Source organism: Pseudoalteromonas sp. SWN166 (assembly GCF_015864485.1).
Taxonomy (GTDB): Bacteria; Pseudomonadota; Gammaproteobacteria; order Enterobacterales; family Alteromonadaceae; genus Pseudoalteromonas.
In genome coordinates, this window is sequence record NZ_JADYXB010000021.1 from 1 (window position 1) to 57,671 (window position 57,671).

57 protein-coding genes (1 of these 57 running past the window's edge) are annotated in these 57,671 nt (G+C 39.6%); 20 read left to right on the forward strand and 37 right to left on the reverse strand.

Annotated elements, in window-relative coordinates:
- Positions 1–170: 170 nt before the first annotated feature.
- The gene (locus tag I6F49_RS13115; protein WP_197180879.1) at positions 171–3,749 is read right to left on the reverse strand and encodes an ABC transporter permease/M1 family aminopeptidase; all 3,579 of its coding nucleotides are present in this window, start codon (positions 3,747–3,749) and stop codon (positions 171–173) included.
- Between the two features lie 9 nt (positions 3,750–3,758).
- Positions 3,759–4,640, reverse strand: coding sequence for an ABC transporter ATP-binding protein (locus tag I6F49_RS13120; protein WP_197119898.1), 882 nt, complete (start codon positions 4,638–4,640; stop codon positions 3,759–3,761).
- 187 nt (positions 4,641–4,827) lie between these two features.
- Here I6F49_RS13120 and I6F49_RS13125 point away from each other — a divergent pair, with 187 nt between their 5' ends.
- Positions 4,828–5,505, forward strand: a complete 678-nt coding sequence (locus I6F49_RS13125; protein WP_165729090.1) for a nitroreductase family protein — start codon at positions 4,828–4,830, stop codon at positions 5,503–5,505.
- Between the two features lie 212 nt (positions 5,506–5,717).
- On the opposite strand, the gene I6F49_RS13130 is transcribed toward I6F49_RS13125, so the two are convergent.
- Complete coding sequence (locus I6F49_RS13130) at positions 5,718–6,020, reverse strand: ArsR/SmtB family transcription factor (RefSeq protein WP_165729089.1); 303 nt, start codon at positions 6,018–6,020, stop codon at positions 5,718–5,720.
- A 300-nt stretch (positions 6,021–6,320) separates the two neighbouring features.
- Between I6F49_RS13130 and I6F49_RS13135 the strand changes: the two genes are divergently transcribed.
- Positions 6,321–6,665, forward strand: coding sequence for a rhodanese-like domain-containing protein (locus I6F49_RS13135; RefSeq protein ID WP_165729088.1), 345 nt, complete (start codon positions 6,321–6,323; stop codon positions 6,663–6,665).
- Positions 6,666–6,687: 22 nt separating this feature from the next.
- Here I6F49_RS13135 and I6F49_RS13140 read toward each other — a convergent pair whose 3' ends face one another.
- The 4 genes from I6F49_RS13140 to I6F49_RS13155 form a co-directional block, all read right to left on the reverse strand.
- The gene (locus I6F49_RS13140; RefSeq protein ID WP_197176690.1) at positions 6,688–7,083 is read right to left on the reverse strand and encodes a DUF1801 domain-containing protein; all 396 of its coding nucleotides are present in this window, start codon (positions 7,081–7,083) and stop codon (positions 6,688–6,690) included.
- 45 nt (positions 7,084–7,128) lie between these two features.
- Positions 7,129–7,674: a PH domain-containing protein gene (locus I6F49_RS13145; RefSeq protein WP_165729086.1), complete on the reverse strand. Its 546-nt coding sequence runs from the start codon at positions 7,672–7,674 to the stop codon at positions 7,129–7,131.
- Between the two features lie 66 nt (positions 7,675–7,740).
- Positions 7,741–8,358 (reverse strand): LysE family translocator, encoded by a 618-nt coding sequence (locus I6F49_RS13150; protein ID WP_197176688.1) that lies wholly within the window; start codon positions 8,356–8,358, stop codon positions 7,741–7,743.
- Positions 8,359–8,566: 208 nt separating this feature from the next.
- Positions 8,567–8,965: a DUF3224 domain-containing protein gene (locus I6F49_RS13155; protein ID WP_197142458.1), complete on the reverse strand. Its 399-nt coding sequence runs from the start codon at positions 8,963–8,965 to the stop codon at positions 8,567–8,569.
- An 88-nt stretch (positions 8,966–9,053) separates the two neighbouring features.
- Here I6F49_RS13155 and I6F49_RS13160 point away from each other — a divergent pair, with 88 nt between their 5' ends.
- Positions 9,054–10,832: an ABC transporter transmembrane domain-containing protein gene (locus I6F49_RS13160; RefSeq protein WP_197180881.1), complete on the forward strand. Its 1,779-nt coding sequence runs from the start codon at positions 9,054–9,056 to the stop codon at positions 10,830–10,832.
- Here the strand turns inward: I6F49_RS13160 and I6F49_RS13165 are convergent.
- The gene (locus tag I6F49_RS13165) at positions 10,829–11,461 is read right to left on the reverse strand and encodes an OmpA family protein (protein WP_165739391.1); all 633 of its coding nucleotides are present in this window, start codon (positions 11,459–11,461) and stop codon (positions 10,829–10,831) included. The two genes, I6F49_RS13160 and I6F49_RS13165, sit on opposite strands and share 4 nt — an antisense overlap.
- A gap of 190 nt (positions 11,462–11,651) precedes the next feature.
- On the opposite strand from I6F49_RS13165, the gene chrA reads away from it, so the two are divergent.
- The gene (gene chrA, locus I6F49_RS13170; protein WP_197180883.1) at positions 11,652–12,806 is read left to right on the forward strand and encodes a chromate efflux transporter; all 1,155 of its coding nucleotides are present in this window, start codon (positions 11,652–11,654) and stop codon (positions 12,804–12,806) included.
- On the opposite strand, the gene I6F49_RS13175 is transcribed toward chrA, so the two are convergent.
- The 4 genes from I6F49_RS13175 to speA are packed head-to-tail and all read right to left on the reverse strand — an operon-like array spanning position 12,763 to position 17,785.
- Positions 12,763–14,022: a mechanosensitive ion channel family protein gene (locus I6F49_RS13175; RefSeq protein WP_166420610.1), complete on the reverse strand. Its 1,260-nt coding sequence runs from the start codon at positions 14,020–14,022 to the stop codon at positions 12,763–12,765. The genes chrA and I6F49_RS13175 overlap by 44 nt on opposite strands.
- Entirely contained in the window at positions 14,019–14,939 is a 921-nt protein-coding gene (locus I6F49_RS13180) for an acetyltransferase (protein WP_197180885.1), read from the reverse strand. Before I6F49_RS13180 ends, I6F49_RS13175 begins: the two co-directional genes overlap by 4 nt.
- 26 nt (positions 14,940–14,965) lie before the next feature.
- Positions 14,966–15,844: an acyltransferase gene (locus I6F49_RS13185; protein WP_197180939.1), complete on the reverse strand. Its 879-nt coding sequence runs from the start codon at positions 15,842–15,844 to the stop codon at positions 14,966–14,968.
- A 60-nt stretch (positions 15,845–15,904) separates the two neighbouring features.
- Positions 15,905–17,785: a biosynthetic arginine decarboxylase gene (gene speA, locus I6F49_RS13190; RefSeq protein WP_197176681.1), complete on the reverse strand. Its 1,881-nt coding sequence runs from the start codon at positions 17,783–17,785 to the stop codon at positions 15,905–15,907.
- 198 nt (positions 17,786–17,983) lie between these two features.
- Between speA and speE the strand changes: the two genes are divergently transcribed.
- A complete protein-coding gene (gene speE / locus I6F49_RS13195; RefSeq protein ID WP_197176678.1) occupies positions 17,984–18,847 on the forward strand; it encodes a polyamine aminopropyltransferase in 864 nt (287 codons plus the stop codon).
- Positions 18,848–19,105: 258 nt separating this feature from the next.
- On the opposite strand, the gene I6F49_RS13200 is transcribed toward speE, so the two are convergent.
- Both I6F49_RS13200 and I6F49_RS13205 read right to left on the reverse strand, forming a co-directional pair.
- Positions 19,106–20,338 carry a hypothetical protein gene (locus tag I6F49_RS13200; protein WP_197176677.1) on the reverse strand — a complete coding sequence of 411 codons (1,233 nt, stop codon included), beginning with the start codon at positions 20,336–20,338 and terminating at the stop codon, positions 19,106–19,108.
- Positions 20,328–20,951, reverse strand: coding sequence for a methylamine utilization protein (locus tag I6F49_RS13205; protein WP_197180887.1), 624 nt, complete (start codon positions 20,949–20,951; stop codon positions 20,328–20,330). The genes I6F49_RS13200 and I6F49_RS13205 overlap by 11 nt, the downstream gene beginning before the upstream one ends.
- Positions 20,952–21,110: 159 nt before the next feature.
- Between I6F49_RS13205 and I6F49_RS13210 the strand changes: the two genes are divergently transcribed.
- Positions 21,111–23,153 (forward strand): glycoside hydrolase family 97 protein, encoded by a 2,043-nt coding sequence (locus I6F49_RS13210; RefSeq protein ID WP_197176673.1) that lies wholly within the window; start codon positions 21,111–21,113, stop codon positions 23,151–23,153.
- A 22-nt stretch (positions 23,154–23,175) separates the two neighbouring features.
- Here the strand turns inward: I6F49_RS13210 and envZ are convergent, their stop codons facing one another.
- Entirely contained in the window at positions 23,176–24,489 is a 1,314-nt protein-coding gene (gene envZ, locus I6F49_RS13215; protein WP_197142449.1) for a two-component system sensor histidine kinase EnvZ, read from the reverse strand.
- A 5-nt stretch (positions 24,490–24,494) separates the two neighbouring features.
- Positions 24,495–25,214 (reverse strand): osmolarity response regulator transcription factor OmpR, encoded by a 720-nt coding sequence (gene ompR, locus I6F49_RS13220; RefSeq protein ID WP_002959552.1) that lies wholly within the window; start codon positions 25,212–25,214, stop codon positions 24,495–24,497.
- 194 nt (positions 25,215–25,408) lie between these two features.
- Here ompR and greB point away from each other — a divergent pair, with 194 nt between their 5' ends.
- From greB to I6F49_RS13240, 4 genes are all read left to right on the forward strand, one after another.
- Positions 25,409–25,882 (forward strand): transcription elongation factor GreB, encoded by a 474-nt coding sequence (gene greB / locus I6F49_RS13225; RefSeq protein ID WP_166420603.1) that lies wholly within the window; start codon positions 25,409–25,411, stop codon positions 25,880–25,882.
- A gap of 132 nt (positions 25,883–26,014) precedes the next feature.
- The gene (locus I6F49_RS13230) at positions 26,015–26,326 is read left to right on the forward strand and encodes a hypothetical protein (protein ID WP_166420602.1); all 312 of its coding nucleotides are present in this window, start codon (positions 26,015–26,017) and stop codon (positions 26,324–26,326) included.
- A gap of 50 nt (positions 26,327–26,376) precedes the next feature.
- Positions 26,377–26,958, forward strand: a complete 582-nt coding sequence (locus tag I6F49_RS13235; RefSeq protein ID WP_197176671.1) for a CBS domain-containing protein — start codon at positions 26,377–26,379, stop codon at positions 26,956–26,958.
- 168 nt (positions 26,959–27,126) lie between these two features.
- The gene (locus I6F49_RS13240; RefSeq protein ID WP_197176667.1) at positions 27,127–29,454 is read left to right on the forward strand and encodes a Tex family protein; all 2,328 of its coding nucleotides are present in this window, start codon (positions 27,127–27,129) and stop codon (positions 29,452–29,454) included.
- 61 nt (positions 29,455–29,515) lie between these two features.
- Here the strand turns inward: I6F49_RS13240 and I6F49_RS13245 are convergent, their stop codons facing one another.
- From I6F49_RS13245 to bioH, 3 genes are all read right to left on the reverse strand, one after another.
- Positions 29,516–30,364: a putative metalloprotease CJM1_0395 family protein gene (locus tag I6F49_RS13245; protein ID WP_197176665.1), complete on the reverse strand. Its 849-nt coding sequence runs from the start codon at positions 30,362–30,364 to the stop codon at positions 29,516–29,518.
- Positions 30,365–30,369: 5 nt separating this feature from the next.
- Entirely contained in the window at positions 30,370–30,678 is a 309-nt protein-coding gene (locus I6F49_RS13250; RefSeq protein ID WP_149594701.1) for a hypothetical protein, read from the reverse strand.
- Between the two features lie 90 nt (positions 30,679–30,768).
- Positions 30,769–31,506: a pimeloyl-ACP methyl ester esterase BioH gene (bioH, locus tag I6F49_RS13255; RefSeq protein ID WP_166420597.1), complete on the reverse strand. Its 738-nt coding sequence runs from the start codon at positions 31,504–31,506 to the stop codon at positions 30,769–30,771.
- Between the two features lie 74 nt (positions 31,507–31,580).
- On the opposite strand from bioH, the gene I6F49_RS13260 reads away from it, so the two are divergent.
- Positions 31,581–32,258, forward strand: coding sequence for a ComF family protein (locus tag I6F49_RS13260; RefSeq protein WP_166420596.1), 678 nt, complete (start codon positions 31,581–31,583; stop codon positions 32,256–32,258).
- Between the two features lie 223 nt (positions 32,259–32,481).
- Here I6F49_RS13260 and I6F49_RS13265 read toward each other — a convergent pair whose 3' ends face one another.
- Entirely contained in the window at positions 32,482–35,040 is a 2,559-nt protein-coding gene (locus I6F49_RS13265; RefSeq protein ID WP_197180889.1) for a M14 family zinc carboxypeptidase, read from the reverse strand.
- A gap of 146 nt (positions 35,041–35,186) precedes the next feature.
- Here I6F49_RS13265 and nfuA point away from each other — a divergent pair, with 146 nt between their 5' ends.
- Together nfuA and I6F49_RS13275 are read left to right on the forward strand one after the other, a co-directional pair.
- Positions 35,187–35,762, forward strand: a complete 576-nt coding sequence (nfuA, locus tag I6F49_RS13270) for a Fe-S biogenesis protein NfuA (RefSeq protein ID WP_002959571.1) — start codon at positions 35,187–35,189, stop codon at positions 35,760–35,762.
- A 9-nt stretch (positions 35,763–35,771) separates the two neighbouring features.
- Positions 35,772–36,041, forward strand: a complete 270-nt coding sequence (locus I6F49_RS13275; protein WP_166420594.1) for a hypothetical protein — start codon at positions 35,772–35,774, stop codon at positions 36,039–36,041.
- Positions 36,042–36,217: 176 nt separating this feature from the next.
- On the opposite strand, the gene I6F49_RS13280 is transcribed toward I6F49_RS13275, so the two are convergent.
- A complete protein-coding gene (locus I6F49_RS13280) occupies positions 36,218–37,489 on the reverse strand; it encodes an MATE family efflux transporter (protein ID WP_197180891.1) in 1,272 nt (423 codons plus the stop codon).
- A gap of 42 nt (positions 37,490–37,531) precedes the next feature.
- Here I6F49_RS13280 and I6F49_RS13285 point away from each other — a divergent pair, with 42 nt between their 5' ends.
- Entirely contained in the window at positions 37,532–38,569 is a 1,038-nt protein-coding gene (locus I6F49_RS13285) for a polysaccharide deacetylase family protein (protein ID WP_197180893.1), read from the forward strand.
- A 92-nt stretch (positions 38,570–38,661) separates the two neighbouring features.
- Here the strand turns inward: I6F49_RS13285 and I6F49_RS13290 are convergent, their stop codons facing one another.
- The 6 genes from I6F49_RS13290 to I6F49_RS13315 all read right to left on the reverse strand — a co-directional run bounded on the left by I6F49_RS13290 (position 38,662) and on the right by I6F49_RS13315 (position 43,566).
- Positions 38,662–39,630 carry an IS30 family transposase gene (locus I6F49_RS13290; protein ID WP_197180895.1) on the reverse strand — a complete coding sequence of 323 codons (969 nt, stop codon included), beginning with the start codon at positions 39,628–39,630 and terminating at the stop codon, positions 38,662–38,664.
- 135 nt (positions 39,631–39,765) lie between these two features.
- Entirely contained in the window at positions 39,766–40,383 is a 618-nt protein-coding gene (locus I6F49_RS13295) for an SCO family protein (protein ID WP_197180897.1), read from the reverse strand.
- Complete coding sequence (gene cyoE, locus I6F49_RS13300) at positions 40,380–41,309, reverse strand: heme o synthase (protein WP_197180899.1); 930 nt, start codon at positions 41,307–41,309, stop codon at positions 40,380–40,382. The genes I6F49_RS13295 and cyoE overlap by 4 nt, the downstream gene beginning before the upstream one ends.
- Before the next feature lie 12 nt (positions 41,310–41,321).
- Positions 41,322–42,311: a COX15/CtaA family protein gene (locus I6F49_RS13305; protein ID WP_197180901.1), complete on the reverse strand. Its 990-nt coding sequence runs from the start codon at positions 42,309–42,311 to the stop codon at positions 41,322–41,324.
- Between the two features lie 30 nt (positions 42,312–42,341).
- A complete protein-coding gene (locus I6F49_RS13310) occupies positions 42,342–42,836 on the reverse strand; it encodes a transmembrane cytochrome oxidase associated protein (RefSeq protein ID WP_197180903.1) in 495 nt (164 codons plus the stop codon).
- Positions 42,826–43,566, reverse strand: a complete 741-nt coding sequence (locus tag I6F49_RS13315) for an SURF1 family protein (protein WP_197180905.1) — start codon at positions 43,564–43,566, stop codon at positions 42,826–42,828. Before I6F49_RS13315 ends, I6F49_RS13310 begins: the two co-directional genes overlap by 11 nt.
- A 13-nt stretch (positions 43,567–43,579) precedes the next feature.
- Here I6F49_RS13315 and I6F49_RS13320 point away from each other — a divergent pair, with 13 nt between their 5' ends.
- On the forward strand, positions 43,580–43,813 hold the full coding sequence (locus I6F49_RS13320) for a DUF2909 family protein (protein WP_197180907.1): 234 nt from the start codon (positions 43,580–43,582) through the stop codon (positions 43,811–43,813).
- Here I6F49_RS13320 and I6F49_RS13325 read toward each other — a convergent pair.
- From I6F49_RS13325 to lexA, 5 genes are all read right to left on the reverse strand, one after another.
- A complete protein-coding gene (locus I6F49_RS13325; RefSeq protein ID WP_166420586.1) occupies positions 43,791–44,666 on the reverse strand; it encodes a cytochrome c oxidase subunit 3 in 876 nt (291 codons plus the stop codon). The two genes, I6F49_RS13320 and I6F49_RS13325, sit on opposite strands and share 23 nt — an antisense overlap.
- 35 nt (positions 44,667–44,701) lie before the next feature.
- Complete coding sequence (locus tag I6F49_RS13330; RefSeq protein WP_197180909.1) at positions 44,702–45,232, reverse strand: cytochrome c oxidase assembly protein; 531 nt, start codon at positions 45,230–45,232, stop codon at positions 44,702–44,704.
- Entirely contained in the window at positions 45,232–46,824 is a 1,593-nt protein-coding gene (gene ctaD, locus I6F49_RS13335) for a cytochrome c oxidase subunit I (RefSeq protein WP_197180911.1), read from the reverse strand. The genes I6F49_RS13330 and ctaD overlap by 1 nt, the downstream gene beginning before the upstream one ends.
- The gene (gene coxB / locus I6F49_RS13340; RefSeq protein ID WP_197180913.1) at positions 46,824–47,966 is read right to left on the reverse strand and encodes a cytochrome c oxidase subunit II; all 1,143 of its coding nucleotides are present in this window, start codon (positions 47,964–47,966) and stop codon (positions 46,824–46,826) included. Before coxB ends, ctaD begins: the two co-directional genes overlap by 1 nt.
- 466 nt (positions 47,967–48,432) lie before the next feature.
- Entirely contained in the window at positions 48,433–49,050 is a 618-nt protein-coding gene (gene lexA / locus I6F49_RS13345) for a transcriptional repressor LexA (protein ID WP_166420582.1), read from the reverse strand.
- Positions 49,051–49,217: 167 nt separating this feature from the next.
- On the opposite strand from lexA, the gene I6F49_RS13350 reads away from it, so the two are divergent.
- Entirely contained in the window at positions 49,218–49,658 is a 441-nt protein-coding gene (locus I6F49_RS13350; RefSeq protein WP_024599638.1) for a PaaI family thioesterase, read from the forward strand.
- On the opposite strand, the gene I6F49_RS13355 is transcribed toward I6F49_RS13350, so the two are convergent.
- Positions 49,659–50,039 (reverse strand): hypothetical protein, encoded by a 381-nt coding sequence (locus I6F49_RS13355; RefSeq protein ID WP_197180941.1) that lies wholly within the window; start codon positions 50,037–50,039, stop codon positions 49,659–49,661. It abuts the gene before it with no gap.
- A 315-nt stretch (positions 50,040–50,354) separates the two neighbouring features.
- On the opposite strand from I6F49_RS13355, the gene I6F49_RS13360 reads away from it, so the two are divergent.
- Positions 50,355–51,080, forward strand: coding sequence for a hypothetical protein (locus I6F49_RS13360; RefSeq protein ID WP_197180915.1), 726 nt, complete (start codon positions 50,355–50,357; stop codon positions 51,078–51,080).
- Between the two features lie 75 nt (positions 51,081–51,155).
- Here the strand turns inward: I6F49_RS13360 and I6F49_RS13365 are convergent, their stop codons facing one another.
- Positions 51,156–51,476: a chaperone modulator CbpM gene (locus I6F49_RS13365; RefSeq protein WP_197180917.1), complete on the reverse strand. Its 321-nt coding sequence runs from the start codon at positions 51,474–51,476 to the stop codon at positions 51,156–51,158.
- Positions 51,476–52,444 carry a DnaJ C-terminal domain-containing protein gene (locus I6F49_RS13370; RefSeq protein ID WP_197180919.1) on the reverse strand — a complete coding sequence of 323 codons (969 nt, stop codon included), beginning with the start codon at positions 52,442–52,444 and terminating at the stop codon, positions 51,476–51,478. The genes I6F49_RS13365 and I6F49_RS13370 overlap by 1 nt, the downstream gene beginning before the upstream one ends.
- A 242-nt stretch (positions 52,445–52,686) precedes the next feature.
- Here I6F49_RS13370 and I6F49_RS13375 point away from each other — a divergent pair, with 242 nt between their 5' ends.
- The 3 genes from I6F49_RS13375 to I6F49_RS13385 all read left to right on the forward strand — a co-directional run bounded on the left by I6F49_RS13375 (position 52,687) and on the right by I6F49_RS13385 (position 55,434).
- Positions 52,687–53,340, forward strand: coding sequence for an endonuclease (locus tag I6F49_RS13375; RefSeq protein WP_149594727.1), 654 nt, complete (start codon positions 52,687–52,689; stop codon positions 53,338–53,340).
- A 100-nt stretch (positions 53,341–53,440) separates the two neighbouring features.
- Positions 53,441–55,048 carry a S41 family peptidase gene (locus tag I6F49_RS13380; protein ID WP_197180921.1) on the forward strand — a complete coding sequence of 536 codons (1,608 nt, stop codon included), beginning with the start codon at positions 53,441–53,443 and terminating at the stop codon, positions 55,046–55,048.
- Positions 55,048–55,434 (forward strand): hypothetical protein, encoded by a 387-nt coding sequence (locus tag I6F49_RS13385; RefSeq protein WP_197180923.1) that lies wholly within the window; start codon positions 55,048–55,050, stop codon positions 55,432–55,434. The genes I6F49_RS13380 and I6F49_RS13385 overlap by 1 nt, the downstream gene beginning before the upstream one ends.
- A gap of 68 nt (positions 55,435–55,502) precedes the next feature.
- Here the strand turns inward: I6F49_RS13385 and hmpA are convergent, their stop codons facing one another.
- Together hmpA and I6F49_RS13395 are read right to left on the reverse strand one after the other, a co-directional pair.
- A complete protein-coding gene (hmpA, locus tag I6F49_RS13390) occupies positions 55,503–56,684 on the reverse strand; it encodes an NO-inducible flavohemoprotein (RefSeq protein WP_197180925.1) in 1,182 nt (393 codons plus the stop codon).
- A 21-nt stretch (positions 56,685–56,705) separates the two neighbouring features.
- Positions 56,706–57,671: the 3' portion of an NnrS family protein gene (locus I6F49_RS13395; protein ID WP_166420573.1), read on the reverse strand. It continues 267 nt past the right edge of the window; the window shows 966 of its 1,233 coding nt (coding positions 268–1,233); its start codon lies beyond the right edge, outside the window; its stop codon occupies positions 56,706–56,708.

Sequence of the window (57,671 nt, forward strand, 5' to 3'; positions counted from 1 at the left end):
TATCAAGTAACCAATGACTAAGCATAAAAATACCCTCATAATCAAAAGATGATAAGGGTATTGTGAAGCAACCAAAAGATCGGTCAACCGATCAAAAATACCTTAACTGATCGGTGTTAGCATAAAGGCGGCCTTTAAATTAGTCAGTTTAAGTGGTTAGTAGATAGACCTTAAAATTTAGCTAGGTTATTTTTACTATCCTTATCGACTAGCTTAATGTAAGGATCGACCCCCGCAAATAATGGCTTTTCTTTTACTTTAAGCTCAATCGTATTAATACCTGATACTATTTGGTGCTTTTGAGAGTAAATAACAAAATCTTCAGCTAGTAGGTTTTCAGGGTCATCGCTAAACAATGCAATATCAATTAGCTCATCGAGCGGCTGTTCAGTTTCTTCACCTTGGCCATCCGCACGCTGTTTAACGGCTTCTACGCTAAGTGTTACAGTATAAAATCCTTCGCTATCAACGCTATCTGTAACTGACACATCTTTCATCTCAAGCTCATATAAGGTGATATATTTAAACTGATCGTCAATAAAACTTTGCTCTGCTTGTGTTGCGTCTTGTTTTAAATAGCTAAGTAAATCAAGTGTTGTTGGGTATGGTGTTGATTGGTACTGAAACTCATTTAAAAATGCTTTGAGTGCATCATTTAACCGTTTTTCACCTAAACGATCATAAATCGCCATCATTACCACAGATCCTTTATTGTAATGAAGATATTGTTGAGACTGCGTTTTATATAGTGGCATTTCTTCAAAGGCTTCCCCTGTACGCCCTATTAAGTACCTATCAAGCTCATATTTTAAAAACTTACGTAGCTTCTCTGCGCCAAAGCGTTTTTCAAGCACCATAAGCGCACTGTATTGTGAAAGCGTTTCTGACATAACTGCGCTCCCCTCAACATTTGCTCCCGACACTTGATGCCCCCACCACTGGTGCGCTACTTCATGTGCGGTAACATAGTAAGGGTAGTCAACTTTACTCTCATCTCTTAAGTCTGTAATAAACCCCATGCTTTCTGAGTAAGGGACTGTATTGGCAAAACTTTGTGCAAACGAGCGATACTTAGGAAATTCAATTATACGTAGCTGCTTATGCTGATACGGCCCAAATGCTTGTGTAAAGTAATCTATCGAGTCTTGTACCGACTCAATCATGCGGTCAACATTCCATGCATGATTTTTGTGGTAATACACCTCAATATTTACCCCATTATGCTCAACCTTTTTACTTTCAAGTTCAGCCGAAAGCACCGCATAAAAGTTTAAAATAGGCGCATCCATTTCATAAACAAAAGTGCGGCGCCCGTCTTTTACACTTTCACTTTGTAAATACCCTGGGGTAATAGCAAATTGCGACTCGTCGGTTGTTACCGTTGCCTTAAAGTTAATAAACCCATTAGCTGCACCAAAATCACTTTGAGTATAGTACTGACTGTCTTCTAGCTTATGGGCACGTTCAAGTTCTGGTAAATCATGCTTACGGCGTTCAAATTTATCAGCTACCTGTAAACCACGGCTATAACCAAAGCTAGGAAGGAGTTCCAAGTTATTAATAAAAGTGCCATTGGCAACTAATTGTGTATCAGAGTCTTTATCAGTAAAGGCTGTATGATCACGAGTAACCGACAGTTGCCCTTCTCTTATTTCGTTTGGCATAAGCGGCTGCTCAAACTCAAACCATGCTGAATAAAGCGCTGGTAATTTTTCAACTATCTTACCGCCTGCCATAGCTACATCCCAACTTTTAGCGTGTTGAGGTGAGCTTATTAACACTCGCGTAATTGGCTCGTTAGAGGTATTAGTAAATTTAATTTTTGCCACAGCACTTAAAGCACGCTTTTTTGGATAAATATCAACAGTTAAGTCAACATCGGTCACCATAGGTACTGCTAAGTCTTTGTATTGTGCAAACTGCTGTTCATAACTTATTTGCTTGTCTTGAAACTCATCGCTCGTAGTAAACTCATTCAAAACTCGCGTGTTGTTATAAATATTGTAGCCTGCACCAACAAACACTAATGCACTAATAACCGCAATCGCTTGCCCTTTTAACGACATATTATAACGAAGCATAGACAGGCGTGTACGCAGCGTTTGTGAAGGACCACGGTGCCATAACGCAAACCCAACAATCGCTAAAACAAGACTTAACGCGCCCCAATATAATGTGTACCAATGCGCAGCTTGTAAGAAATGCCCATAACCATTTATATCAGAATACGGTACGCTACTGCTTTGCGAAAAGTGATACATATGGTGCTCAAACCCATAAGAACCCATTACTTTTTGCGCTATGTAATACAAAATAAACAAACCCATTCCTACATATTTATTCGGGCTAATAATCTGTAAAAAGAAGGCGAGTACTGTCAGCATAATCAACGGTAAAATCGATAAGTAAACAATCCTAAATAAATACTGTCCTAGCTCTAAATTAAATTGACCTTTAAATAACTGAACTGTAATTGTGAGTATCATTCCCACGAGGAACAACCCAGAAACAGCGGCGATTAAAGCCAGTATTTTTGACACCCAAAAAACACTGTTATGTACAGGAAAGCTGTCAACAATATCGCCCATGCCACTTTGTCGCTCTCGCCACACAAGCTCAGCACTATAAAAAGCGATAATAACAAACAAAAATAAACCGGAAATACCACTAATAATATTGACCATATTCTGAGTTAAAGGCCAGTTAGTAGTGCCATAAGCACCAATAGGCGCAAACAGAGGGATCATAAGCGTTACAATGCTTACACCCGCTAAAACCATAAAAGGAGCACTAAATATAACTTGTTTAAGTTCGAATATACTGCGCATTATTAGCTGAGATTTAGTACTAATCCCCGCTGATTTATAATTTTTAGCACTATTGATAAGTGCAGCTTGTTTATTTTGTACAAAAGCAGAGACTTTAAATTGCTTCTTCTGTTTTTTAGTTACTATGCGGTTGCTTAGCTTTCCAAGGCCAAAAAACATTGCAACACTGATTGCCACCCACAATATACGGTTAACTAAAAGGTCACCTGTGAGCGTTAGCACTTCTGTGTTTTTATCATTTACAGTCCAATAACGTGTTAAATCAATTAACGAACCTGAGCCAAATGGGTCGGCGTAAACAACAATATTTCTAAATGCTAAATCATCAAAGTAAACGCCGGCAATTTGATAGGCTATAAAAATCACAACAGCTGCTACATACACCGACATCATGGTTTTAAAATAGACCGCTACACTATTAAAAATAGCCGAAAGCACAAGTAAACTTGGCACTGCTAAATAAAGATAAGGCGCAGCGTAGTACATTAGCTTATTAGGACCAATCAATTCGCCATCGAGCCAGCCAACTAATAAACCAAATTGCGACCCTAAAAACACACCCAATGGCACGCTTAAAAACACAATAAGTACAACTAAGTAAGAACCAAAAAAACGCCCTGCTTGATAAGGCACAGGATTAACAGGCTTACTAAATACCAGCTCATCCATTTTGCTTTCACTGTTGCGAATAGCAGAGCTGGCAACAAAGTTAACCACTAAAAACATAGCGAGTGTACAAAATGTAACGGTTAAAAGCATAATCGAGAACGGCGAGTTCATATGAACATTCGCCCCACCTAGCGGAAACTTACTACTGGAGCTTATAAAAAACGCCATAAAAAAGAAGATTAATGAGGTCACATAAAACGAAGGTTGGCGCATAAAATAGCGCAGCTCAAACGCAAGCATATTAAAAAACATAACGCCTCCTTATGCTACTTCGCTGTTACGATGATTAAGCAGTGTAGAAAAGTACACATCTTCTAAATTTGCATTACTTGCTTCAAACCCTTGTGGAGCCTGCTCTGCTATTACATGTAAAATTGTTTTCCCTGCAAATAAGCGCTTAGAAATAACCGGTAATTGCGGCTCAAGTTCTTGCGCTTCTTCTTGGCTCATGGCTTTGCGCCAAATTTGTCCTTGGAGCTTATCGGTAAGCGTTATTGGGTTACCTTCCAGTAAAATCTTACCGCCAGCCAACACCGCCATATTTGGGCAAAGCTCTGCAACATCTTCAACAATATGGGTCGATAATATAACTACTTTTTGCTCGCCTAAGCTTACTAATAAGTTATGGAAACGATTACGCTCTTCAGGATCTAGCCCCGCTGTTGGCTCATCAACGATTAGTAAATCAGGGTCGCCTAGTAAGGCTTGTGCAATACCAAAACGCTGGCGCATACCGCCCGAAAAGCCACTTACCGCTTTTGAGCGATGTTGATATAAATTAGTGTGCGCAAGTAACCCTTCAACCGACTCTTTACGCTGTGCTTTATTATGAATACCCTTTAAAACAGCCATATGGTCCAGTAAGTCGTAAGCACTAACACGCGGGTACACACCAAAATCTTGTGGTAAGTAACCTAAGCGTTGGCGCAGTGCCTGTGGGTCTTTAAATACATCAATGCCATCAAAAGTAATTGAACCTGAATCAGCCGACTGTAGTGTTGCAATGGTACGCATAAGCGATGATTTACCTGCGCCATTTGGCCCAAGCAATCCAAACATCCCTTTACCGATAGATAAATCAACACCTTGTAGTGCATGTACGCCGTTATCGTAGGTTTTAGATAACCCAGTTATTGATAGCATTTTTACTTCCTTGAATATGAGTAATTATTTTTATGATGTTTTATACCACAAGAAAAACAGGAACATAAGTTACTTACTGGTTAAATTTGTAACAACAAATAAACATAATTTAAACTCATAACACTTGCCTACGCTTTATTCACTCGGTATAAAAACCACATATACTTTTTATAAGAAGCGAAAAGCCATGCAAGATCACCAAAGTCAGCCATTAAACGACTTTATAGAATACCCACACGACGAAATGCTAAATCGCGCTAACGAGTTTTTAATCACTAGCCAACGTCGCCATAGCATTCGCAGCTTTAGCGATCGCCCAGTACCAAAAAATATTATTGAAGCATGTATAAAAGCAGCAGGTACAGCACCCAGTGGAGCGAATCATCAGCCTTGGCATTTTGTTGCTATAAATAGTAGCGATGTAAAAAAGCAAATAAGAGAAGCCGCCGAAAAGCTAGAACGTTCTTTTTATGAAGGGCGAGCAGGTGAAGAATGGTTAGATGCGCTAAAACCGTTAGGTACCGACGCCAATAAACCTTATTTAGAGCATGCACCTTGGCTTATAGCTGTATTTAGTCAAAAAAAGGGCGGCGTAAGCACTGATGATAAAAATACGAATTATTATGTGCATGAGTCTGTTGGCTTAGCTACCGGCTTTTTAATTCAAGCTTTGCACCGTTCAGGTTTGGCAACCCTTACTCATACTCCAAAACCAATGAGCTTTTTAACCGACATATGTGGCCGAGATAGGGATAACGAGCGCCCGTATATGTTACTTATTGCAGGCTACCCAAGTGAAGATGCCACAATACCGGCTCATGCACTGGATAAAAAATCTATCGATGAAATAGCTACGTTTATTTGAGATGATCTTTAACCGCAAACTTATCGCTTGGGTTAAACCTTGCGATAATATGCTGTTATGTATTTGTAGTTTCGTCTAAGCATAGTGGCTGTTTTCGTACGAAATCTATTTAAGTACAAATGCTGCAAAAAATTAATAGCACAAAAACAATACAATAGAGCTGAGGTTATTCTAACCTGCTTTCGCTGCGCTACTCACGCCACTAAAAATCGTTAGTCTTTACAAAATAAGTTATATAGCGTGCCAAGTAATTGCACTGCGTTATCGTCAATTATACGATAATAAATAGTTTGGCTTTCACGGCGAGTGGCAACAACATTCGCTTTTCGTAGTGCAGCTAAATGCTGAGAAAGTGCCGATTGTGCTAAAGGTACGGCTTCATTTAGTTGCGATACACTCATTTCTTTATCTTGCAAAGAGCATAAAATCATTAAGCGATTTTTATTCGCTAAAATTTTTAATAACTGCTCTGCCTGCGCCACATTCCCAGCCATTGCAATAAAGTCGATATTCATAGCATGCTCTTATTATAAAAAGTGATTGGAGTATAAATATATGCATTGTTAATGTCTAACATTAGAATTTACTAATATAGAAAAAACGAATATAGTAAATAAAACACTAAATAAAATTGAATAGCTCATTTTTTAATTGCGGGACTCATAATTGCCGTATTTGTATAGCTGCAATATTTTGATCCTAGATGAATATGGCTTACTGTTTTTATTACACTAAACTCAATTCAATCTGCTATTAGTTGTTTGTATTTGATGATCACACAATTACGCAAACGTAACCTTAAGGAATAAAAAAGCATGCTTACATCAATCCCTGATTTACTTAAAATTATCACACCTAACCAGCGCCGTATTGACGCAGCACAAGCAAAGCTCGAGCTTGAACAAAATAAAGGCTTACTTATTGATGTGCGCGAACCAGCAGAACACGCAACAAATGCAGCTGTTGGAGCAATAAATATTCCGCGCGGGTTACTCGAAATGAAGTTGATGGAAATAGAAAAAGATGCAACACGCCCAATTTACTTACACTGTGCCAGTGGTGCACGTGCAACCCTTGGTGCAGAAGCGCTAACACGTGTTGGTTATGAAAACGTTAGTGTTATTACCTGTGATGCAAGCCAAATATGTAGCGTGTTTTAAGCATCTACTTAAGTGCTTGCAGTTATGCACCTAACAAAGGTAGGTGTTTAACGCTGTGATAAGTCAGTGCTAATTTAATACACGCTTTAAGTGGGTACTCTGGTAATGGCTTTTCACTATTTAATACAATTGCCCGGTTACCTTCAAAAGTGAGAGTGTGGAAATACAACTCTCTAAATGTGCTTACTAGCTTTGATTGGCAATGAAAAAACAAATAACATGATGATCCTTTAAAGCCAATGCGAATGGGGCTGCCATTTATTGTGCTATAACTTGGCTCTCCCCACTTTATTGACTCCTCCACAGCTCCCAAGTTTTGCTCTTGTGCTACGGTATAAATTAGCTCCCGTAATTTTATAAGCGTACTTTTAGTTATCTGAGGATAATTATTAAATATATTTTCAATATCCGTAGTCACAAAAACATCCTTATAAGCAAGATATTGGCTGTATTTAAAAATAAGTTACTTTTGCTGCCTTTCATCAAGTAAAACAAGTAGCATCTGCTCAATATTTTTAACACTATAAGTAAGTGCTCTCAGTAGCTCTTTCTCACTTTGTTCTGTCGCCTGCTGCGAAGTTTTACCTTGATTAGCCAATACATCTTTTTGCTCAAGTATCGCTTCTCTAAACTCACTCGCATTAACTACACCAAGCAAAGACACTAAAGCCCCATTTCCTGACTGCCCTGCCGTTTCAAAGCTTAAACGATATAACCCAAACAGTCGCATTAACGGCCCTTGGCTTAATCCAACATCGGTTATTTTTTCAAGCGGAATAGATTTTTCTTCTTTAAATAATATGCCACGTTTAACTACCAATTTTTGTGGTAATAAGTCAGCCGACATAGCTGCGAGTATTCGCCCGCCCACCAGCCATACTATAAGTAAAATGATAGGTATAAGCGGTATAGTAACAAGAGCCAACATTGCAAATAGTGAAGTAGTAACCATCCAATATTGTTTTACCTTGTAATCGAATGAAGCACTTTTTAAAATATGTTTTGTCATTGTTTTAATCCTTTATCTATATAACTACAAATACACTCTGTAAACTTCAATAATCTCTACTCAATCTTACAAACTAATAACGACCTTTATAGCAAGGGCAATAAACACAACACCCAGTATTTTATCAAGCCATGGGTTTTGCTTAGTAAAACCAAAGCGGTTTTTTGAAACCTCAGTAAGTACTGCAACTAGCAAATACCAGCCGGTATCAATTATAAACACGGTTAAGCACATAATAATGCCAATGCTTAAAGTGAGATTTTGCGGGTCTATAAACTGCGAAAACAACGCTAAAAAGAAAATTGCTAATTTAGGGTTTAAAAATGCAATGGCGAATCCATCTTGCAGCGCTTTAGTTGCACTTACCTCGCTTTTTTGTACTTGCAGTTCGTCATTACTGGGTTTTACTAATAGTATTTTTAAACCTAAATAGGCTAAATACCCAGCGCCTAAATATACAAGCACTTGGTATACCGTAGGAAACTGAACCATTAATGTCCCTAAGCCAAGTAACGAAGCTGCCGCATAAAGTCCAACACCTACGCCATGGCTAAGTGCAGCAAGCATACCGTTTTTCATTCCGCCACTCATTGTATGCTTTAATACAACTGCAAGGCTTGGGCCTGGCGACATTGCACCCATCATGCATACAAGTACTAAACTAAACCATGCTGCTAATGTCATTCTTATCCTTATAGTTCATCGTTTTCTATTAATAATATATAGGCCGTTATTTGGCCTTGAAAAGCAGTCGCGGTATTTATACTTATTACTTTCCAACCTTCTTGATTTAAGTGGTATATGCGCTCATTCAAAGCATCTACATCAATGCCGTTACTAAAAAACCACGCTTTTTAAATTCTACTATTTTTTGCATTGTTTGTTATCCATTTTATAAGCGGTAGTCAAAGTCGTAATAGTGAATGTCCTGCTCAATGCGTATTTTCATACTGCCAGTTAATCCTTTTAGCTCATTTGTGCCTGAATCAGGAATAACATTTAAAATAAGACTGTCTTGTCCTTTATTCATAGTGCCAAAGTGTTGCAGTACAAAACTGCCCTGCTTACCTTCAAGCTCACCTATCACTTGCTCTATTGCCACGTAACCCGCACTGCCTTGGGTTGGCGTCATTGCGCTAAGCATCTCGCCTTGGCTTGTAGCATTTAAGTCACCTTTAAATGTTTTATCAATCGACATACGTCCTAAGTTAATACCTTGCTGCCCATTGGCGTAACCTTCAATTAGCGCTAAAGCCACTGTAAATTCACCACTTATTATTTTTGTTGTCATAACAATTCCTTATTGATGATATTTAATACTATTGATTTTTAATCCGATGATGCCATATCTATACCTTAACCTTTAAAAAGAATCCACTATGTCAAAAAACACCTCTGCATCCGAAAAAGCCGCTTTTAGCAGCTTATTACCTGTTTTTGCTTTTATTAAACCGTATAAATGGATGGTAGTAGCGGCGCTTGCTGCACTATTAGTTACTGCGGGTGTTAACTTATCATTAGGGCAAGGTGTTAAATTTGTTATTGATCATGGATTTATTGCAGGCTCCAAAGAGCAATTACAACAAGCTGTACTTGTACTCATTGGTTTAATCAGCTTATTAGCAGTAGGCACCTTTAGCCGTTTTTATTTAATGTCGTGGATTGGCGAACGAGTCAGTAACGATATTCGAAAAGCCGTGTTTAATCGTATTGTTACGCTACACCCTAGCTACTTTGAAGAAAACCGCAGTGGCGAGCTTATGTCGCGTTTAACCACCGACACCACATTACTGCAATCAATTATCGGCTCATCATTTTCTATGGCGCTGCGTAGTGTACTTATGTTGATTGGTGGACTTGCTATGTTGTTGTTTACTAATTTAAAACTTACTTTAGTGGTTGTAGCCTGTGTACCGCTGGTACTTGTTCCTATGATGATATTTGGTCGAAAGGTACGCAAACTAGCCAGCTCAAGCCAAGATGCCATTGCCGACATAAGTACCTATGCCGGAGAAATCATACAAAATATTAAAGTAGTGCAAAGCTATAGCCATGAAGAACAAGAGCAACATGCCTTTGCACTTGAGACCGAAAAAGCCTTTAACGTGGCTAAAAAACGCATTAAACAGCGTTCGTTTTTAATAGCCGTAGTGATTTTTTTAACCTTTAGTGCCATTAGCGCTATGCTATGGGTAGGTGGCAACGATGTACTTGCAGGTACCATGACCGGGGGCGAGCTAGGTGCATTTGTGTTTTACGCTATTATGGTTGCAATGTCGGTGGCAACCGTTGCTGAAGTATATGGCGAGCTACAACGCGCAGCAGGCGCGGCGGCAAGGCTGCTTGAGTTACTTGCTGTTAAAAGTGAAATAGAAAACCCGCTAAACCCACAAGATAGTAATTTACTGCAAGAAAGTAGCAGCCCTGCTATTACGCTTGAAAATATAAGCTTTAACTATCCCTCTCGCCCAGACGTAAGCGCGCTTAATAAAATAAGCCTAAATATAAATCAAGGCCAAACCGTGGCAATTGTTGGCCCTTCTGGTGCAGGTAAAACAACGTTATTTGAATTACTACAGCGCTTTTACGATCCGGCTAGCGGAGCCATTAAATTTAAAGATGTAAACATTAAAGATTTATCGCTTAATACTCTGCGCAATAAAATGGGCATGGTAGCGCAAAACCCTATTTTGTTTAGCTCCGATGTAATGCATAACATTCGTTACGGCAACCCAAGTGCAACCGACGAGCAAGTATACGCTGCAGCAAAGTATGCGCATGCCGATGAATTTATCAAACAGTTACCGCAAGGTTATAACAGCTTTTTAGGTGAGCAGGGTGTGAGGTTATCGGGTGGGCAGAAGCAGCGTATTGTGCTTGCACGTGCCATATTAAAAGACCCTGAAATACTTCTTCTTGATGAAGCCACCAGCGCGCTGGATGCGCAAAGCGAACACCATGTACAAGCTGCACTTGAGCATTTAATGCAAAACAGAACAACATTAATTATTGCCCATAGGCTGGCAACGGTTAAACATGCCGATGTAATTGTAGTGATGGAAAATGGGGAGATTATAGCAACGGGTACTCACCAAGAGTTGTTAGTAAGTAACCCGCTGTATCAAAAACTGTGTGAATTACAGTTTAATAAGGATTAACCTTCGGTATTTGGCACTATCTGAATTTCTACACGGCGGTTTTGAGCACGGCCATTTGCACTATCATTAGTTGCAATTGGGCGTGTTTCGCCATAGCCCATAGTGCTAATACGTGTAGCCATAATTTGTTGGTTCACTAAGTAGTCTTTCACACTTTGTGCGCGTTCACGCGATAGATTCATGTTGAAGCTATCTTTACCCGTACTGTCGGTATGACCTTCTACACTTAAGTAGGTTTTTTCGTACTTGTTCATTACTTTAGCAATTGCATCTAACGTATCGTTAAAGCCTGATGAAATATAAGACTGAGCAGTCGCAAACGTAATATTTGATGGCATTACTAAACGTAAGTTATCACCTTCACGCACTACTTCAACACCTGAACCCGCTAACTCATCACGAAAAGCCGCTTCTTGTTTATCCATGTAGTCGCCAACAGCAGCACCCGCAAGTGCCCCAATTGCTGCACCAATAAAAAAGCGTTTATCTTTATGGTTACTCGTAGCTTTACCTAATACGCCACCTGCGGCAGCGCCAATTGCTGCGCCTTTACCTGCATTATTCATTTCACAACCAGAAAGTAATACGGCTAGTACGGTTACGCTTAAAAGTGATTTAGTTAAAGTCATGGTGATACCCTATTCATTAAGAATTTAGCAAGAGTATGCAAATACATGTATGAACAAACTATGAAGAGGGTGTTAAAACCAACGCATCTTGCTTGATTGTTAAACAGACACCAAACTAATGTGTCATTTTAATAAAAATGTCATACTACACAGTGACAATTTAACGAATTTTACAAAGGATAATGGCGCAATGTTAATTGCTATTTTTAGACAGTTTTTTTTACTAGGGTGTATGAGCTTTGGTGGCCCCGCTGCGCATTTAGGTTACTTTAAACGCCACTTTGTAGACTCGTTAAATTGGTTAACTAACACCCGTTATGCACAACTTATTAGTTTAAGCCAAGCACTGCCTGGGCCTGGCTCTAGCCAAGTTAGTTTTGCTATTGGTGTTGAGCGTGCTGGAGTACTGGGTGGTATAGCTGCCTTTGTAGGTTTTACGCTGCCTTCGTTTTTAATAATGGTGCTGCTTGCGGTTAGTGCTCATCAGTTTGACGCTGTTTACTTTGCTATTATTGCAGGCTTAAAGTTATTTGCCGTTGTTATAGTTGCTGATGCAACACTTAGTATGGCTAAAAGCTTTTGTACAAGTGCTGCGCTTAAGTTACTTGCGGTAATGAGTACACTTGCTTTGGTGCTATTTCCAATGATGGGAACTCAAATCGCTATTTTAATAACCGCTGCAACAATAGGTGCTATATGGCCTTTATTAAAACTGGGTACAGCCACAGAAAATGTTAGCAGTACAAAAAGTAATATTAATTGGATTGCACTGGGGTTATTTGCGCTCTTACTTGGTGTTAGCTTTATTCCACTAGGACATGAGTTTGCTTTGTTTGCCCCTTTTTACCAGGCAGGTGCAATGGTGTTTGGCGGCGGGCATGTAGTACTGCCGGTACTTCAAGCTGGCGTACCAGCATTGAGTGATGATCAGTTTTTGAGTGCTTACGCAAGTGCACAGGCAGTGCCAGGGCCTATGTTTACTATCGCGACTTACTTAGGCGCACAACTTACTACAGAATTTCCTTTAGTAGGTGCTCTTATAGCTACACTACTTATATTTATGCCTGGTTTTTTACTTATACTGGCGTTTCAAAAGAGTTGGATTAACTTGGCAAGTAAGCCACGCTTTGCAAGCTCAATAGCGGCACTTAATGCTGCTGTAGTGGGTTTTTTAGCGGCTGCACTGTATTCGCCAATTTGGACATCAGCGGTGCATAACCTTTGGCAAGTTGCATTAGTAATAGTTGCGTTTGCATGGCTGCGATTTAAAAAGCCACCTATTTGGTGGCTCTTAGCTTTATTTATTGCTGTGGGTCTTTTACAACACTATTTGCCATTACTCTAAACGTTGGCTTATCTGTTTGTTGCTCACTCGGTGGGCTTAATTGCCCACTCACACTTTGATACGCCCTAAGCCCAAACACCGGCAACACGGCAAGTAAATGATCCATTATTTCGGCTTGTAAATGCTCGTACGAAATCCAGCGTTTGTCTTCACTAAAGCAATAAAACTCAATAGGTAAACCATGGTTTAGTGGTTGTAGCTCTCGTACCATTAACGTAAGCGACGTATTAATTTTACTGTGCTGTTTTAAATAGCCTTCAGCATAGCGACGAAATAGCCCTAAGTTAGAAACCTGAGCAGGTAACGTCGTTACTCGAATATAGTCATGCAGCGGAATAGCCGCATCAATTTGCTTTCTAAACTCATCACCCACTAAACAAATACTGTGCATATCAATATTGAGTGAACGTTTAATACGCCTACCGCCTGACTCTTGCATCCCGCGCCAGTTTTTAAATGAACCCGCTACCAGCATATAAGTTGGAATAGTTGTTATGGTGTTATCCCAGTTACGTACCTTTACAGTATTTAAGCCCAAATCAATTACTTCTCCATCGGCGCCGTAGTTTTCTACTTGAATCCAATCACCATAGGTTACTAGGCGATTTGCTGCTATTTGAATACTGGCTACAAAGCCTAAAATAGTGTCTTTAAATACTAACAACGTAACAGCGGCAATGGCACCAAAGCCAGAGAGAATATAAGTAGGTGACTTCTCAAGAAAAATGCTCACAATTAAAATTGCACACACAATAAAGGTTATTAGCTTAACAACCTGAATTAAGCCCTGAATAGGGACTTCGCGTGCAAACTCTAGCTGGTTATAAATAGTACCCGCAATGCTCACAATACTACTAAAAATAAAACCAGCATAAATAATAAGCAAAGCTTGTCCTATCGTTTTTAGTATTTCAGCGGCCAACTCATTAACAGGGTAAACACTGTCAAACGTAGCTAAAAACAATACACAACACAACATTCCGGCAATACGTTTATTTAGCTTATTAAGCATAGGAGAAAGCGCACCAATTCGCTCAGGCGAAAGCTTCGTCACTATTTTTTGAATGCCAGGTAACATTAACCTACGAGTAAATAAGTAAACAATTAATAAAGAGAATATCCCTATTGAGACTGCGGTAATTGAGCTAAGAAAATCCGCGTCAGGTACTTTTTCAAACCAAGGAGCAATTAATTCCTGTAGGTGGGTGTTGGTCATAGTGTTTCTATTTCCTTACTGATTTGTGGTTCAGGTAAATCTTGTGGAGCATAAATGTCGGCAAGCTGCTGATCTTTAGCAACCCATAGCTCATTCACATAATGTTGAAAATTAACTTTAAATACGTCATCGCTTTGATAGCTGCCCTGCATATTGTCATTAATGGGCGTTACGTCTATTGAAACATAAATAGAATCTAGCTCACCTTTTAGCAAGTTACGACAAACGTGATCTGTCTTACCGCTATATACTAAACTTGTATTAAGCATGGCATCAAATTGATCGGCTAATACTTCAAGCGCAAAAGCAATGCCGCCCGCTTTGGGCTTTAATAAATGTTTAAAAGGACTTTGTTGCAGATTATGTTTGGCTGGCGTATAGCGTGTACCTTCAACAAAATTAATAATGGTAGTAGGATGATGACGAAAATTACGACAGCTACGCTTGGTGCGCTCTACATCCAACCCTTTCAACTTTGGATTTTTAGCTAGTTGCGCTTTGCTTACCCGTTTCATAAACGGCATACCCATAGCCCACGCACCGGTGCCAATAAAAGGCATGTATTTTAACCCATCTTTTAAAAAGAACTTAGGGGCAGGCAATGCATGTAATGAGCTAAGTACCGTTATATCTAACCAACTCGCGTGGTTACAAATAAGTAAATACCAACTTTTTGAGTTTAAATCGCCACTTATATCAACCACAATATTAGGGCAACCTAACCAAAGCCCTAAACGGTTGCCGTTACACCAACCTCTATAAGCGCTGTGTAATATAGAGTTAACCACAGGCAAAGGTAGTAATAACTTAATAAGGCCCAGTACAAATACTAGCGAGCCAAAAAGTATCATGTTAGAAAACAATACACAGCCTACAATTAAGCCGTTAAGCCAATTTGGTAACCACTTTTTTAGCATAACTGTAAGCTCATATTTTTTACCTTTTACTTATGGGTTTTTTCGAGCGATTGCAGTGTTTGCTCTTTATTTTCCCATAAGCGGTTTAACTCGCTTTGAAAGCGAATTCTAAATTCAGAATCACCGGTGTAGTCACCAATCAGCTCTTCGCTTACCGGCCTTACTTCCACGTGTATGTTGATATTTTTTACCTTACCACCAGCAAAATCCATAAACGTAGGAATACCATCTGGGTAATGGATAGTTACGTTAACCACTTTAGTAATTTGTTCACCCATTGCTTGCATTACAAAAGCAATACCACCCGCTTTTGGCTTTAACAAATGTGGAAATGGGCTACTTTGGCGCTCATGCTTTTGCGCAGTAAAACGAGTGCCTTCTACAAAGTTAACTACGCTTACCGGCATCTCTTTAAATTTTTCGCAGGCTTTACGCGTTGTTTCTAAATCTTTGCCACGCAGCTTTGGATTCTTTTTTAATTGGCTTTTGCTCGTGCGAGTCATAAATGGGAAGTCGAGCGCCCACCAACATAAGCCTAAAATAGGCACATAAATAAGCTCTTTTTTCAAAAAGAAGTTTAAAAATGGAATTTTACGATTAAACACGCGCTGTAATACTAAAATATCGACCCAGCTTTGGTGATTTGCAATTACTAGGTACCAATCTTTTAGTTTAAGGTCTTCAAGGCCAGTTACATTAAGTTTAGTGGGTGTAAATAACTTTTGATTTAGGCTATTAAAGGTAACCCAAATTGTTGCAAATTGCTTTGCAGCCCAACTCATAAGCTTTTGTAGCGGCTTAATAGGAATAAGCTTTATAAGCCCACAAACAAAAATAGGCACAAACCAAAAAAGTGTGTTTATTGTGTAAAAAATAATACTAAATACACTGCGAATAACTGACATTACTTCCATTCCTTTAAACATTGCGCAGCCACTAATACTGCGCTTTCAGTTGCTTACAAATTAATCTTCAAAATAGGTATAGCCTTCAAGGCCTGCATTAAGCTCAGCCAAATAACCTTCTTTACACTGCGCTGATACATCAAGTTTATTAACTTGGTACGCAAAGTTGTCAGCTAAAATGGCGCTATCATAGTCAACAAACTTTAATACATCCTTAACGCTATCACCTTTTATGGCATTGGTTAACACATAACCTTCATCGTTAAGCTCTACATGCACCGAATCGGTATCGCCAAATAGGTTATGTAAATCACCTAAAATTTCTTGATACGCGCCCACCATAAACATAGCAATATGATATTGCTCGCCATGTTTATATTCAGGGATGGGTAAGCTCGTTTCAATGCCTGCACCTTCAACGTATTCGCGAATTTGCCCGTCAGAGTCACAGGTAATATCTTGAATAATCGCACGCTGAGTTAATGGTTGAGTTAAATTTTCGATTGGCATAACCGGAAACAACTGCTGAATACCCCATACATCAGGTAATGACTGAAATAATGAAAAGTTAACAAACAGTTTATCCGCAAGCTTTTCGTTTAAATCGTCGAGGACTTCACGGTGCGCGCGCGCATTATTACTAAGTGATGCACGTACACGATGTAAAATAGTAAAGTAAAGCTGCTCTATTTTTGCCCACTCTAGCATGCTTACTAAGCCATGCACGTACTGATCGTGCGCTTCGCTAAATAAGTGCATCGCATCGTGATAAATCTCAAGTGCCATACGCGGGTTTAAACGCTGCAAACACTGCCACATTTCATCAAGCACTAATGCGCTATTTTCAAGCGGTGGCTCTGGATTTAAATGATTAGGCGCTTTTTCTACGTCAATTACATCGGTAATTAATACCGCATGGTGAGCTGTTAAAGCACGGCCCGATTCGGTGATAATAGCCGGATGCGTAAGGTTATGTTGGTCACACACTTCTGCAAATGCATTCACTACATTACGTGCATACTCTTCTACGGTGTAGTTCATTGAACACGCGCTACGCGAGCCAGAGCCCTCGTAATCAACGCCTAAACCGCCGCCCACATCTACTGTATTTAGCGGTACATTTAATTGTGTAAGCTCAGCAAAGTGGCGTGCACATTCACGCAAAGCACGGTGAATATCACGAATGTTGGCAATTTGAGAACCAATATGAAAATGCACCATTTGCATTAAATGCAATTTGTTATGTTTTTTAAGTACTTCAACAGCGCTAAGCACTTGCCCAGCAGTTAAACCAAATTTACCTTTTTCGCCGCCCGTGTTTTGCCATTTGCCTTTACCTACTGAATTTAGGCGAATACGAATACCTATAGCAGGCTCAATGCCTAGGTTGTCTATTTCATCTAATAACGTGGTCAGTTCTGAAAGCTTTTCTACCACAATTTTTACATTGTGCCCCATTGCTTGACCAATACACGCTAAGCGTAAAAACTCACTGTCTTTATAACCGTTACACACGATTGTGATTGGCTCTTTTGCTACACCCAAAATGGCCATAAGTTCTGGTTTTGAACCTGCTTCTAGGCCAACAAGCCCACTTGGATGCGCTAATAGCTTACTTACTACAGAGCGTTGCTGATTTACTTTAATAGGGTAAACACAGGTGTATTTACCGTTATATTCACGATTTGCCCGCGCTTGCGTAAACGCGTTAGTAAGGGTGTCTACACGATTTTTTAAAATATCGGTAAAGCGCACTAAAACCGGCAATGTTAAACCTTGTTGTTTAAACTGCTCAGTTAATTGCGTTAAAGAAATGGCCGGTTTTGTTTGGTCGCCATCTGGGTAAGCCACCAGTTCGCCTTGTGCGTTAATATCAAAATAACCATCACTCCAATGAGCAACGTTATAAGTGGCGCGTGCTGTTTCTAAACCCCAGGTCATGGCAACTCTTCTTTAGTCAATTAGGTATAAAGGCGCATTTTAATACGTCACTATCCACTAGGCTAACAAAAATTGAACTTTCACTCACTCCTAACTAACTTTATTCGTCAAATCAGTTAAAATGTCATTGAGCAAAACGCCAAGCACTGGCAGAATTGCCCCTTTTTCATACTCAACCTAAAAAGTGTAATAGTAACTATGGCAAATTTAGATCAAAGTAAGTGGTTTACTGAAATTAGCGACCGTGATGGCAGCGCATTTTCATTACGTATTAATAAAAAGTTAGATGAAAAGCAGTCTCCTTTTCAAAAGGTAGAAATGTTTGAAACCACAGACTTTGGTAATTTAATGATCATCGACGGGTGTACCATGGTGACAACCCGCGAAAACTTCTTTTATCATGAGATGATCAGCCACCCTGCACTTTTAGCGCATCCAAACCCTAAAAACGTGGTTATTATTGGCGGCGGCGACTGCGGTACTTTACGCGAGGTATTAAAACACCCTGGCGTAGAAACTGTAACGCAAATAGATATAGACGAAGTAGTAACGCAAATGTCGTTAAAGTACTTCCCAGAGCTTTGTGAATCTAACAACGACGCCCGTGCAACGGTTATGTTTGACGACGGCATTAAATACATGCGCGAAGCCGCTGGCGAATCTATTGATGTGGTTATTGTTGATGGCACAGATCCGGTAGGCCCAGGTGAAGGTTTATTTAATCATGCGTTTTACACAAGCTGTTTAGATGCACTGCGCCCAGGTGGTATTTTAGTGCAGCAAAGTGAATCGCCACTTATGCATATGCCATTACTAGTTGAAATGCGCGAAGCAATGTTGAGCGTAGGCTTTAACGATTTACAAACACTGCCATTCCCACAACCAATTTACCCAAGTGGTTTGTGGTCGGTAACACTTGCACGTAAAGCAAAAGCATTTGACGGCTTTAGAGAAGACGGCGCAGCACAAATAGCTGAGCAAAGTGAATACTACAATAGCGGTATTCACCATGGTGCACTCGCTACACCTAACTACATGAAACGCGCATTCGATAAAAAATAATACCAATCTGCTTATATATGGGGTCTATTTAACGTTAAGAAAATTACGCTAGAACTAGGCAAAAATTTTTGTATCTAGTTGTTCTAAATAAAAAATTTTTAACGACGTTATAGTGCAATTTAATTCGTTAAATTGATCAAAGATTTATGCAGGTTGGTATAACCTATACCAATTTTATTAAACTAAAAAGGGAGCATGNCCTATACCAATTTTATTAAACTAAAAAGGGAGCATGTAAATGCTCCCTTTTTTATACTTTTAAAAACGCCACTGCGCATTTAGCATTATTTGCTGCTGCGAGATTCGTTCATTAAATCCAATTGGCTCTCTATTTTTTGCAACACTTTTAAGTGCAGAACCTTCAACCCCTATTTGTAGTTTATTAGTGAGCTGGTAGCGCCATGTTGCGGTTAAGCCTTCCCCATTACTTGCATTAGGGTCAAACGCGGTTGTGTCGTTGTCAGTAACTTTAAAATAATCATAACGTACTGAAACTCGATGTTTGCCTTCTTTATGGCTCAGCATTAAATAATGGCTATAAAAAGCATTATCAATTAATGCGTTACTGCCCATTTCAGTTTTACCATTAAGTATCTGTGCTATTAAACGTGTTTTACTATTAAACTTATAAAGCCAAGCGGCGCTTGTAAAGCGAGTATCCCAAGCATACTGCCCTGTACTAATATTAAGTGTGGTTGGGTCGCCATTATTGTTGTAATAATAAATTCGAAATTGTGATTTTTTTAAGTAATCCCAATGTACGCCAGCGTAATAGCCAAAACGACCGTCTACTTCTTCAAACGGTAAAACCTGATTAGCCTGCCAACGTAATTCGTATGCATTTAATGCCGCTATAGGCGCAAATTTAATACTTTCGTTAAATGTAGTTTGTCTATCGTGTAATGCAAAACCACGCCACGCAAGTAAAGTACCGGCAGGATCATTGCCTTTAAATGTAGCACCTACAAAACTAAAGCTATGAGCGCTGTTAAAACGTTTTGCTGGGCGCTTAATAGTTACCTCTGCGCCAACAGTGCGTACTTCCTCGCCTATCCAGCTATTAATAGCTGAGTTTGTATAGTTATAAGGAGAAGTCCACCCTATATCAGGATTTTCAAGCGACATAAGTGGGTAAAAACCCCCCACGCGCATGTGCCATTTATAGTTGCTGTTAGATAGCGGCTGATACTTTATATAAGCCTGCGTAAAACCAAGGCCAACGTCAGGATCTTGATTCGCATTTAACACCCCATGAGCCGACCAACTAGATGCTAAATCAACATTAAAATCTAAAATACCTTGGGATAAAATAAGTTCGTCGCTTTTAGTATCGTGCCGATATAGCCCAAGACCGCCCTCTTGGAAGCTACGTATATCGTCCCCCTGCACGGCTCTAATTTGTATCAAGCCTTTTACTTGTGCATACAATGCATTACTAAAACATAAAGCACCGGCTAAAAATGCCAGCCTCATTAAGCGATTAATAGTCATCAAATTCATCCGTAGCAAAGTCAATTTGCTCCGCAATTTCCTGCTTTACTTTATAAGTGATAGGGTTAGTAGCCACAGTAATAGTTTGAGATTCAACCTTACTAATATCACTAAACCCAGAATGCCAAACACTTAACGTGTATTCGCCTGCGTTGGCATTTAAATCAACATTCCCGTTTTCATCAGTAATAGCAAAAATAGTACTGTCTACCACCACAATATAACCTAACATCCAGTCGTGAATGTTACAGCCAAGCTCAACCACACCCGTTTGGTCAAAAGTAATGGGGGCTTTGGGATGCTCTTTATATAGCTTTAATTCGAACGTTTTGGCTTTAGAAAATGAATAAACATGGTGCATGATAGAGTCCGCATTCGGAAACTCCACCTTTGCATTTTTTGGGACAACTAAAATACGCGGCTTAAATTCTCGATTTTGCTGGCTCATAGCATAAGGTGCTTCAGGAGGAATAACACTAGAAGAGTCTCCTGCAGTTAGCCATACAACAGCGTTGGGTAACGGGTCATTATTAGCATTTTTAATTGTAATGTTTGCTGCAAAAACTCCAGTACTAACACTTAGTAAAAATACACAAAGTAATCTTTTTATCATTTTCCTGACCGCTATTATCAATTTGTTTACATTATAGACCGATTAAGCCACCAAATTCTTTCTATTTTTTAAAACATTGAATACGTATGTAAGCAGTCGTATTAATCACCAACAGTCATTATCCTTAAACGTCACCACCGACTCATCCAAGGACACACCATGAGAATACCAGCACTTGTGCTTTTAGCCTTTGCTAGTAATAGCTACGGACAAACCGTAGAGCTAAAATCGCCAGACACACAAATAACAGTAAGCATCTCTGACGAAAACAACACGCCAAACTACGCAATAAAATTTAAAAACAAAGCGGTTATAAACAAATCTTTACTGGGGTTTGAATTTAAAACACAAGCAGCCTTTAGCAATGGCTTTAAAATAAAAAGCATTGAGCAAAATAGCGTTAATACACAATGGCAACAACCCTGGGGCGAACGCCAAAACGTTGTTGACGAATATAACGAATTAGCCGTTACCTTTACAAAAAATGAGCCAAATAAAGGCACCTATACCATTCGATTTAAAGCATTTGATAGTGGTGTAGGTTTTCGATACGAAGTACCACAACAAGCCGGGTTCGAACATACAGAAATAACCAAAGAGTTGACTGAATTTGCAATAAACAATAGCCATGATGCAACAGCATGGTGGATACCTGCTCGTGGCTGGAACCGCTACGAATATGTTTACAACACTACTCCACTTAACGAAGCTCCACTAGCTCACACACCATTTACGTTTAAAACAAGTGACGGTACTCATATTAGTATTCATGAAGCCGCACTTGTTGATTACGCAGGCATGGTGCTTAATCAACGCCGCTCTGGTACCTTCACTGCCGATTTAACACCGTGGTCAGATGGTGTTGCAGTTAAAAAACAAGGTGCTTTTAAAACACCATGGCGCACCATTCAAATAGCCGACAGCGCTGTTGGCCTAGTTAATTCAGATATAATACTAAACCTAAACGAGCCTAATAAACTCGGTGACGTGTCGTGGGTTAAGCCTGGCAAATACGTGGGTATTTGGTGGGGTATGCATATAAACACGCAAACATGGGGTAGCGGTAAAAAACACGGCGCCACTACGCAAACCACAAAATACTATATGGATTTTGCAGCGCAGTATGGTTTTGATGGCGTACTCGTTGAAGGCTGGAATATTGGTTGGGATGGCGATTGGTATTTTAATGGCGATGTATTTAACTTTACCAAACCGTACGACGACTTTGATATAGCAGCACTGACTCAATACGGCAAAGAAAAAGGCGTACAGCTCATTGGCCACCATGAAACATCAGGCAATGTAAGCAACTACCGTGACCAAATGGAAGATGCTTTTGCCCTTTACGAAAAATCAAACGTAAGCCAAGTAAAAACAGGTTATGTAGCCGATGGCGGAAATATAAAACGTATAGACAAAAACGGTATTGCTCGCCACGAATGGCATGACGGCCAGTTTATGGTTAACGAATACCTTTATAACGTAAAACTTGCGGCTAAGCATAAAATTAGCATTAATACTCACGAGCCAATTAAAGATACAGGCCTGCGCCGTACTTATCCAAACTGGATTGCGCGCGAAGGCGCACGCGGACAAGAGTATAATGCATGGGGTTCACCACCTAACCCACCAGAGCATGTACCAATGCTTGCTTTTACCCGCATGCTTGCAGGACCAATGGACTTTACGCCAGGTATTTTTGATATGAGCTTTAATGGTTTAGGAGGCGATACAAACCGCCCACAAACCACACTAGCCAAACAACTCGCACTTTATGTTGTTTTGTATAGCCCAATTCAAATGGCTGCCGACTTACCTAAAAACTATTTGGCTAAGCCCGATGCGTTTCAATTCATTCAAGACGTACCAACAGATTGGCAGCAAAGTATTGCTATTGATGGTGAAGTAGGCGACTTTATTGTATTCGCTCGTAAAGAACGTAAAAGCACTAAATACTCAGGAAATGATTGGTACCTAGGTGCTGTTACTGACGAAAAGGCTCGTACTATTGAGGTAAAACTCGACTTTTTAGAGCAAGGCAAAAAGTTTGAAGCACAAATTTATAAAGATGGTAAAAGCGCAGAGTGGAAAAACAATCCGTACGATCTAGCTATCGAAAAACGTGTTGTAACTGCAAGCGATAAACTAATGCTTAAATTAGCCACTAGTGGCGGTACAGCTATTCGTTTTAAAGCACTTTAATATAATGGGCCCCCTGAATTTACTATGCAGGGGTTGATACCTTTATTGGCAAGTATACTTGTGCACTTAAACCGCCTTCTGGGCGGTTTTCTAGCTTTACTTTACCGTCGTGCATATCAACAATGCGTTTAATAATAGCAAGGCCTAGGCCACTGCCTTCACTTCCTCGTGCAGCATCGCCTTGTTTAAAAGGCTCAAAAACAGACTCTAATTCGTTTTCAGGAATGCCGGGGCCACTATCGTTTACAGCGATAACTACATATTTTTTGTTTGAATTAAAGTAGCTAAGTACTTCAATATCGCCCTCAGAATAACGCAGCGCATTACCAATCATGTTGGTAATTACACGTTTAATAGCCACAGAGCTTAACGGTATATTGCCTATATTTGGATTACTTTTAAACGTAATAGTACGTTGATGCTGAAGCTCAGAATTGACAACCTCGGCAACTAAAGCATTTATATCTTCGCAGCTTAGCTCATCTGTTTTATGGTGGCGTAAATACTCAATAAACTGATCGATAATCCCGTTCATGTCTTCTATATCGTAAATAATACCTTCACGAAGATAGTCGTCTTCATCAACCATCATTTCGGTGGCTAAACGGATGCGAGTAAGCGGCGTACGTAAATCATGAGACACACCAGCCATTAGTAAACGGCGGTCGTTTTCAAGTGCGGCAATTCCGCGCGACATTTGGTTAAACGCGCGCGTTACTTCTATTACTTCTGTAGATCCTTCTTCTTCTAACTTAGTAGAAAAGTCGCCTTTGCCTACTTTTACTGCGGCTTGTTGCAAAGCTTTTAAAGGCCTATTGAGGTGCCTTGCAAACAGCCATCCACCCAGCACACTCAAAAATCCAATACTTGATAAGTAAAAAGTCAAAAACTCTAAGTTATTCTCTTTAAAACCTTTAAGCGGTACTTTTACCCAATAACCAGGCGCTTGAGGTGCTTCAACCCAATAGATTAACGGATCTGTTTGACTAATACGTACACGAGAATAACCACCAAGTTGCTCAGTCATGCTACGCGATAGCATAGAATACTCGCGGCTTTGCCCAAGCCCTTGACGCATTGCTTCGCGCTGCGTCATTACTTCAATGCCAGTGATTTCAAAAAACTTTGCAGATACTTCGTCGTTTATTTCAACGCCGTCTTCCCAATCAATAAATACCGTTTTAATTTGTTTAGCAAGCATCAAGTTAACTTGCTCAATGGTTGGTTTTACAACGTAAAAACTAACCGTAACATACGACACTATTTGATTGATCAGCAGCAAAGCTGCCACTAAAAATACAGTTTGCCCAAACGCACTACGCGGAAAAAAACCCATATAAATTACTTTTCACCGTCGGGAACAAACACATAACCCAAACCCCAAACGGTTTGAATATAACGCGGATTGGCTGCATCTACTTCGATCATGCGGCGAAGTCGCGACACTTGCACGTCAATACTTCGTTCAAGCGCACTGTAATCACGACCACGCGCTAAGTTCATTAGCTTATCGCGGCTAAGTGGCTCACGCGGATGCGAAACCAGCGCTTTAAGTACTGCAAACTCACCACTAGTAAGTGAAATTGTTTTATCTCCTTCACTCATTTCGCGCGTTGCCAAATTAAGCGTAAATTTACCAAAAGCGATTAAGTTTTCTTCAGCAGCGGGAGCACCAGGTACTTCTTTTGCGCGGCGACGTAAAATTGCTTTAATACGCGCAAGCAATTCTCGAGGATTAAAAGGTTTAGGAATGTAGTCATCAGCGCCAAGCTCAAGACCAATAATACGGTCTACTTCGTCGCCTTTAGCGGTAAGCATTACAATAGGGATTTCGTTTTCTTTTTGACGTAAACGGCGGCAAATAGATAAGCCATCCTCGCCTGGGAGCATTAAATCAAGAACCATTAAGTGAAAGTTTTCACGCTCTAGGAGTCTATCCATTTGCTCCGAATTACCTGCGGTTCTAACAATAAAACCTTGCTCTACTAAGTAACGTTCAAGCAAACTGCGTAAGCGCATATCGTCATCTACAACTAATACTTTTGTGGTTTCGTGTCCCATTATCTCTTTCTTATTTTTATATCCAATTACTAGTTAATATAAATGAAAAACCTAATAATCAAAAATTAATTACCTGCTTAGATTGTTACTGAACATTTCAAAGCTTACTTACGCATACTTTATTACATTTACGCTCGACAAGTTTTGGCAAATTTAATAACGTGCACACCATTAGAGTTAATAAAGAATTCACCATGAAAACAAATTTAATTACCCGCGAAGGTTACTTGCAATTACAACAAGAACACGACCATTTGTGGAATGTTAAGCGCCCTGAAGTCACCAAAATAGTGAGCTGGGCAGCCAGTCTCGGAGACCGCTCTGAAAACGCTGACTATCAGTATAATAAGCGCTTATTACGCCAAATCGACCGCCGGGTACGTTACTTGCGAAAGCGTATTCCTGATTTAAAAATCATCGACTACTCTCCCGTGCAAGATGGGAAAGTATTTTTTGGTGCATGGGTCGAAATAGAAAACGATGAAGGTGATATAAAAAGATTTAAAATTGTAGGCCCAGATGAAATTTATGAGCGCAAAGACTATATATCAATAGATTCGCCGATGGCGCGCGCGCTGATTAAAAAACAAGTAGATGACGATTTTGAAGTACTTACCCCTCAAGGTAAAAAGCAGTGGTATATAAATACTATTGAATATCAAAAATAATTCCTATATCAGTACCTACAAATAAAAACATTGATTCAGATCACATTAACTTTTCATTGTGTAATCTATTTGAGTAGGATATAAGATAGTTAAGCAGGTTATTTTTAACTTGAAATTTTTAAGGTCGTGGTTATGTCAAACGTAGTACAGCGCATATTAAGTAATGCCGTATTGTTTGCACTTTTAATGAGTGTGAGCTTGACGCTGCACGCCCATACCACGCAGGTAAACCTTGATAACGCTAAAATATCTAACCACTTTATTGCTTGCGATACTCCTGACCAAGCGAATCTCGACTTTGACGTCGACTCTCACGCTAATACGATTACCCTTGGGGCGCTTCAACCACTCCCTAATGCCGTACACTCTTTTTACAAGAGCACTAATTTAAACAGACCTTTTAGCACTGCGTACCAACGTGGACCACCTAGCTATTTAATTTAATTCATTATTTTACAATTTAATTAAATTTTATAACTAATAAGGTGACTATTATGTCTAACTTTAAAGAATTACGGACTCAAAATGTATCTCACGGCGTTATTGCAAGCACATTTGCAGATGATCAACCATTAATTGATTTAGCATCTCCTGCATTAAAAATGGTAAACAACTTTACGCAAACAACACCTATTCGCGCTCAGCACGAAACAACAATAACTGAAGCACTTAAACAAGTAAGCGCAAAACAATCAGACTTTGTTTTAGTAACTGACGAGCACCAAAAATTGATTGGTCTAGTTTCTAGTGCTGATTTGCAAAGCTCTAAAATAACTATTATTGCCGAGCGCTTAAATACGCCAAGAGGCGAAGTAAGCTTACGCGATATCATGACACCTATTAGTAAAATCATGGGTGTGAGCATGCAAAGCTTGAGCTACGCATGCATTGGCGATGCGCTACAAACAATGGAGCATCAGGGTACAATGTTCTTATTAGTAACAACGGCAAGCAACGAAATTTGCGGTTTAATTTCAGCACGTCAAATAGCTAAAACATTGCATATCCCTGTAAATATTTCGCCTATTGCTCACTCTTTCAGTGAAGTATTAGAAAACATAGAGCACCCTCACTAGGGCGCTCTTTTAGCTGAATTAATTTACTCCCTGCCCAACCATCTTAAAGCAAGTAAAATAGCTTGCTTTAAGAGCTTTTCATTACTATCTCCTGTGATATTATTCAAGCAATTAACTACGCCAGAAACACGCTTCTGGTCTTATTTTATTGTATAAAAAGGTTTTTGCATGAGCGATATCTCTGCACGTTTAGCCATAGAACTAAACGCACAGCAGCAACAGGTTGTTGCTGCAACAAAGTTACTTGATGAAGGCGCAACTGTTCCTTTTATTGCCCGCTACCGAAAAGAAATTACAGGTGGTTTAGACGACACTCAATTACGCCTTTTAGAACAGCGCTTATCTTACTTACGAGAGCTTGAAGAACGCCGTAGTTTTATTTTATCGACTATCGAATCTCAGAAAAAGTTAACTGCTGAACTAAGTGCCGACATTGCCAATGCACAAAGTAAAACTGAACTCGAAGATTTATACCTACCTTATAAAGCTAAACGCCGCACTAAAGGCCAAATAGCAATTGAAGCAGGTTTAGAGCCACTGGCAGATGCACTATTTAAAGATGCGAATCTTGACCCAGAGCAACAAGCAGCGCAATTTGTGGATGCCGAAAAAGGCTTTGCAGATGTAAAGGCGGTACTTGAAGGCGCTAAATTTATTTTAATGGAGCGCTTTGCAGAAGACGCTAAATTACTCGCTAAATTTAGAAGTCATATTAGCCAAAATGGTGCTATTGAAAGTACAGTGATTAAAGGCCAAGAACAAACAGGTGCAAAATATCGCGATTACTTTGAGCATCAAGAGCTTCTTAAAAAAGTCCCTTCTCACCGTGCACTTGCAATGCTTAGAGCCCGAAATGAAGGCGTGCTTCAGTTAAATGTTAACCCTGAGCCAAGCTCTGAAAACTCAGCGCAACTGTGTGCTCAAATGATTGCCGATCATTATCGTTTAGATATTAAATATAAAGCGGCAAGTCCTTGGTTATTAAATGTTGTGCAATGGGCGTGGAAAATTAAATTAGGCTTACACCTAGAGAATGAATTTTTTGCAGCAATGCGCGAAAAAGCAGAAACTGGCGCCATTGATGTATTTGCTAAAAACTTAAAAGACTTATTAATGGCAGCACCTGCTGGCCCTCGTACTACACTTGGCCTCGATCCTGGTTTACGTACAGGCTGTAAAATTGCCGTTGTTGATAGCACAGGCAAATTGCTAGCGACACAAACTATTTTCCCTCATGCACCACAAAACCACTGGGATAAATCGTTGCGTACGTTAGAGCAACTTTGTCGTCAGCATAAAGTAGAGCTTATTGCGATTGGTAACGGTACAGCATCTCGCGAATCTGATAAGTTAGTTGCTGAACTTATGAAAGCCAATACCGAGCTAAAACTTAATAAAATAATGGTGAGCGAAGCGGGCGCATCAGTTTACTCAGCGTCTGAATTTGCCGCAAATGAATTTCCTGATTTAGATGTTTCTATTCGTGGTGCTGTATCTATTGCACGCCGCCTTCAAGATCCACTTGCTGAACTGGTTAAAATTGAGCCAAAATCAATTGGTGTAGGCCAATATCAACACGATGTATCGCAAAGCCAGTTAGGCCAAAGCCTTATTTCAGTCGTTGAAGACTGTGTAAACTCAGTTGGCGTAGATTTAAACATGGCCTCGGTACCGCTACTTACACGCGTATCGGGTTTAAACAAAACATTAGCGCAAAATATCGTTAATTACCGCGATACTAATGGCGTATTTACCAAGCGTAGTGAGCTTAAAAAGGTTGAGCGTTTAGGACCAAAAGCTTTCGAACAAGCCGCTGGTTTTTTACGTATTAATAATGGCAGCGATCCACTAGATAACTCATCAGTTCACCCTGAAGCCTACCCTATTGTTAAACGTATTTGTGAGCGTAACAGCGTAGATGTAAGCAGCTTAATTGGTAACAGTGACTTTTTAACTAAACTAGCTGCTAACGATTACATTGACGATAAATTTGGTTTACCAACCGTTACCGACATTATTACTGAGCTTGATAAGCCAGGTCGCGATCCGCGTCCTGAATTTAAAACTGCTGAGTTTAAAGCGGGTGTTGAAAAGATTAGCGACTTAAAACCAGGTATGATTTTAGAAGGCGTGGTATCTAACGTTGCTAACTTTGGTGCATTTGTTGATGTAGGTGTACACCAAGATGGCTTAGTACATATTTCAGCAATCACGAATAAATTTATATCAGATCCGCGTGAAGTAGTAAAAGCGGGCGATATTGTAAAAGTGAAAGTAGTTGAAGTAGACGCTGCACGTAAACGCATAAGCTTTACTATGCGTTTAGATGACGATATTGATACAAGCAATAAGTCAGCAGCCCCTGCGACGCAAAAAGCACAAACACGTACTAATAACTCACAATCTCGCGCTGCAAAGCCTAAACGTGACAATGGCAATGCGTTAATGGGTAATGCATTTGCCGATGCGTTCGCTAACGCTAAAACGAAAAAATAAACTTTAATCAAAACTAAAAAAACCGCGTAAGCGGTTTTTTTGTGTTCATTTTACGGAGTTATTAGCCATACGCCGAAAAGCCACTTTCGCTTTGTGGTGAACTCGTCATTTGATAAAAATTAGCAATGCGCCCAGCTCGAGCTTCCACATCGGCATCGCGAGATTCCTCTGTATTCGTATCGCTTTGTGATTCTGCAGTGCTGGTTTCGCTGGCTGAAAGCTTATTACCTTGCTCACCTTCTTCGCTTTGCTCTTCTTCTGGCATCGCAAGCTCAGCTTGAGCCGCTGCTAGCTTTTGCGTAGCATCTGCAGCAATAGAGCGATCAGCTCCCGAAGGCTCTGCAGGCGCTAATGCGGCAGCACGTACGGTTTGCATTTTATCGATAGTGGCTTGCGGATCATTGGGGACTTCAGATACATCAATTTGTACCTCACCACTTACAGCATAGTTGGTGCCATCTGGACCACGTTCATAACCATAGCTCGGCGATCCTGCATGTTGCCCGCCAACAGCAGCATGAGCTTGTTCGTGCACACGTACTTCCGTATCGCGGGTTTTAAGTTCTTTAATTTGCTGTTGTTCTTGTTCGAGTAGTTGCTCTTCTTGCTCAGTATCTTGTTGAGACGCTTCTTGATCGGCACTCTCTGAATTTTCTGAATTGCCTTCGCGCTGCTCAACTGCTTTATCGTCAGCTAGTTTACCGCTGGCATCATAAGTCGATACATCACTATTATTGCCTGGAAGTTTAGCTTTTTCAGCATCGCTTTGTGCTTTGGTTTCAGTATTGCTCGCACTGCTTGAAGCAGGAGCAGGAATAACTTCTCGTAGCTGGTTGTCACGCCGTGCGGTTTCCGTATAAACATTTGCTGTGTTTATATTGATAGACGGAAATGGCGTGACAATATTCATTATTACTAAACTTTAATATCGATTAACGTGCCAAGTACATCATCAGCCGTTTGAATTGATTGCGTGTTTGCCTTAGCGTTAAATTCTTCAACTTTTAAGTTAACAAGCGCTTCATCAACACGAGCTGGTTGTGCTACAGGTGCAGTAATGGCTTCTTCTGGGCGTGCTGCGCTAAGCTGACGTTGCTGCGCTAATTGCGCGTCATCTTGTTGTTCTATACTGGCACGGTTAATCTCAGCACTGGCTTTTTCAATACCTTGGCTAGCCCGATTAAACCCTTCTACACCACTATTAAATACGGATCCGATTGGCATATTAAAATCTCCACCAAATAAACATTGTTTAATTATCGCTCAGGTTATACTCAAAATAAAGCTTTAAACCGCGCTATTATTAGCTCTATTTTAAAGCATTGATTTAACGACAGATAAAAACTCACTTTTATGAGAAATAAATGGCGCATGCGACGCTTTATCTAGCACTTCGTATTCAAACTCAGTATTTAGTGCTGACATTTCACTAATTGCTTTATAAGGCACTAACGCATCAAGTCGGCCAAATACACCTTTAATAGGTACTGGGCAATGTGCAAATAAGTCACGAAGGTCGTCATTTTGTAAAATATCTAAGCCAGCACTTAATGCTTCGCTTTTTGGCGCACTATATTGGTTTAATAATTGTTTAAGTTGCTTTATATCATCACGTGCCGACTCGCTACCCATCGCTTGAATAGCTAAAAAGCGATCTATGGTTTTTTCTCTGTGATTAACTAATTGCTCTTTAAACTGCGTCAATATATTTGCTTTTATTCCAGGCCAATTATCTGCCTCCGCAAAAAAAGGAGTCGATGCAATTAAAATAACTTTTGATACTTTTTCGGGCCAATGCTTTGCAATATAAAGTGCAAATAAACCACCTAACGACCACCCCATTAAAATAGACTGAGGCTTTAACTGCTCACTTAAAATTACTGCGGCATCATGCAAAGTATAAGGGCTTGGGCAAACAAAGCTATTACCAAATCCCGGTAGGTCAAGGCTACTTACATTTCCTGAATATAAAGACTCAAGTTCTGGCTGTACTAATTGCCATACGCCCTGATTCATTCCCCAACCATGTAATAACACTAACTCATTTTGCATATTTGCCTAACCTTTACCAAACTTAGGCTTATCATAACGTTTAAATAGGTGGTTGTAATGCACGGAGTGAATCAATGAAACAAGCCGTTTTAAATTGGTTATTTCCCTCTTATTGCGTGCAATGTCAAAGCCCGATTACGGCTAATTTAGGGTTATGTGATTATTGCCTTGAAGATTTACCGTTATTTGATTTTAGTAAGCATAATAACTTGCTGCATCGGCCCGATATTGTTGAGATGTTTCCTAATTGCGAGTTTGATAAGTTATTTGCCTGCGCTTTTTATCAACCGCCCTTCGAGCATTGGCTTAAACGGCTAAAATTTAATAACCAAATCCATTATAAAAAAGCATTACAGCAAACTATTAAAAAGCAGTTAGCACAGTTTTTTGAGCAAAGTCCCGTTTTACCAAATATTTTTATTATTTTACCTCTTCATAAAAGCCGGTTCGTAACACGCGGTTTTAATCAGGTCAGCCAAGTATGGCAACCATGCTTAGATAATTACGCGCCACTGAGTAACGTACTTATTCGCAATAAAAAAACACAAGCCCAGTCGGAGCTATCTAAAGCAAAGCGTATTAAAAACTTAAAAAATGCCTTTATTTGTACACAGGATATGGGCGGTAAAACAGTCGCTATTGTTGATGATGTGATGACGACAGGGGCAACATTAAACGCAGCTACTAGTGCACTAAAACAAGCAGGCGCTAAACAAGTGTGGGCTTTTACAACTTGCTTAACGCCTATATAATTATTAAAAAGTATTATACCAATCCGCAATAATACTTAATCATTTTGCGGGGCTAAACGTGTCGCTACCTGTATTAAAAAATTCTCATTTACGACTGCATGGATGCAGAAGGTAGAGCAATGCAGGAGCAATTGCCGAGAACAACTAAATAGCGAATTTTTTGCCTAGCTATCAACACGTTTTTCCATCCTCAAATTAGATCACTTAATTAAGCGAATTGCTATTAATCGCCATTTACTCGAAACGTATGGCCAAAAAAGAGCGCATTACTGAGTAATCTACTTGTCCCATACCAGTAACCTCTAAACACCGGATCGTCAGTCATACCAATTACAGTGCCTCGCCCGTACGAATGAGCTATTAACCCTGCTCCACCCGCTACTTGCTCAACATTCACGGCATCGGTAAAGCCTGCCAATAATGGATTTTTAGTGTAGGTAAGTATATTTACAAACGGCGCATCTGAAGTTTCTAGCAACCAAGTACTGTTTTTAAATACCGGTAATGTATTGCGCTTAAGTGAAAATGTAAGCGGATGAGTCAAATCTACATTAGTATTAAAAATAGCCCCGGCAATGCGCTGACGCCCCGCTAAATGATCCTTATCGGCGTAATTTAGCCCTTTGGTTTTAAATGCACTTGCTACATCTTGGCGTGATAGATAACTTGCTTTAAGTAATTGCTGATCAGCTAAAAATTTAGCGCCACCTTTGTGACCCCAAATAACGCCGCCTGTTCTTACCCAGCTTTTAATAGCCACTTTATCAGCGTCCGATAGGCTATTGTAGTTACCATGAGCAAGTACTATATGACTGTAATTACTGAGCTCAATAGAGCCTAAACGCTCCATTTCAACAATTGTTGGTGCAACGCCTACAAAGCGGTCGAGGTAATACCATACTTCTCCTGCTTCATACTGGCTTACGCCTTTACCCCCTATTAATAACACTTTTGGCTCGCTAACAACGGCCATTGTGCGAGACCCTAAATCAGCACCTTTACTTGTAAGGCCGGTAGTTATTGGCTTAATCGCAATTCCAAATTCATTTTGTGCTTTATTTAGTATATCTACCCAATCGTTAGTTGTTTGTAAGCCTGCTGGGACAATAATACTGCCGGCATTAAAGTTCACTTCGCCGGAGTTTGTTTTAGCTGTTAATGGGCTTAACGCTACCCGCGCTTTAACACCTTGCTTTAAAAGGCTGTTTAACATTTTAGGTGCTAGGTAGTCATCCCACGAAAAACCAAAAGCATAACCTTGCTCAAGTTTAGCAAAAGAAGGTTTAACTGCTTTTTGCCATGGTGTACTAGCTACCTCTAAACCCCAGCTGCTTTTTACTTTGGCAAAAGGTAGATTAAATGCATGTGCTAAAGTCCAGCCAGATACGTCATAAAAAGTATTGTCAGCAAAGTTTTTTTGTTCGCTAAAAATAGCTTTTACCAAACGATATTGCGGTTGTGCTAAGGGCACAAAATAGCTATTAGTTGTAAAGCTTTTACCATTCGCTTTAAGTGATTTAGTCAGTGGGAATGCATCTATTTGATGTTGCTTTAATAACTCTAAAAAGTATTTAATACGCGAGTTATCTTTTTCGCCCTCAACAACATAACCTTCAAAGTTTTCATCACTGGCTAAATCAGCCGCCTGATTATAAAACTTAGCTTGGTAGTCTAGTAACGCAGTTCGATTATCAACAGCTGCTTTAAAGGTTGATAAGCTCGTTAATAACTGGTTTTTAATAGTAAAAGGAAAAGTCAGTGTACCGTTTATGGTTTCTTGCACATGCCCGCGAGAGCTTGCTTGTTCAAATAAAATTCCGACTCCACCATTTACATCTGGGTAAGTTGAACCTTTACCGTAATAAAAGTCGTCAAAGCTTTCTTCGGTAAAATAAAGGGCGTTGTTTTCATCTAATGTTTTTGCATGATAGTTAGCAATCGCTTTAGTTAATGTTACATTTTCATCTGGTGTTATTGGGTGCTTACGACTCGCAATACCAGGTTGAAAAAAGTAACTGCTGTTAGGTCCCATTTCATGAAAATCGGTTAAAACATTAGGTTTCCACTGATGAAATTTGGCAATACGCGCACGCGATTCTGGGTGCTGCAGCAATAACCAGTCGCGATTTAAATCAAACCAGTAATGGTTAGTACGGCTACTTGGCCAATTTTCAACATGTTCACGCGTTTTAGGATCGCTTGATAAGTTCATGCCCCGATTACTGTTCGCCCAATTAGCAAAACGAGCAAGCCCATCTGGATTAAGTGAAGGGTCGAGTAAAATAACCGTGTTATTTAATAACTCGTCTATTTCAGCACCTTGTGCCGCGGCTAAGTAATACGCCACCAGCAACGATGAGTTACTACCTGATGATTCATTACCATGCACACTGTATCCCATCCATACAACTGCAGGCTGTTTTGCAGAGTCAGTTTTAGTGCCATTATTGTTACTTAATCGAGCTAAATGAGACTCTCGAATTTGCTCTATATTTTTAAGCTTTTGCGGTGCAGTAATCGTTAGCATTACAAGCGGGCGCTGTTCATGCGTGCGACCAATTACTTCAAAATTTATACGATCGCTTTTATCAGCCAATATTTCCATATACCGTACGAGCTGATCATGCCTTACATGCCACTCTCCTACTTCGTAGCCAAGCACTTGCTCAGGTGTTGGAATAGTGGGGTCAAATGTTACATCTTGTTCAAAATAATACGAAAGTGGCTTTGCTACACTTGAAAAGCTAAGCAACACCACCATTAATGTTAATACCAAACGCATATAAATCACTCAAAAAATGTTCGTTGTTTGCACGCTACCATTGCTTAAAATAGATGCCAACTTTTTACGCTCAACACTAGCCGCAACACGATGAGCGGAGTATGATACGCAGTATCCGAGTAATTTAGTCAAGTATAGATGGTTTTATGATTTCTATTTCCGAAACAGCGCAAGCGCATTTTGCTAAACTATTAGCAGATCAATCACAACAAACCAATATTCGTGTGTTTGTTGTAAACCCTGGTTCATCACAAGCGGAATGTGGTGTGTCTTATTGTCCAGAAGATGCTGTAGAAGCGAGCGACATTCGCCTAAACTTTAACGGTTTTGATGCCGTTGTAGATGCAGAAAGTGCTCCATTTTTAGAAGAAGCTGAAATCGATTTTGTTACCGACAAAATGGGTACTCAGTTAACGCTAAAAGCACCTAATGCTAAAGCACGTAAAATAGGCGATGATGCATCGTTAAACGAGCGTGTACAGCACATGCTAGAAACCGAAGTAAATCCACAACTTGCTAACCACGGTGGTCAAGTAAGCCTTGTTGAAATTACAGCTGCAGGTATAGCGATACTTCAGTTTGGTGGTGGTTGTAACGGTTGTTCTATGATCGATGTAACGCTAAAAGAAGGCATTGAAAAAGAAATGATAGCTAAGTTTGAAGAAATCACCGGTGTTGCTGATATTACAGAGCACGAAGCGGGCGATCACTCTTACTATTAGGCCTTATAAATGTTAAAGCAGCTTATTTATCGCTTAGGGAGCAACCCTAAGCTGAGCTTAAAGCGCTTTTTTCGCGGCTTAGCACTGTTTGTGCTAGCCGTGATATTCATATCTATTGGGTATTACACCCACTACAGCTTACAAATAATTGGCGTTATAATTTTAGTCCCCGCATTATTTTTTGCCGGATGGGGCTACTGCGGTATTTTTGCTAATCGTTTTTCACAAGTTTTGAAAGATATGGGCCCTAAACATCACGATCCCGACCTCTGGAAATAAACCATTTATTTATACCAACCTCCATATATATTTGGGCAATTTATCGAATTAAATCACTCTATAACGTTGTTAAAAATTTTTTATTTAGAACAACTAGATACAAAAATTTTTGCCTAGTTCTAGCACAATTTTCTTATCGTTAAATAGACCCCATATATAAGCAGATTAGTATTAGTTTAATCCAGTAGCTGATTATTTATTTTTAAGTGGTGATATTTAATTATTAATGTAACCCCGCGCATTAACATAAAACAGCTCATAGCCAGCCATAACCCGTTATTTTGCAAGTCTATAAACACCCAAAACACACCAAAAAACCCCACTCCAGCTGAAAGTATCATGCTATTACGCATGTCCTTTGCTCGCGTAAGCCCTACAAAAACACCATCAAACAAAAAGCAGCTCATGGCTAAAATTGGCAATGCTATTAGCCACGATAAATAGTGTGTTGCCTCTTGAATAATCTCTGGCACATTAGTTAAAAGCTTGATTATACCGCTGCCAAACAATGCAAAAAAAGCGCTATATAGCACGCCAAAAAGCATACCCCAAAATACGCTTATTTTAACCCAAAGCTCTATATTTTTAACGCTTCCTTGGCCTTTAGCTTGCCCTACTTTTGCCTCAGACGCGTAAGCAACGCCATCAAGAGCAAAGCTCACCAACATTAAAAAGTTAAGTAAAACAGCATTAGCGGCGAGTGTAGTTTCGCCTATACGCGCTGCGTAAAATGTCATAAAACTAAAGCATAATTGCAGTATTAAAGAGCGAATAAATATATCTCTATTCAAACTCAATAATTCAGTCATTTTGCTAATACTCAACCAATTCGGTGCATTTAGCTCAATACCTTGTTTTTTAGCTAGTTTAACCACTAAAAAAAGTGCAAATACTAACGCTGTATAATCAGCAATCAGTGAAGCCCACGCAGCGCCTGCAACGGCCCAATCTAAATAAACAACAAAATAAATATCGAGTACTATATTAACGATATTAGTGACGAGTAATAAATAAAATGGACCTCGACCATAATGCACACCAAGCATCCAACCCAATAACACTAAATTACACAATGCTGCTGGAAGACTAAAAATACGAATGCTAAAATACTGATACGCTTGGGTAAGTACGTCGCTGTTAGCAGCGGAGAGGTAAGCAATTGCGTGTTTTATTAATGGGGATAATACAATTAATAGCACAGCCACTGCGCTTGCCAGCAATAGGCTTCGTTTAAGTAAAGCGGCAAGTTGGGTTAAATCGTTTTTTCCGTATGCTTGTGCCACGAGTCCCGTGGTGCTCATTCTTAAAAAACCAGCAAGCCAAAACAAAATAGAAATAACTGCAGAGCCAAGGGCAATACCCGCCAAGTAATGAGCGCTTCCTAAGTGCCCAATTACAGCGGTATCAACAATTCCTAACAACGGCACTGTGATATTTGATAGTATCATCGGACCCGCTAACAACAGCAAGCTTTTATGGTGTGCCTTATTATGTATAAAAAATTGTTTCATTTAGTATTATTTATCCTCTTTAGTATATCTATACGCGCTCAAGCAGCCGTTATTTTACAGTATCATCATGTTAGTGAAACCCTACCCGCTGTAACGAGCGTTAGCGCAAATACATTTACTAAACATTTAAGCTATTTAAAAGAGCATAACTTTAACGTCATTCCTCTAAATGAGCTAATAAGCGCCCTTCAGAAAGGTGAAACCTTACCTGATAAAACAGTCGCCATTACCTTTGATGATGGTTATAACAATAACTATGAACAAGCTGCACCTATTTTAGAAAAGTTTGGCTACCCGTACACTATCTTTGTAAATCCTAAATTAATAGACGAAGGCATGAGTTACGTAATGGGGTGGGATAAGCTCAAAGAATTATCTAAAAAAGGGGCAATAATAGCCAATCATAGCGGACAACATGATTACTTACACCTTAAGCTTGAAAACGAAACCGATTCACAATGGCAATCACGTATTAAGCAGGATATCCTTAGCTCTCAAAAGCGTATAAAAGAAGAAATAGGCCATGATTATAAATACTTAGCATATCCGTATGGTGAGTTTAACAATGAGTTGCAAGCACTTGTAACAGAGCTTGGTTTTGTGGGGATTGGTCAGCACTCAGGGGCTGTAAATAAAGATTCTAATTTTAGTCGCTTACCGCGCTTTCCTGCATCAGGCTTTTACAGCAAACTAGACACTCTTATTACTAAGCTTAACTCACGCGCATTTAATATCACCAATTTAACTTATCAAGATAGCGTTACACAACAAAACCCACCCACGCTCACAATTGAATTTAAAATGGGTGATTTTCATAAAAGCCAATTTGCCTGTTACGTATCAAGCGTAGGCCAAGCAGATTTAAAATGGGTAAATAAAAATACAGTCGAAATAACCTCACCAAAGGTGCTTAATAAAGGGCGATCTCGTTTTAATTGTACGGCCCCTTCTATTTCTAGCCCTGGTGATTATTTTTGGTTTTCGCAGCCTTGGGTGATCCAATCACCTAAAGCTTAACGACCTAACTTAAAAGCCACTAGGTTATTTTATTAACTACTCTAAAAACCATAAAAAAGGAGCCGCGGATTCAAATATGAAGTGCATAACGTTTAGGCGGCTTTAGCCGCCAAGTGATCCTGCATCAATTTTGCAGGCGTTTCAAATCCAAGTGTCTTCCTCGGACGATTATTAAGTTGCTCAAGTACTGGTATAACTTGCGCTGGTGTTACCGCCTCAAAATCTGTGCTCTTCGGCCAATACTGGCGTAGTAATCCATTCGTGTTTTCATTCAATCCGCGCTCCCATGAGTGATAAGGGTGAGCAAAATAAACAGGAACACTTAAAGCCTCTGTGATTTGCTCGTGATAAGCGAACTCTTTTCCATTGTCAGCCGTGATGCTATGAAGCGCTGACCTATATGGCCTTAATAGTTCTATCGTCGCCGCAGTGACGGCTTGTGCTGTTTTGCCTGCCACCTGAGTTGATACAGTGAATTGGGTGACCCGCTCTACAATGGTAACAAGGGCGCCTCGATGACCTTTACCTATGACGGTATCTATTTCCCAATCTCCGATACGACCTTTCTCATCAACTATTTGTGGACGTTCTTCAATGCTAACGCGATTTTTTATTTGCCCTCGGTTTGTTTTACCATGACTGCGCTTGTGATATTTCTTGCCGTGTCGGCGCAGATGTAGGTATAACTCACCACCTGCTTTTTTATCTTCCCAGATATACAGATAAATGCATTCATGGCTGACAGACCGTTCACTTTTTTTACGCAACCATCCCGTTATTTGTTCAGGACTCCACTTCTCATTAAGCTTCTGGGTAATTAAAGCCATCATTTCAGGTGTCATCTTAAGCGGTTTTCTTACACTTCTTCGGCGAAACAAAGCCCGCTCATGAGCTTGTTTGTGTCTGTAACCTCGCTTACCTGTATTTCTAGAAAGCTCTCTTGAAATCGTAGATTGCGATAAATTAGTTAGCTCAGCAATACTTTGTTGCGTAAAACCGCTTTTCTTTAGAATGGCGATCTGGCATCTTTGCGCATAGGTCAGTTGTTTGTAATGTCTCATTGTAAAATCTCTTGCCGGAGAAAAAGCAGTTAGCTTATGAGCAACTGACCACTTAATCTAGCCAAAAAAAGTTATGCACTTACAATTTGAATCTAGGAGCCTAAAGCTCCTTTAAAATTGGTAAAAAGCAAAAAACTAGTTTTTGTAGTAATCGGCTATTTTTTTAAACTCTTCAGTTAAAGTAGTCGCATTAATTAATGGCACACTACCTTGTTTAAATTCAGGTTTAAAAATAGCTCTTACGGCTCCATTTTGATCAACTAATGCAACGGATGCACTATGATCGACCGCATACTCTGATTCTTCAGAGTCACTAATCGCATAAATTAAACCAAGCTCCCTAACAACAGGAAAAAGGTGTTTATGCTCTCCCGATACAGCTAAAAAGTCAGGGTTAAAATAATCTATATATTGCTTTCGCTTAGCTGGCGTATCGCGTTTTGGATCAACCGATAAAAACCAAACTTGCAACGGATAATCTGCCTGTAAGTTTTTATAAACGGCATTAAGCTTAGCCAACGTTAACGGGCAAATATCAGGGCAGCTTGTATAGCCTAAAAATACTAAATTCCACAGCCCTAAAAATTGTTGCTTAGTCACCAATTCGCCGCGCTGATCGTTTAGCGTAAAATCAGACAGTGGTTTTGCATTTTCGTAAACTAATGCATCTACATCTGGTGGGCTATTTTCATTTGAACATGCTGATAAAAACAAAGCTAAAACAACAATTAATCCAAGCCATAACTGCTTCATAAAGGGAGCCATTTATCTATAAATAAGATTACAAAGAGTACCATTAAATGAATAATCGAAAAACGAAATAAGTCCATTGCAGTCTCATCATCTCCAGCAATTTTTAATTTAACCGCCTTATATATAAATACTGCATTTAATACACACGCACCTATTAAATATATTAATCCAGACATATCAATTAAATAAGGCAATACACAAACAACAGCGAGTAAAACAGAATAAGCAACAACGCACGTTTTACAAAAATCGATGCCGTGCGTTACTGGCAACATAGGTATTTTAGCGCGTTCGTAATCACTTTTTCGAGCGATTGCAAGCGCCCAAAAGTGTGGTGGAGTCCAAGTAAATATTATCATTACGAGTAACCAGGGAGCCGCAGCCATTTGGTTTGTTTCTGACACCCAGCCTAATAATGGAGGCATTGCGCCAGCCAATCCACCAATAACAATATTTTGCGGCGTTGCACGCTTTAAAAATGATGTATAAACAAATGCATAACCTACCAATGCAAATAACGTTAATATAGCGGTTAAGGTATTAGCCCACACCATCAGCATAATAAAACCAGCAACCCCAATAACAGCTGCAAAACTAAGCGCATGTGTTTTACTTAAACGCCCTTTAGCTACAGGGCGATGACGAGTTCGTGCCATTTTTGAGTCTATCTCGCTATCAACCACATGATTAATAACCGCTGCTGCTGCAGAAAGTAGCCCTATACCTAACAAGCTAATAAACTGTACAGTCATGCCACGCCCTACATCGGGAGCAAGTGCTAACCCAACCCAAGCAGTTAGTACCAGCATAGCGACTACTTTAAATTTACTAATTGCTAAGTAGTCTTGTAGTAAATTATACGCGCGCGAAGTTAGCGGTTGAGTATTAACGGGTAGCATTGTTTTTTTATCGATTATAAGTGCCATAATATTTCCCCTTTATGTGCGTGATTTTAGGTAATAACACAACCTAACCATGCTTAATAACAGTATGGCAGCCATCAAGTTATGTGCCAGTGCAACTCCCAACGGAATGTGCCAATGTACTAAAATAACTCCCAAGCTAATTTGGCAAAGTAAGACTAGTAATACGCTCACAACGCAGTTTTTAATTTTTTGAGAGTAAGCTTTGCTGTATATTTTCCACATAATTAATGCCAGAACAATGCAAGTAACCAGTGCCCAAATACGATGTAATAAATGAATAGACATGCGTGCTTGCTGCGATAACACACCATACTCATAATTACTGTGCTCAAGCGGTAATTGAAATACGCTACTTAATGAAAACGGTTGTGCGTAATCACACAATGGTAAACCACTACAATGCGGAGCTGCGTAATTTGCAGCAAGCCAACCGCCAAGCGCTATTTGAATAACCAACACACTAAGCGCAATTAAACTCAAAACAAAATAACGCTTTGCGCCGCTATCTCCACCCATTATTGGCTTGGCAGTTAGTCGCAAATATAAAAGCGTTATAAGTGACAAAATACTAAAGCCACCCAATAAGTGGCCCATTACAATAAGCGGCTGCAGGTTCATGGTTACAGTCCACATACCAAGCGCTGCCTGAAACACCACAAGTAAGAGCAAAGCTAAAGGCAATTTAACTGGTGTAGTTGGATATTGGCGTTTTAAAAAAGCCAACACAAATAAACCTAAAATAAGTAACCCTAAAGCACCTGCAAAATAGCGATGAATCATTTCTTTCCACGCTTTTGCGGTTTCGAACATCATATCGGGGTAGCTTTGAGTTGCTAAGGCTATGTCGGCCTCATGCTTAGGAACCGTTAAAAAGCCATAACAGCCTGGCCAATCGGGGCATCCTAAACCTGCGTCACTTAAGCGGGTGTAAGCACCTAAAGCCACAACAATTAAAGCGAGTAATCCTGTTATTAATACTAAGTTTTTATAATTTTTATACATTAAACACTCCAACTTAAATAAGCTGATCAATTAGCTAGAACGAGAATAATTGAGTAGTTTTTTTAGATCTTTTAATAACCCTTTTTGCACTAAACGATTTTCTTGTGGCTCGACTTTAAAGGGATATTCAAGTACCACTAACCCCATATGATCAATTAAATACAAACTTGCAGGATTTAAACTCTGTTGCTCGGTAATAATTTTCCATGGTAGATTTTTATTGTCGGGGCTTCCCATTACAGCCATATCCACTTTTCCTTGGTTTTTACCGAGTGCCACATATAAGTTATTAAGTGCATTGAGCTGTTCGCTGCATGGGGTGTTACATTCGTTTGAATAATTAAGTGCGATAGTCCATTGTTTTGGATTATTTTGCGGCCAATTTTCAAATTTTATTTCTTGGCTTAAAAACTCGCCATTGTTAGTAATTGCAGTAGGTAACCAATCGAACTTTAATGCGCCATATGCCAAAACTAATGGGATAGCGCAGCAACCCACAAACAATAAAAGGGGATTATTTTTCATTAGGTGTCCTTTTTTTACTCGCAAAAATAGCTACAACAGCGCATGCAACAGCAATTAAAAACCATTGCACGGCGTAGGCATTATGCTTTTGAGGGCTCATAACAACGGCCTCATAATGAGGTGTTGCAATCTCATCACCAGTACCTTGTCTGTAAGCCATAAAATTAATTAGTGATTGCTGGCTTTGAGTGCTCAGCATATTCAAATCGATAGATTGGATTCTTGTAGGTAAGTCGTTATTTGTCGTTTTATCTTCAAGCGTAAAGCTACTTAAGTTATTTTCTTTTATTTGCGCTTTAAGAATAAAAATACCTGTAGGCAGAATAACCTTTGGCAGTGTATCTCTAGCTATAGGCGCTTTTACCCATCCTAAATTAACTAAAATCACTTTTTCTTCGCTGTCAGGCTTTAGTAAAGCAAGTAAGTCGTAACCTACTTGTCCGTTATAAACTTGATTATCTAAAAGCCAATATTGGTTTTGTACAAACCGCCCTTTTAACTCAACCAATACACCTGTTTTGTTCCAGCTATCAGGAAGGTTAAGTAATTGAGACCAGCTCATCACACCACGAGTCTGTTGCTTAGCAATAACGTTTAGTTGCTGCTGCTTTTGCTCACCCCGCTCCAGCTGCCAAAATCCTAATCGCACACACACAAGTACAACAACCACAACCATACAAAGTGTGATTATTGAGCTAAGCTTTTGTTTGTGCCATAAAACTAACTGCATAAGGTTCAACCCAGTGATTATTAAAATTATTATCGTACTGTTATTACTATTTATACTTTTTAACTTATTTAGAGCATTGTTTATTATGGTGTCAGGGAAAACTGGGGGACGACCTATGTCTCACTTTTTAGGTCGTCGCGTATTGTTTTCGGTCGTTGTTTTAATTTTTGTTATTGCAGCGCTTAAACTTGGTTTTATTACAGCGAATAGCTCGCCAATAAACGCTACAGCACATATACAAATATAAATAAACACAACCAAACAACATCAACAAAATGCCAATACCAAGCAGCTGCTTGAAAAGCAAAATGCTTATCTTTAGTAAAGTGCCCTTTTAATATCCGTAAAAATATTACAAATAAAAGTACGGTTCCTAGCGTTACATGCATGCCATGAAAACCAGTCAATAAAAAGAACGTATTACCGTAAACACCTGCATCAAGCGTTAGGTTGAGGTCATTATATGCATGTATGTATTCCTCAACTTGCAGCCCTAAAAAGCAAACACCTAATAAAATAGTGGCGCCCAAAAACACTTTAAGTGGCGTGCGCTTATTGTTTTCCATTGCTACATGAGCAAAATGTAAGGTAACTGAGGAGGTAAGCAGTATTAAGGTATTTATAAGCGGCAGACCTTGCCAACCCATTGCTTGGGTTGTATCACCGCTAGGAGTAGATACGAGAGGCCAAACAGCTTCAAACGTAGGCCAAAGTACTTCGTTGGTCATTGCATTATTACCCGCGCCACCTAACCATGGGACCGATAGGACTCGCGCATAAAATAATGCACCAAAAAAGGCCATAAAAAACATCACTTCAGAAAAAATAAACCAGCTCATCCCTTGCCTAAATGATCGATCCATTTGTGCTGAGTACAACCCTTGATCAGACTCGCTGATGACATTTTTAAACCAGCTATAAAGCATATACAAAAGTACAGCTATGCCAACGTACAGTAAATAAACGCCACTGCCGCCTTCTTTTCCTACGTTCATAACAGTTAATGCAGCGCCTACAGCAATAAAAAATAATGCTATAGCCCCTACAATAGGCCAAGGACTTTGCTCTGGTACGTAATAGTTTTCATATTTTTGATTCATGTTATTTACTCCTAGTTTTACACTAGAGATGCAGGCTAGTTATTACTCGCAACTAGCTGCTCACTAATATCAAATACGGTGTACGACAGCGTCAACTCTTCAATATCGCTTGGTAATGCGGTATCAACATAAAACAGTAATTTAAATTCAAGCTCTTCTCCTGCTTTTAGAGGTTGCTGATCAAAACAAAAACAGGCTATTTTGTGTAAATACTTAGCCGCTTTACCTGGAGATACAGACGGCACCGCTTGCATTACTTTGTCGAGGTCACTACTATTTTTAGCACTAAACATCACCTCACGCATGGCACCGGGTTTAACAGTAACGCTGTACTCTTTTGATTTAACTACAAACGGCGCACCAGCTTGTGCATGAGTTGTAAAACTCACGCCTATTTCGCGGTCTTGCACTATTTGCGTACTTCGCTCTGCTTGCTCAAGTGACGGTTTACCATTGAGCCCTGTTACGTCGCAAAACACGTCGTACAAAGGCACTAAGGCAAACGCAAAGGCAAACATACCTATACAAATAAGAACCAAGCGCTTAAGTAACGGTGCGTGTGTCATTACTTAATAACCGGCGGCGTAGAAAAAGTATGATATGGCGCTGGAGAGTCAACTTCCCACTCAAGGCCTTCTGCGCCATCCCATACTTTTGCAGGCACTTTATCGCCACCACGTGCACATTTAATTACTACAGCAACAAACAGTAGTTGCGATAAACCAAAGGCAAAACCGCCTATACTTATAATTGCGTTAAAGTCGGCAAATTGCAGGGCGTAATCGGGAATTCGACGCGGCATACCAGCAAGCCCTACAAAGTGCATAGGAAAAAACAGAACATTAACGCTCACCAGCGATAGCCAAAAATGCCATTTAGCTAACGTGATATTAAACATGTTGCCCGTCCACTTGGGCAGCCAATAATAAGCACCCGCCATTATCGAAAATACAGCCCCTGTAACTAAAACATAATGAAAATGTGCCACCACAAAGTAAGTATCGTGGTACTGAAAATCAGCAGGTGTAATTGCTAGCATCAACCCTGAAAAACCACCTATGGTAAACAACACAATAAACGCAATACTAAAAAGCATCGGCACTTCAAAGGTAATTGATCCTTTCCACATTGTGGCAACCCAGTTAAATACTTTTACCCCTGTGGGCACCGATATAAGCATGGTCGCGTACATAAAAAACAACTCGCCAGCAACCGGCATTCCAGTGGTAAACATATGGTGCGCCCATACAATAAAGCTAAGTAGCGCAATTGAGGATGTGGCGTACACCATTGAGGCATAACCAAAAAGTCTTTTACGAGAAAAAGTGGGCACTATGGTCGATATAATGCCAAAGGCAGGAAGAATCATTATGTATACTTCAGGGTGACCAAAAAACCAAAAAATATGCTGAAACATCACCGGGTCGCCGCCACCTGCAGCATCAAAAAAGCTGGTAGCAAAGTACTTATCGGTAAGCACCATAGTGACAGCCCCTGCAAGCACTGGCATTACCGCTATTAATAAAAAGGCAGTAATTAACCACGTCCATACAAATAAGGGCAACTTCATCCATGTCATGCCGGGGGCACGTAGGTTCACTATGGTTACAATCACATTGATTGCACCCATTATTGAGCTAATCCCCATAATATGTACGGCAAATACAAACATTGCAGTGTTATCGTTACTATAGGTTGTAGAGAGCGGTGCGTAAAAAGTCCAACCAAATGCAGGTCCCCCACCAGGCATAAATAACGATGCAAGTAAGATTAAAAATGCAAACGGTAAAATCCAAAAGCTCCAGTTATTCATTCTTGGTAATGCCATATCTGGCGCGCCAATCATTAAAGGGATCATCCAATTAGCAAGGCCTGTAAAGGCCGGCATAACCGCACCAAACACCATAATCAAGCCATGCACTGTGGTCATTTGATTAAAAAAGTGAGGATCGACCAACTGTAAACCAGGTTGAAATAATTCAGCCCTGATCACCATGGCCATTGCGCCGCCAATTAAAAACATGGTCAGCGAAAAAATTAAATATAAACTACCAATATCTTTATGGTTAGTTGTATAAAGCCAGCGTTTAAAGCCTTTTGCAGGATGATGAGCATGGTCAGCTTCATTGGCGTTAGGTTGTTCTACTATGCTACTCATTAGTTCGCCTCCACTTTGGCATCAATTGCTGCCTGTATTTGACTCGGCTGAATAACATCACCCGTATCGTTACCCCACGCATTACGTTTATAAGTAATAACAGCTGCTAATTGCTTTATAGATAACTGCTTGGCAAACGCTTGCATTGCCGTACCTGGTCGTCCATGGATAACTACATCAATGTGATCTTTTATATCGCCAAGCACTATCGGGCTGCCTTTAAGCGCAGGAAAAACACCCGGCAATCCCATGCCAGTAGGCTGATGACACGCCGCGCAGCTGGCCATATACACTTGCTCGCCTAAAGTCATTAACTCTTCTTTTGGGAGGGTTTTATCAAGTAATGCGGCATCTGCTAATGCTGCTTTTTGTTTCGCCTGCTTTGCATCGGCTAGCCATACTTTAAAGTCAGCTTCAGATTTAGCTTCAACCACTACGGGCATAAAGCCATGATCTTTACCGCAAAGCTCGGCACATTGACCTCGGTAAATACCTTCCTCGTTAATATTGGTCCATGTTTCGTTTATAAATCCCGGGTTAGCGTCTTTTTTCACAGCAAAATCAGGTACCCACCATGAGTGAATAACATCATCAGAGGTCATTAAAAAACGTACTTTTTGATTTATTGGCAGTACAAGAGGTTTATCAACCTCAAGTAAGTAGTTAGGATTTTTATCTGCAAGATTCGCTATTTCGTCTTGAGGGGTGGATAAAATAGAATAAAATGCGACGTCTTCGCCCATATATTCATAGTGCCATTTCCATTGCGAACCTGTGATTTTAATAGTGAGATCAGCTTTGCTGGCATCTTCCATTGCAATTAGGGTTTTAGTGGCTGGTACTGCCATAGCAATTAAAATAACGAATGGAATAGCTGTCCAAAGTATTTCTACTTTAGTGCTTTCGTGAAATTGGGCAGGTATAGCCCCTTTAGATTTACGGTGATGAATAAGTGCCCAAAACATAATTGCGAACACTATCACCCCAATCACACAACATATTATAAATATGGTCATGTGCAGCTGATATACATTATTGCTTATATCGGTTACGCCTTTGCGCATATTGTATTGGCTATTAGCCAAAACTGGGTGCGAAAAAACACATAATATAAGCCACAAGGTAGAGGTCAGTTTACCCATGTGACGGCTCCTTTGATGCTATTGCGAGTGCAAAGCGAAGAGGCATACGGCTTAAACGCCAATTCGTTATTTTTATTATTTAACCAATCTTGTTTTTTTGACTGGTATCGCTGCCCCAACAAAGAGTTTGTATATTGTGTGTTCTCAAAACTGAAAAGCTGTGAGTTATTGTTAGTTCAGCACACTAATGATTAGCTAAAAAATGAGCAACAAGCAAGCTTTAGTATAAAAAACAACCGAGTAATATTTAAAAATCAATCAAGTATCTGCAAGCATATCGACTATTTAACATTCAAAAAGCGAGCAAAACAAAGGGGTGTAACACATAAGGAAGGAGAAAAGCATGAGTGAAAAAAGTTTACAGTCTAAATAATCAGTTAGCTGTTTTTCGCATAATTAAAAACAGAAAATGCGTACTAATTAGTACGCATTTATAAAACTGCTTGTTTAAAAGCTATTTTTAAAGTCACATCCAATCAGCGTTTCTTATAACGCCAACGGCTAAGCCTTCAATATTAAAAGACTCATTCTCAAGATCTACTTCAATAGATTCAAAATCGTCGTTTTCAGCATGAAGTAATACTTTACGACCCGCTTTCTCAAGACGTTTTACAGTTACGTCTTCATCTACGCGGGCAACAACAACTTGCCCGTTTTCAGCGGTTTGAGTACGATGCACAGCAAGTAAATCGCCATCCATAATACCAATATCCTTCATGCTCATACCGTTAACGCGTAGTAAAAAATCGGCGGCTGGTTTAAACATTAAAGGATCGATTTTACAGTGACTTTCAACGTGCTCTTGCGCCAAAATAGGTGAACCAGCAGCAACACGCCCTATAAGTGGTAAACCTAATTGTTCAGGCTCTTCTTCTTCAATTAATTGAATACCACGGCTTGCACCTGGTTTCATTTTAATTGCGCCTTTTTTAGCAAGTGCTTTTAAATGTTCTTCAGCAGCATTGGCACTTTTAAAACCTAGTGTTTGCGCTATTTCAGCACGTGTAGGAGGCATACCAGTGTCTTTAATAAAAACTTTAATTAGTTCGAGTATTTGAGCTTGGCGGTTCGTTAATGGTCGCATACAACTGGTTTTCCATACAGTACATTTAACTGTGAGTATATACAGTTAAATAAAAATCGCAAATTTAAATTATGTCTTAAAATAGCCAAAGTAATTTCACTTGTGTACATTTTAGGGATATAACTAAAGCTAAGTTTATAAATGATTAAAAAGGCAAAGGAGTCGTTATGAGTATTTGGTATCAACCTATTACTTTAGAGTTTTGCAAACAGCTAGATGAAGGTATAAATGGTCAAGGTACGCTGATGAAAACTATGGGGATAGAAATCACAGAAATTGGTGATGATTACTTAGTTGCAACTATGCCTGCCATACCTGAGCATCATAACCCAATGGGAATGGTTCACGGTGGTGCTAATGTTGTACTTGCCGAAACAGTAGCGAGTTATGCTGCTAACTTTGTTGTCGATTTCACAAAATTTTACTGTGTAGGGCAGGAAATTAGCGCAAGCCATTTAAAAGCATCTCGCAACGGTACTTTAACTGCCACGGCAAGAGCATTTCATATTGGCAAACGTAGTTCAGTATGGGAAATAAAAATTACAAATAGCCGCAATGAGCTGTGCTGCGTATCAAAAATGACCGCAGCAGTCGTAGAGCGAAGATAGTTACTTTTCGATTGGGTAAATTGTAATTTCCATACCCGCACCAATCGCAGATATACGTAATAATGTATCTGCATCTAAGGCTTGGTTAAAGCACTTAGGAGATGTGCCTGATTCAAAGCCAATATCAAACGTTCTACGTGAACAACCTAACCATTGCTTTAGCGCGTTACGCGAACACGATTCAATAAGCTCACATATATGGTTTATTGCTTTATCAGGTGTGCTAACCTCACCTGTAGCTTCAATACGCGCTAATTGACGGTATTCGTCTTTGTCATAATGTAAAATCGTAGCGACTTTCTTCAAATCTGCCACTAGCAAACTAATATCTTGCTTTGATTCAAGCTCAAGATCTACATTTAAAAATTGAATTTCCGACATTGTTTCGTATTTATCCTCTAATAATTTCATTGCAAACTTTAACGCAGTTTTACTGTTATACCAAATCAACTACGCTCAATTAACCACTTTATATGGATATTTAGCTGCTTTTAAGGATTTATCAGCACTTAAAACTCGTTTACTATCAAAAAAATCCGCTTAGTTAAACAAATAAATCATGTTAGTTACTTAAATGTAATCTCTTTAATTTCTAAATGATTACAGTAAGCTATAGTTTAAACTGCGACAAAATGCCGCAGTAACTTATTCCATGAGTGTAATATACTAACCACTAAAAATAATAAGACTATAAAAATGAATAAAAAAACATTTAAACATGCGCGCAAGTTTCATAAATGGTTAGGTTATTTATTAGCACTACAAATTTTAGCATGGTTGCTAGGTGGCTTAGTTATGAGCGCAATTCCACTTGATAAAGTACACGGCAAACATCTAGCAACAAAAGCCCTTAGTAAGTCATTTACACAAGCCGATTATCCAACATCACTTGATAATATTACGTCGCAAGTCGCTAACCCAACACAAATATTATTTGAAGCTTTTTTAACTACACCAATTATTACCGTTATTAGTAATACCGAACAGCAAAGCTTTAATGCCCTTACAGGAAGGCCTTTTGAGGCACCTACAAAAATACAAATTACTACTAATGCTAAAGCCCACTTGCTTATTGACGCTCAAGTAATAAGTACAACCTTACTAAAAAAGGGCACCAGAGAAGTAGGATATAAAACCAATGTTTGGCAGGTACAATTTGACGACTTGTTGAGTACAACACTTTACTTAGCTGCAAGTAACGGAAAAGTAGTGACTATTCGCAGCACACTATGGCGAATATTCGACTTTTTTTGGATGTTACATATTATGGATTACGATGAGCGAGAGGATTTTAATAATCCACTGCTTATTAGTTTTGCAGCAACCAGTGTACTTTTTTGCCTAAGCGGGATATTACTACTTATAAAAAATATACGACTAAAGCGATTAATCTCAATTAAAAGTAAGAACAAATCAAAATAGTCACATTAATTTTTAGGAGCTAGCGCACTCTCATTAAAGAGTGTGCAAACGCTAAACACTGATATTAGAATGATTTTATTCCAAGTGGTTAAATCGACTCAAATGTCGTTTTAACATTTCGTTTTCTAAAATCAACTCATCACGCTCATTCAGCAATTGTAAAATTAACGCTATTGCCGACCAATCTAACGAGAAGTCATGCTGAATACGGGCCGCTTTTTTGACTAAGGTTACTGCAGATACCGTAAATTTCCATTCTGCAACATGCTCTCCCTCAATAGGCACAGCAATACTATGTTCAACTAGCTCATATAAAATTGCTTCGTTAATATCACTACTCAAACATAGCTCTGTACTGGTAAGTAAATCTTCTTTTTGTGTCACAATAATTTGCATTATGGTTTACTCCAGTCGCTGCGGGGATCAAAGTGAGCTTTTTCGGCTAATTCTTCCCAAAGCTTTTTACTGGTTTCATCAATAGATGTTGGATTAACAATTTTAAGTACAGCAAATAAGTCACCTTTGCCTTTTTTACTAATTAATCCCTTACCTTTAATACGCAAACGTTGACCAGACTGGCTATTAGGCGGAATCGTTAGTTGAATTTTTCCTGTTAATGTCGGCAAATTAATTTTTGTGCCAAGAGCCGCTTCCCATGCTGCAAGAGGGACGACTATATTTAAATTATGACCTTCAACATCAAATAGTGGGTGAGGCACTAAACTAATGTGTAAGTACAAATCGCCATTTTGTCCATTCGCAGACCCTAATCCACCTTGCCCTTTTAGTCGAATTCGCTCGCCATTTACTGAACCTGCTGGAATTTTCACTTTAAGTGATTTTTTAATTTCAGAGACACGGCCACTGCTATCTCGCTGCGGTAACATAAACTCAACAGGCTTAACGGTATCAACTAAAGTTTCTTCAAGAAAAATTGGGAACTCTATTTCCACATCTTGTCCTTTTTGCGCGCGAGCAGCGTTACTTCTGCTCTGCCCTGAACGATCAAACCCACCGCCTCCGCCAAACATTGAATTAATAAAGTCAGAAAATTCTTGATCGGTTTGAGGATCACTTTGCTGGTAATTACCTTGTGTAGAACCAGCGCTACCGCGATAATTTGTTTGCTGCTGATGAGCACGATTTTGTTGATGGCGACGTAGCTCGTCGTATTTTTTACGTTCATCTTTATTATGGATGACTTCGTAAGCTTCTGCTATTTCTTTAAATTTATCTTCTGCTTGAGGCTCTTTGCTTACATCTGGGTGATATTTTCTGGCTAACTTTTTATAAGCTACTTTAACCGCTTTATCGTCTGCATCAGGGGATATCCCAAGTACTGAATAATAATCAACAAATTTCATTTGCAATCCAAATCCCCATATTGAGTAAGCTTTAAGCATACTCCTTAACTTATAATCTTGTGTAGCTAAAGTACAATAAATAGTAAGAAATAAATGAATAGTAAAATAACTTTGAAGAAAAAATTAATTAGACACTTTTTAGTAATATTCCTAGTAATATAAGTGCAGGCCTTAAGTTAACTTTATCTTTTATCTTCAGGGCTTTAAACTAGGCATTCCTGTAGTTCACATTTGTGATGGATATGACTCGATTTATTCTGGCCTTATTGGCTTGTTGTGTGTGCGTTTCGGTATCGGCCGAACAATTCACCCGCTTTTCAACCGCTAAAAGACATCTAATTAAAACCCTACCTGACAACGCTAAAAGCATTTACTGCGGCTGTGATATTAAAAAAGAAGGTAAAAAACTAACTCCCGATCCGACTAACTGTGGTTACATTCCTCGAAACACCCTTACCCGCTCAGGCAAAGTAAATGTGCGAGCTCTACGTATTGAATGGGAACACATTGTTCCGGCCTGGGAATTTGGTCACCAGTTACAATGTTGGCAAGATGGTGGGCGTAAAAACTGCCGTAAAGTAAGTGCTAAATTTAGAAAAATGGAAGCTGATATAAATAACTTAGCGCCTGCTATCGGGGAAATTAATGCCGATCGCTCTAATTATCGCTTTGGCATGCTTAGCGAAAACGCAACACAATATGGCCGCTGCGAAGTAAAAGTAAACTTTAAGCAACGTGTAGTAGAACCGCCTGTTTATGCACGAAAACGTATAGCTGATACCTACGCTTACATGCAAAAAACATACGGTTTAAAAATATCAGATAAACAGCAAAAATTATTTAACGCTTGGAAAAAGCAAGCATTTGCAGATACAAGTAGTGCGAGCAAGCTCTAGGCTTTAACACTCATTTACATAAATCAAAGTTATAAATGTTGAATAAACGAGCGAGTGTTGTAATATTTTAAACAACTTATTTACAAAAAAGCCCTTAACTATGTTTAAAAATAATAAAATCTCGCTTGTCATTTTTGCAGCACTTTCGGGCTTTGCTCTAACAGGTTGTGGCGGCGGTGGCGGTATCGACGCTGCTCCGGTAGTTACAACACCTGTTAGTAGCAGTCCAACATGGACTGCAGGTGTATTTGAGCCGTCAGACGATTTAAAAAACTTTTGCGAAACACCCCGCACAGGTAACGATCCCTTTAACAACAACGACCCTTACCCAGATAAAGTAGGTTCCGCCCTTTACGAAAAACTTTGGCTTCGCTCTTGGAGCGATGAAACCTATCTTTGGTATGATGAAATTGCCGATAACGACCCTGAAAGCTTTGCTACAGTCGCCGACTACTTCGCTCAATTAAAAACAGAGCAGCTTACCGACTCAGGTGCAAAAAAAGATAACTTTCATTTTTCAGAGCCTTCTGAGGATTACTTTCAAGAAGCACAATCGGGCGTTACTTCTGGTTACGGAATAAATTGGGCGTTTATTGGCGATACAGCCGATCGTATTTTACGCGTTGCTTATCTTGAAGATGATTCTCCAGCTAGCAATAAAGGCTTTCAGCGCGGTGATACCGTACTTTCAGTTGACGGCGTTAGCATCAACACCAATACAGAGTCGGGTGTAGACACACTTAACGAAGGTTTATTTAGCCCAACTAACGGCGACTCACATACGATTGTTGTACGCAGTAACGACGGAACTGAGAAAACATTTAATGTAACCGCTGGCAATATTGAGCAAACACCTGTTCAAAACGTTAAAACAATTACAACCGCAAATGGCTCAAGCGTGGGTTACATGCAATTTAATAGCCATATAAGTATTGCCCAAGAAGGGCTTATTGATGCGGTAAATAAGTTTAAAACCGATGGTATTGATGAGCTTGTAATAGACTTTAGATATAACGGCGGCGGTTTATTAGCGCTATCGGCGCAATTGGCTTATATGGTTGCCGGTAATGCTAACGTGAACAACCGCTTTTATTATCAAACCCAACAAAACGATAAACAGCCCGTTGATTCGCCTTTCCCATTTATTGATGAAGAAATAGATTACTCTACTTTTTTTAGTACTGGAGAAAGCCTACCCGATTTGAACCTATCGAAGGTTTATGTATTAAGCACATCAGGTACCTGTTCGGCATCAGAAGCTTTTATCAATGGTTTAAAAGGTATAGACGCAGAAGTTATTTTAATTGGCGACACAACCTGCGGTAAGCCGTATGGCTTTACCCCAACTCATAACTGCGCAACAACTTATTACACTATTCAATTTAGTGGTGTAAATAGTAAAGGATTTGGTGAATACGCTGCAGGTTTTACACCAACCTCTACGCCACAGTTTGATGCCGATGTGCAAGGCTGTGAGATTGAGGACGACTTTGATCATCAATTAGGCGATAGTAACGAAGCTGTTTTAGCCACTGCATTATTTCATGTCGAAAATGGCAGTTGTCCAATTAGAACGGCTACTGTAGCAAAAACAGAGCCAGCAAACTTTTCAAGCTCTCGTGAATCAATCGCTCCTTTAAACGTACCTTCGCAATTTACACAGCGCAATATGGACTTAACGTGGCCAACACTGAGTGAGGAAAGGTAATGGCTAAATTATTACTCCCATTAGCTACATTACTCACTTTAGGCGGATGCCAAGGTGTAAAAGATACCAGTATAAATAGTGAGCCAGCTAAACCCGCTATATTAACGAGTGTTAACCCTAGCGTTGTTGCAACACTACAACAGGCAATTCAACAAGCTAAGGGAGGCGCATTAGTAACGCTTGCCGATTCGGTATTTACTAAGCGCAGTGAGTTGCTAATAGATCACGCAATGAGTAAAGGGCCTGATGGCAGAGTAATTATGGGGGCGCATAATATAAAATCTGAGAAGTTTATTTTGCAACTACGTAATAACCAATGCGAACTTTACTATCCTAAAAAAGAGCTTACTACAGTACTTGAAGGTATTACCTGTAAAGAGCTATAGGGCACTTTAAAGTTTATAAAAAGGCGCGCAGCATATCGCTGCACGCCTTTTTCTATTTTAAAGCGTTATTACAAGTCTTGATGCGGACCAAACACTTCATAATGAATCTGCTCGTTTTTAACACCTAGCTCAAGTAACTGGTTTTTTATAAATGCCATAAAACCGGCAGGACCACATAAGTAAAAGTCGCCATTACTCAATGGTAGCTGTGCTTGTACTGCATTTAGGTTCATTAACCCAGTAAAGTCAGCGCCTTCTGTCGCTTGGTTAAACCACGTCATTGTTTGTAAACGGTTATAAACTGTACTTAACTCATTTAAATATTTTGAAAACGAATGCTGCTGAGTATTTTCGCAGGCATGTAAATACATAACCTCTTGATTATAATTATCACTTAATAGCGTTTCAAGCATAGCTAGCATGGGTGTTTGCCCAACACCAGCTGAAATGAGTACCGCTGGGTTTGTATTATTACGTAAAAAGAAATCCCCTGCCGGTGGGTATAACTCAACAATAGTGCCTTGCTCTAATGAGTGTAAATGATTAGACACCATGCCAGGCTTTGGTTGTAGCTCTTTTTTAACACTAATACGGTAGTTTTTACCGTTACTTTTTTGCGAAATAGAATACTGGCGAATTTCTTCATATTCAGCGCCCTCTGGCTTAACTTTAATACCTAAATACTGCCCTGGCTTATGTGTAATAACAGCTTCGCCATCAACGGGTGTAAGTGTAAAGCTTGTTACTAATTCTGATTCAACTTGCTTGTTGGTTATTTCAAACTGGCGAGTGCCCACCCAACCACCGTGTTTATTTTTACTGTGCTCATACAAAGCAGCTTCTTCGGTAATACAAATATCGGCAAGTACGCCGTAAGCTTCGCGCCATGCGTACTCAACATCGGGAGTAAATTGATCAGGAATAAGCTCTTTTAGCGTACCAATTAAATGCGCACCTACAATAGGGTAATGCTCAGGTAAAATATTCAAGCTGGTATGTTTATGGTTAATACGTGCCAGCGCTTCTTTTAATACGGCTAAATTATCAATATTTTGTGCATACGCAGCTAATGCATTAAAAAGTGCAAATTGCTGACGACCTGTATCTTGATTCGCCATATTAAAAATATTTTTAAGCTCAGGATTATGGCTAAATAAACGCTTATAAAAATGATCGGTAACAACCGTACCCGCCTCTGCTAATAACGGAACGGTACTTTTAACAATCTCAATGGTTTTGTCAGATAACATATGTTTTTTCCTATGGATGAACTAACCACGACGCCCATCAACACGACGCCGCGTTAATATAGGTGTGCAGTGAATTAAAAATAATAAAAAAGCCACTAACCACAGCAAAGCACTTATTTGCCAAGCAAGGTGAGGCCCAATAATAAATGGGAGTAATGAACGGGTAATAGCGGCCACAAGCAAAAACGCAAAAGCAACGGCCATGTAATGAGGAATGGTAAGTGTACGCCCTGTATGACCATGCGATACACGCGTCATCATTGCTAAAATCATCATACCTATTGTGCCAATAGTGATAAGGTGCAGCGCATCTTTAAACTGTATTGCACTACTATAAAAGCTAAATGCAACCATCATTAAACCCACACCTAACGTAAGGTACGAAAAATGCAAAGACCATAACAAAGGTACTCTCAATACCTTGCTGTCCCACCAAAAACCAGCCCTAATTAAGTGAAGTGCAGCAACAATTGCAATAACTAACGCAGGATTAATAATGTTCAAAAATAACTTATTAATAAAAAATACAGTGATAGCCACAATAGATAAATACATCACCGCTTTATCTATTTTAGGAGTACGTACTTGCTTGTTTAAACCAAGACCTTTAGCGGTAAAAAATGGTAAAACACGGCCCGCAACAATGCCAACTAGTAAAGTAATTACCAGCACTGCAGTATCAACTACAGCAAGTGCAAGCTGCATGTTTTGCTTTATAACGAGTATTAAATACAGTGCATTGAGCGTACATAGCACAGCTAAAATAGCTAAAAATGGATAGTTACTTTTACTACTCGCTTTTAATAACATATTCGCCAGCACTGCTATAGCGCCTAGCCACCAAATAACTTGTAACGTAAGTACGCCATATAAATTAAAATGAGCAATATCGGGCAATATCACAAAAAAGGCTAAGCGCGCTGCAAGCCATATAAACGTAAGCCACATAAGGGCTTTGCCACTTATGCTCGGTACGCCAGTCCAAGT

Excerpts from the sequence above, each read along its gene's own strand:
- I6F49_RS13115 (WP_197180879.1), bottom strand. The coding sequence starts at position 3,749 with ATGTTTTTTAATATGCTTGCGTTTGAGCTGCGCTATTTTATGCGCCAA.
- I6F49_RS13120 (WP_197119898.1), bottom strand. The coding sequence starts at position 4,640 with ATGCTATCAATAACTGGGTTATCTAAAACCTACGATAACGGCGTACAT.
- I6F49_RS13125 (WP_165729090.1), top strand. The coding sequence starts at position 4,828 with ATGCAAGATCACCAAAGTCAGCCATTAAACGACTTTATAGAATACCCA.
- I6F49_RS13130 (WP_165729089.1), bottom strand. The coding sequence starts at position 6,020 with ATGAATATCGACTTTATTGCAATGGCTGGGAATGTGGCGCAGGCAGAG.
- I6F49_RS13135 (WP_165729088.1), top strand. The coding sequence starts at position 6,321 with ATGCTTACATCAATCCCTGATTTACTTAAAATTATCACACCTAACCAG.
- I6F49_RS13145 (WP_165729086.1), bottom strand. The coding sequence starts at position 7,674 with ATGACAAAACATATTTTAAAAAGTGCTTCATTCGATTACAAGGTAAAA.
- I6F49_RS13150 (WP_197176688.1), bottom strand. The coding sequence starts at position 8,358 with ATGACATTAGCAGCATGGTTTAGTTTAGTACTTGTATGCATGATGGGT.
- I6F49_RS13155 (WP_197142458.1), bottom strand. The coding sequence starts at position 8,965 with ATGACAACAAAAATAATAAGTGGTGAATTTACAGTGGCTTTAGCGCTA.
- I6F49_RS13160 (WP_197180881.1), top strand. The coding sequence starts at position 9,054 with ATGTCAAAAAACACCTCTGCATCCGAAAAAGCCGCTTTTAGCAGCTTA.
- I6F49_RS13165 (WP_165739391.1), bottom strand. The coding sequence starts at position 11,461 with ATGACTTTAACTAAATCACTTTTAAGCGTAACCGTACTAGCCGTATTA.
- chrA (WP_197180883.1), top strand. The coding sequence starts at position 11,652 with ATGTTAATTGCTATTTTTAGACAGTTTTTTTTACTAGGGTGTATGAGC.
- I6F49_RS13175 (WP_166420610.1), bottom strand. The coding sequence starts at position 14,022 with ATGACCAACACCCACCTACAGGAATTAATTGCTCCTTGGTTTGAAAAA.
- I6F49_RS13180 (WP_197180885.1), bottom strand. The coding sequence starts at position 14,939 with ATGCTAAAAAAGTGGTTACCAAATTGGCTTAACGGCTTAATTGTAGGC.
- I6F49_RS13185 (WP_197180939.1), bottom strand. The coding sequence starts at position 15,844 with ATGTCAGTTATTCGCAGTGTATTTAGTATTATTTTTTACACAATAAAC.
- speA (WP_197176681.1), bottom strand. The coding sequence starts at position 17,785 with ATGACCTGGGGTTTAGAAACAGCACGCGCCACTTATAACGTTGCTCAT.
- speE (WP_197176678.1), top strand. The coding sequence starts at position 17,984 with ATGGCAAATTTAGATCAAAGTAAGTGGTTTACTGAAATTAGCGACCGT.
- I6F49_RS13200 (WP_197176677.1), bottom strand. The coding sequence starts at position 20,338 with ATGACTATTAATCGCTTAATGAGGCTGGCATTTTTAGCCGGTGCTTTA.
- I6F49_RS13205 (WP_197180887.1), bottom strand. The coding sequence starts at position 20,951 with ATGATAAAAAGATTACTTTGTGTATTTTTACTAAGTGTTAGTACTGGA.
- I6F49_RS13210 (WP_197176673.1), top strand. The coding sequence starts at position 21,111 with ATGAGAATACCAGCACTTGTGCTTTTAGCCTTTGCTAGTAATAGCTAC.
- envZ (WP_197142449.1), bottom strand. The coding sequence starts at position 24,489 with ATGGGTTTTTTTCCGCGTAGTGCGTTTGGGCAAACTGTATTTTTAGTG.
- ompR (WP_002959552.1), bottom strand. The coding sequence starts at position 25,214 with ATGGGACACGAAACCACAAAAGTATTAGTTGTAGATGACGATATGCGC.
- greB (WP_166420603.1), top strand. The coding sequence starts at position 25,409 with ATGAAAACAAATTTAATTACCCGCGAAGGTTACTTGCAATTACAACAA.
- I6F49_RS13230 (WP_166420602.1), top strand. The coding sequence starts at position 26,015 with ATGTCAAACGTAGTACAGCGCATATTAAGTAATGCCGTATTGTTTGCA.
- I6F49_RS13235 (WP_197176671.1), top strand. The coding sequence starts at position 26,377 with ATGTCTAACTTTAAAGAATTACGGACTCAAAATGTATCTCACGGCGTT.
- I6F49_RS13240 (WP_197176667.1), top strand. The coding sequence starts at position 27,127 with ATGAGCGATATCTCTGCACGTTTAGCCATAGAACTAAACGCACAGCAG.
- I6F49_RS13245 (WP_197176665.1), bottom strand. The coding sequence starts at position 30,364 with ATGAATATTGTCACGCCATTTCCGTCTATCAATATAAACACAGCAAAT.
- I6F49_RS13250 (WP_149594701.1), bottom strand. The coding sequence starts at position 30,678 with ATGCCAATCGGATCCGTATTTAATAGTGGTGTAGAAGGGTTTAATCGG.
- bioH (WP_166420597.1), bottom strand. The coding sequence starts at position 31,506 with ATGCAAAATGAGTTAGTGTTATTACATGGTTGGGGAATGAATCAGGGC.
- I6F49_RS13260 (WP_166420596.1), top strand. The coding sequence starts at position 31,581 with ATGAAACAAGCCGTTTTAAATTGGTTATTTCCCTCTTATTGCGTGCAA.
- I6F49_RS13265 (WP_197180889.1), bottom strand. The coding sequence starts at position 35,040 with ATGCGTTTGGTATTAACATTAATGGTGGTGTTGCTTAGCTTTTCAAGT.
- nfuA (WP_002959571.1), top strand. The coding sequence starts at position 35,187 with ATGATTTCTATTTCCGAAACAGCGCAAGCGCATTTTGCTAAACTATTA.
- I6F49_RS13275 (WP_166420594.1), top strand. The coding sequence starts at position 35,772 with ATGTTAAAGCAGCTTATTTATCGCTTAGGGAGCAACCCTAAGCTGAGC.
- I6F49_RS13280 (WP_197180891.1), bottom strand. The coding sequence starts at position 37,489 with ATGATACTATCAAATATCACAGTGCCGTTGTTAGGAATTGTTGATACC.
- I6F49_RS13285 (WP_197180893.1), top strand. The coding sequence starts at position 37,532 with ATGTATAAAAAATTGTTTCATTTAGTATTATTTATCCTCTTTAGTATA.
- I6F49_RS13290 (WP_197180895.1), bottom strand. The coding sequence starts at position 39,630 with ATGAGACATTACAAACAACTGACCTATGCGCAAAGATGCCAGATCGCC.
- I6F49_RS13295 (WP_197180897.1), bottom strand. The coding sequence starts at position 40,383 with ATGAAGCAGTTATGGCTTGGATTAATTGTTGTTTTAGCTTTGTTTTTA.
- cyoE (WP_197180899.1), bottom strand. The coding sequence starts at position 41,309 with ATGGCACTTATAATCGATAAAAAAACAATGCTACCCGTTAATACTCAA.
- I6F49_RS13305 (WP_197180901.1), bottom strand. The coding sequence starts at position 42,311 with ATGTATAAAAATTATAAAAACTTAGTATTAATAACAGGATTACTCGCT.
- I6F49_RS13310 (WP_197180903.1), bottom strand. The coding sequence starts at position 42,836 with ATGAAAAATAATCCCCTTTTATTGTTTGTGGGTTGCTGCGCTATCCCA.
- I6F49_RS13315 (WP_197180905.1), bottom strand. The coding sequence starts at position 43,566 with ATGCAGTTAGTTTTATGGCACAAACAAAAGCTTAGCTCAATAATCACA.
- I6F49_RS13325 (WP_166420586.1), bottom strand. The coding sequence starts at position 44,666 with ATGAATCAAAAATATGAAAACTATTACGTACCAGAGCAAAGTCCTTGG.
- I6F49_RS13330 (WP_197180909.1), bottom strand. The coding sequence starts at position 45,232 with ATGACACACGCACCGTTACTTAAGCGCTTGGTTCTTATTTGTATAGGT.
- ctaD (WP_197180911.1), bottom strand. The coding sequence starts at position 46,824 with ATGAGTAGCATAGTAGAACAACCTAACGCCAATGAAGCTGACCATGCT.
- coxB (WP_197180913.1), bottom strand. The coding sequence starts at position 47,966 with ATGGGTAAACTGACCTCTACCTTGTGGCTTATATTATGTGTTTTTTCG.
- lexA (WP_166420582.1), bottom strand. The coding sequence starts at position 49,050 with ATGCGACCATTAACGAACCGCCAAGCTCAAATACTCGAACTAATTAAA.
- I6F49_RS13350 (WP_024599638.1), top strand. The coding sequence starts at position 49,218 with ATGAGTATTTGGTATCAACCTATTACTTTAGAGTTTTGCAAACAGCTA.
- I6F49_RS13355 (WP_197180941.1), bottom strand. The coding sequence starts at position 50,039 with ATGTCGGAAATTCAATTTTTAAATGTAGATCTTGAGCTTGAATCAAAG.
- I6F49_RS13360 (WP_197180915.1), top strand. The coding sequence starts at position 50,355 with ATGAATAAAAAAACATTTAAACATGCGCGCAAGTTTCATAAATGGTTA.
- I6F49_RS13365 (WP_197180917.1), bottom strand. The coding sequence starts at position 51,476 with ATGCAAATTATTGTGACACAAAAAGAAGATTTACTTACCAGTACAGAG.
- I6F49_RS13370 (WP_197180919.1), bottom strand. The coding sequence starts at position 52,444 with ATGAAATTTGTTGATTATTATTCAGTACTTGGGATATCCCCTGATGCA.
- I6F49_RS13375 (WP_149594727.1), top strand. The coding sequence starts at position 52,687 with ATGACTCGATTTATTCTGGCCTTATTGGCTTGTTGTGTGTGCGTTTCG.
- I6F49_RS13380 (WP_197180921.1), top strand. The coding sequence starts at position 53,441 with ATGTTTAAAAATAATAAAATCTCGCTTGTCATTTTTGCAGCACTTTCG.
- I6F49_RS13385 (WP_197180923.1), top strand. The coding sequence starts at position 55,048 with ATGGCTAAATTATTACTCCCATTAGCTACATTACTCACTTTAGGCGGA.
- hmpA (WP_197180925.1), bottom strand. The coding sequence starts at position 56,684 with ATGTTATCTGACAAAACCATTGAGATTGTTAAAAGTACCGTTCCGTTA.